Raw genomic sequence first — 53,635 nt, forward strand, 5'->3', positions numbered from 1 at the left:
CGGCGCTTTCGTTTGTATAAGAAAATCAGTCGGTCACGTCGGTGGGGGATTTGATGGTCTGCTCCGGGCGCTTGGCCAGCACGCGGCTGTTGGCGGGCACCGATTCGGTGATGAAGGTACCGCCGCCGATGGTGGTGTTCTCGCCGATCACGGTCTCGCCGCCCAGCACCGAGGCGCCGGAATAGATGGTCACATTGTCGCACACGGTGGGATGGCGCTTCACGCCCATCAGCTGCTGGCCGCCGCGGGTGGACAGCGCACCCAGGGTGACGCCCTGATACAGCTTCACGTGGTTGCCGATCACGGTGGTCTCGCCGATGACCACGCCGGTGCCGTGGTCGATGAAGAAGTATTCGCCGATTTGTGCGCCGGGGTTGATGTCGATGCCGGTGCTGCTGTGGGCGTACTCGGTCATGATGCGGGGGATGTAGGGCACATTTTGCAGATACAGCTCGTGGGCCACCCGGTAGATGTAAATGGCATAAAAGCCCGGATAGCAGAAGATGATCTCCTCCCGGCTCTTGGCGGCCGGGTCACCCTCAAAGCCTGCCTGCACGTCCTTCAAAAGCGTCTGCTGCAACGCGGGCAGCTTTTCAAAAAATGCGGCGCACACCTCATCGGCCCGGGGCTCGGTGTGCAGCTGGCAGCCCTCCTTGCCGCACTCGTACAGCAGGGCGGTGGCCAGCAGAGAGCGCAGGTCGTCGTACAGCCGGTCCAGCCGGTAGCCGGCGTAGTGTTCGCCGAAATCACCCAAACGGCTGCCGGGACCGTAATAGCCGGGGAAGATGATCTCCTTCAGGTCCCGCAGGATGTTGATCACCGCTTTGCGGTTGGGCAGCTCCATGCCCTGCTTCAGGGTGAGCAGCTCGTGGCTCTGGTAGTTTTCATTCAGGCCCTGTACCGTTTTCTGGATGGCCTGATGCTTGATCTCGTTCATAAAAGGCTCCTTTCGCCGGTGATCCGGCCCCTTCGAACAACGGTAGAATAGTTTAATCATACCTGTTTGGGCGGGATGCGTCAATGCAAAGCGGGGAAAAAGAGCCAGGGGCCGCACTTCCATGCGGCCCCTGGCTCTTTTGAAAACAGAAAAAGGAAACGATATGAAAAAATCGGAATCGGTATAGGGAAGGGATTAGGCCTGGGTCTTTTCGCCCAGTACCACGTTCAGGGTGATCAGCTCGCCGCTCCGGTCCACCTGTACCTGAACGGTATCGCCCGCGGTGTAATCCTGCAGGGCGTTGGTCACATCGGTGGCGGTGGTCACGGTCTTGGTGCCCACGCTCACGATGCGGTCGCCAACCTTCATGCCGGCATTGGCAGCGCCGCTGCCCTCGCTCACGCTCTGCACGTAAGCGCCCAGCGTGGAAACGCCGTACTGCATGGCGGTCTGCGCATCGGTGATGCTCACCACGGTGATGCCCAGAGCGGGACGGCCGGTCACGTAGCCATTTTCGATCAGATCCTGGGTCACGGCCTTGGCGGTGTTGATGGGAATGGCGAAGCCCAGACCCTCGGCGTTTTCATCGGCGTTCTTCGCGTTCACGATGCCGATCAGTTCGCCCTTGGAGTTGAACAGGCCGCCGCCGGAGTTGCCCGGGCTGATAGCGGCGCTGGTCTGGATCAGGTTCATGGTGTTGCCTTCCACGGTCACGCTGCGGTTCAGTGCGCTGATGATGCCGTCGGTGGAGGTCACGCCCAGGTTGCTGGGGTTGCCCACCGCGATGGCGGTCTCACCGATGGCAATGGTGTCGGAGTCGCCCAGGACCGCAGGAGTCAGACCGGTGGCGTCGATCTTGATGACCGCGATGTCGCTCTGGGAGTCAGAGCCGACCAGGGTCGCGTTGTAGGTGGTGCCGTCGTTCAGCTTCACGGTGATCTGCTGCGCGCCCTCCACCACGTGGGCGTTGGTGATGATGTAGCCGTCAGCGGTGAAGATCACGCCGCTGCCCGCGCCGCTCACCACCTGCTGGCCGCCCCAGAAGCCGTAGCTGGTGGTGACCATCTGCTCGGTGGTGATCTCCACCACGCTGGGGGTGATGGCGTTGATCACGCCAACCAGGCCATCGGCAGAGGAGGCGTCGGTGCTGGTGGCGGTGCCGGAGGGATTGGCGCTCTGGTATACGATGCGGGCGCTGCTGGTCTTATCGGCCAGGTAGAAGCCCGCGTAGCCGCCGCCGAAGCTTACGCCTGCCACAAGAACCAGGGCCAGTGCGCCCGCGCCGATCTTTTTCAGGCGGGGATGGCTCTTCTTCATGCGGGGAGGCTGGGGTTCGCCGCCCATGGGGGCGGAGGGGCCATTTTCCGGCATCGGGGAGCCGGAGGCGGTGTAGTCGGCGCCGGCGCCCATGGAGGGTTCGCCGCTGGGGCCGATGGGGGTGTAGGAAGCGGGGGTGGGATTGTTGCCGCCGCTGTTCGGGTAGGTGCCGGAATAATCATATTCCCATTTGTTTTCCATACTCTATCATCCTTTCAGGTGAACAAGGAGTCCGGGGCGTTTGCTCCATTGAAACGCCGCTCTTGCGGCCCCTTGTGTATCGTTCTGGTTATAGTTTATCCGCCCGCCGTGAAAAACATTTTATGGCCGGGTGAAAAAAATGTGAAATCCATGTATAATTGGTATGGTTCCGGGCTTTGGATCATGCCTGGAAACTCACCATATAAGCATATCATATTTGGAAAGGCAGGGCAATGGCGTGCGGGTGATACGCGAAGGAGAAGAATTCCTGTTATATAAGGAAAAGCTGCTTGTGGGGCGGTGCGGCTGCACCCGTCAGGGCGAGGGCTGGCAGCTGGGGCCCCTTTGGGTGGACCCGGACTGGCGCCGCCGCGGCTACGGCAGTTTTCTTTTGCGCCAGGTGCTGAAAAACACCGGCGGATACACCGGCGAGAGCCTGCATTTTCTGGAGCTTGGGGAGGATGCGGCCGAGAAAGCGCTGGCGGAAAAATTCGGCTTTTCCCGTGCCGGAAATCTTTGGCGCAGGCATCGGGTGCCGGACCCCACCGCCGTGGGCCTGACCCATGATTTTCTGCGTCAGAATCTGCTGCCCGGCGGCTTTTTTGTGGATGCCACCTGCGGCAACGGGGGCGATACCGAGTTTCTGTGCCGCCTGGCGGGCCCGCAGGGTAAGGTACTGGCGCTGGATCTACAGCAGCAGGCGGTGGACAATACCAATGCCCGGCTGGCCGCGGAGGGCCTTTCGGATATCGGCCGGGCGGTGCAGGCGGACCACGCAAATCTGGCACAGCTGGTGGAAAAGGGCAGCGCGGACTGCGTGGTCTTCAACTTCGGCTATCTGCCCGGAGCGGACCACAGCCTGTTCACCACACCGAAAAGCAGTCTGCCCGCGGTGGAGGCGGCGCTGGCGGCGCTGCGCCCCGGCGGCATCCTGGCGGCCTGCCTGTACAGCGGAGGCCCCAACGGTGACGGGGAGAAGAACGCCCTGCTGGAATTTTTCCGGGCACTGCCCATTCGGGAATACACCGTGCTGGTGTGTGAGTTCGCCAACTGGGCCCCCACCGCGCCGCTGCCCTGCTTTGTGCGAAAAAAGGGCTGGTGACACCTGTTTACGGAATCAAAAAGGAGCCTTCCCGGCGGGAAGGCTCCTTTTTCATTGAGACGGGGAAACGGGTTTCTCAATGCAGTTGTGCGAAAAAAGGGTTATGCGTTTGTCTGGGCACCCTTCTTTTCCTTCTTCCAGCGGCGGACGATGGCCACCACGCCCCAGGCGATCAGGCCAGCGGCAATGATGCCTTCACCGATCAGGATGAAGTAGTAGTTGGCAAAGGGCAGCTCGCCCACTGTGGTGCCGTGCACAATGCCGTTCATGGCGTTGGAGTTCACGGTGGTGTACAGGATGTGCTTGAGCGCCTGACGGGCAAAGTAGCGGGAAGCGGGATTGGTGATATCCAGCGGAGCATCCACCTCGTAGCCGGTGAGCTTCAGGTCGCCGCCGGCGCGGATGCACTGCTCGGTATCCATCACGCCGCCGTTGTCGTAGTCGGTGATTACAGTGCCGTCAAAGCCCCACTCGTTGCGCAGAACGCCGGTGAGCAGATTGTAGTCGCCGCCGGACCAGGTGCAGCCCACCCGGTTGAAGGCGGACATCACGGTCATTACCGCCGGGATTTCGGCAGTGGTCTGGGTAAAGCTGTCGGTGGACTCGTCGTACTGCTGTACCATGATCTCGGTGGTGGGCCGCTCTTCGATGCAGGTCTGGAAGGGCTTGAGGTAGATCTCGCGGATGGCCTGCTCGTTGGAGAAGGTGGCCACATGGCTGCGATGATCCTCCTGGTCGTTCAGTGCGAAGTGCTTGATGTAGGCGTATACGCCCTTTTCCGCACAGGCGCTGGCGGCCTGCAGGGCCAGCTCGCCGGACATGAAGCCGTCTTCGGAGTAGTACTCGAAGTTACGGCCGGCGAAGGGGGTGCGGTGGATGTTCATGGCGGGTGCGTACCAGCCGCTGATCAGGCCGATGTAGGTGTGGGTGCCCCAGTTGCCGTCGGCGGCCAGAGCGTCCTCGCCCACATAGTAGCCGTGCAGGTAGGAGTTGTTGCGATCCCAGCTGGCGGCCAGGTTGGTGGCGCAGGGATAGGTGATGGAATAGGGCTCGTGGGTGATGCCGCCCTCGTTCAGGCCGGAAGGGCCGTCGTAGTCAATGGCACGGGGCTTGCCCACGTTGGAAGAGGCCAGAGTCTGGTAGCCGCCGTTGCGCACGATGGTCTCCAGCTCGGTGGCGTCCATCTGGTCGATCAGGGCATCCCAACCGCCCTCGGCCTCCACTTCGTCGAAGTCGCGGCCGCGGAAGTCGATCAGCTCCAGATCGCCGTCATTGCCGTAGGTGCCGTCCAGTGCGGCGGCCTCTTCCTCGGTCATGGGGTTCAGGGACGCCTCGGCGCCCTTGGCCTGGATGGCAGCTTTGATCTCGTCGGAGACCTCCACCTCCCAGGTGTAGCCGTTCTTTTCGCTGAACTCGCTCTTGCGCTGGCTGTCCTGAGTGCCGTGGGTGGTGGGGAAGGTGCCTACCCAGTCCTGACGGGACAGGTACTGGTCGCGGGGGGTCAGCTCATCGTAGCTGGCATGGTCGAACTGGTTGGTGATCTCGGCACCGGCGGCAGAGGTGGCATAGGTCACGTTGTCCACGCCGCCGTTGTCGGTGTAGTCGTAGGTCCAGCAGCCCACAAAGCTTGCGTCGGGGGTGCCGAACAGGCCGTCGCTCTCCACGCCCGCATAGGCCAGGAAGTTGTTGTTGGCTGCATGGGCGTTGGAGGCGGCAGTCAGCAGGTAGTCGCCGGCCTCCAGAATGTAGGTCTTGGACTGCACGTCGTCGTAGGAAATGAAGTCCTTTTTGTTCACCGTGATGGTAACAGTCTCGGACTGGCCGGGAGCCAGCTCGCCGGTCTTCTCAAAGCCTACCAGAGAGGAGGAAGCCTTCTCAATGTGGTTGGTTTTGTCATATTCGGTGTAGGGGCTGTTCAGATACAGCTGCACCACATCGCGGCCTGCCACCGAACCGGTGTTGGTCACGGTCACGTTCACCTGAATGTCGCCGTTGGCGTCCATCTCGCTCATGGTGAAGTCGGACCACTGGAAGGTGGTGTAGGACAGACCGTAGCCGAAGGGATACTGTACGGTGGTGGCGTAGTCATAGTCACCCGCGTTGCCCTGGTCCAGGGTTTTGTCGAAGTAGCGGGTCTCGTAGTACTTGTAGCCCACGTAGATGCCTTCGTCGTAGAACACGGCGGCCTCCACGTCGCTGCCGTTATTGACCATCATCATGTCGCCCATGTTCTGCATGGCGGGGGAGGAGAACAGGTCGTAGGCGAAGGTATCCACCAGATGGCCGGAGGGGTTCACGCTGCCGCTCAGCACGTCCGCAATGGAGCGGCAGGTGTCGCCGCCTGCGCCGGGGGCCCACAGCACCGCGGAGATGTTGGGGTAATCCTTCACCCAGCCCAACTCAAAGGCGTTGTTGGTGTTGACCACCAGAATTACGTTGTCGAAGTTGTCGTTCAGGTACTGGATCACGCCCAGCTCCACGCTGTCCAGCTCCAGATAGTGCTTGTCTTTATCCTCTTCAATGTCGGTCCAGTCGCCCATGTAGCGGCCCAGGTCGCGGCCCTCGCCGCCGGTGCGGGCGATGAAGAAGACGGGGATGGTGCCTTCGGCCTCCTGCTTGGCGGCGTCGGGAATGGCGGAGATGGGAGCCTCGTTGATGGACCAGTCCTCAGCACCGCCGTACATGATGGCGCCGCCGCCGCGGGTGTAGGTGCTGTGGTTATCGGTGTAGAACTTCCACAGGGACTCGTTCACCTCAAAGCCCTGCTCCAGCAGAGCGGTGCGCATGTCGCTGGAGATGGTGCTCACGCCGGAGCCGGTGCCACCGGCCAGCAGATCCACCGAGGAGGCGGAGAACAGGCTCAGCTTGGAACCGGCGGCCACGGGCAGGCCCTTGCCGTTCTCGGTGTTGTTGTAGAGCAGTACAAAGCCTTCCGCACCGGCTTTGCGGGTGAATTCCTGCTCTGCGGCCTGCAGGGCTTCAGAGTCAGTGATGTCGCGGGTGTAGTAGGCGGCATCCACGCCGTCCACAGCGCTGCTGCTGGAGAAATCCGTCTCGCCGAAAATGTCGCGCAGCACCAGATCATACATCGAGGTGGTGATGACGGAAAGCGCGATCGAGAACGCCAGCAGAATGGCCAGCAGCGGCGTGAGGATCGCGGTGAGCGCTTTCGCGCTCAGTTTTTTCTTCTTGTCCTTTGCCATGAAAATCCTCCTTACAAGTGTCTGATTTGCAGCCGCGCTGGGCAAAAAGCGCGCCTGCTCTCCTTGCTTCTCTCTCCGGAAAACCGGCCCCGTGCCAGGGAAAAAGGCCGGAGAAAACGAAAGGAGAAACCGCCGGGGCCGGTTCTTCGGCCCAAACTATAACAAAAGGGAACACCCCTGGCAATGGGTGTTCCCTAAACTGCATCTTTTTTTCGTGTATTGCACATTTGGCTGTTTGAAAGCGGGGCTCAGCGGTCGGACAGGCTGAACAGGATGTTCAGATGGAATACATCTCCGTCCACATGAGCTGTCAGCTCTCCGTCATATTTGTGCACGATCATCTGGATGCTCCGCAAGCCGAAGCCATGGCAGGAGGTATCCGCCTTGGTGGTCAGAGGCAGACCGTTCTGGAAGGTGAGCGTGCCGTCAAAGTAGTTGTCCTGCTGGATGAGCAGCATGCAGCCACGGGCCTTGACCACCAGATTGATGATACGCCGTTCCCGCTGAGGCACAGCCGCCACCGCCTCCAGGGCATTGTCGATCACGTTGCCGAACAGGCAGTACAGATCACTGTTTTCCAGAAAAGCCAGCTTTTCTCCATCCACCATACAGGAGAGCTGGATGCCGTTCTGTTCGCAGTAGAGGCTCTTTTCGGTGAGCAGCACATCCAGCAGCTGGTTGTGAGTCTCGATGCGGGTGTCGTAGATGGAGATGGCCTTTTCCAGGTCGTACACTGCGTCCGGCCCCAGGGGGCGGCCCTGGGCGGCCAGAGAAGCAATTTGGTACTTGATGTCGTGGCATTTGATGTTGATCCGCTCGATGGTATCGCGGGAAATCTCGTATTGCCGTTGGCTCTGGCGGATGGTGTGCTGAAGGTATTCCACCTCTTGCGCCAGTTCCCGCTGCTCAATGGTGCGCCAGGCCAGAAGCAGCACGATGGCACAGCAGGTGACCGAGAACAGATTGCCCGCCTGGCGGAGCACAAAGAGGGCGGTGTGCTCAAACTGGTTTTCCCAGCCGGTGCTCAGCCGGGCGAAGTACACATCCTCCACCGAGCAGAGGATCGCGGTGATCAGCAGCACCACCACCGAAAGCGAGAGCATCTGCCGGTCCAGTCGGCAGATGGCAGCAAGCCTTGCCGCCCGGCGGAGGAACAGCCAGTAAAGCACCAGTGCCGCCGCCACATAAAAGCCGTGATGGAACAGCCTGCTGTAAACGTCGAAGGGAAAGCTGCCGCCGCTGAACCGGAGCAGTTCCGCGCCGCAGACCACCGTGAGGTATAGCTTGTAACACAGGTTTTGGGCAGCATAGGCCACACTGCAGCAGAACAAAATGGTGAGGAAGGGCTCGTCAAAGCATAGCCGGACATGGGCGATGGTGGCTGCGAAGAGAGCGATGTAGATGGTGCTGCGGCCCAGAGCATTTTGTCCCCAAAACAGATAGGCCCAAGAGGCCGCGCCGGTCAGGGTCAGCACACATGCAAAACCAAGAATCAGCCGCAGCCAGAACCGGTCTGCCCGGTGCAGGTTCCACAGAGTCATCCCGTAAAATAGATACAGCCCGAACAGAAACTCCAGCATAATGTAATGGTAGGTGAACAGAAAGGCTTCCATACTTATTCACCTCCCGCCGAACCGGCATACCAGTTGGCAAGCTCCGCCAGAAATGCTGCCCGGCGGGGCCTGCTGATCTGCAGCAGATTATCACCCACCTGCACCGTGCTGCCCTTCACTTTTACGATGAATTTCGGATTCACCAGATAGCACTTGTTGCAACGCAGAAATCCGAACCGGCTCAGCTGCTGCTCTACGCCGGAGAGTACGCCTGTCATCTCGATCACATCGTCGATCAGATGGTAGAACAGCCTGTGGTTCATGATCTCCACATACATCAGCTTGTCGGTGGAGATCCGGCACAGCCCACCGGGGGTGTTCACAGTGAAGCTGCGGTCCTCGTTGAGCAGATAGATGTCCAGCGCTTTTTTGAATTTCATGGAAAAATCGTAGTAGCTCACCGGCTTGATCAGGTAGCTCACCGCATCCACCTCGTAGCCCTTCAAAGCATACTGAACCAGGTTGGTGATGAATATGATGGAGACGTTCTTGTCGCACCGGCGCAGCTGCAGCGCCGTTTCCAGACCGTTCATTTTGGGCATCTGCACATCCAGGAACACCACCGCATAAACCGCGCGGTAGTCCTTCAGAAAATCTGCTCCGTTGGCAAAGCGAAAGATCTGGAAGCGTTGCCCGGTCTGGGCCTCGTATTGCTTGATGTGGTCCATGAGGGCCTGCGCCGCCAGGTCCTCGTCCTCCACGATGGCGATGTTTCTCAAATGGTCAACCCCTTGCCGCAAAAATCAGACTTGTTTTCCGGGCCGCCTGTCCGAATGACGGGACCGTTGTTCTCAGTATATCATAGCGGGAAAAAACCGTCGAGAGGTGCACAAAACGGGGCAAATCGCCGGTTTTTTGCCCGACGGGCGAAAATTGGCCCGGGCCCCTTGCCAAAGCCCTTTTGAATGTAATAATATATAGAGTGTTGTGTTTTTAAGGACCAAACCCCGCGCGGCGCATGTGCGCCGCCCCAGAATATAAGGAGGACAAGCATCTATGGCCGATTTACGGCAAGAGATCCAGCGCCGGCGCACCTTTGCGATCATCAGCCACCCGGACGCCGGTAAGACCACCCTCACCGAAAAGCTGCTGCTGTACGGCGGCGCGATCCAGCAGGCAGGCAGCGTTAAGGGCAAGCAGAGCGCCCGCCACGCGGTCAGCGATTGGATGGAGATCGAGAAGCAGCGTGGTATCTCGGTCACCAGCTCGGTGCTGCAGTTTGAATACGACGGCAAATGCGTCAACATCCTGGATACCCCCGGTCACCAGGACTTCTCAGAGGACACCTACCGCACCCTGATGGCCGCCGACGCGGCGGTCATGGTCATCGACGCCGCCAAGGGCGTTGAGGCCCAGACCATCAAGCTGTTCAAGGTGTGCACCCTGCGCCACATCCCCATCTTCACCTTCATCAACAAGATGGACCGTGAGGCCCGGGACCCCTTTGACCTGATGGAGGAGATTGAGAACATCCTGGGCATCCAGACCTATCCCATGAACTGGCCCATCGGCTGCGGCAAGGAGTTCAAGGGCGTGTTCGACCGGGAAAGCCGCCACATCCTGGCCTTCCAGAGCGACGGCAAGGCCAACGGCGTGAAGATCCTGGACAAGATCGAGGCTGAGCTGGGCGACCCCAGCCTGGACGAGCTGATCACCGCCCCCCTGCATGAAAAGCTGGCCGAGGACATCGAGCTGCTGGACGGCGCCAGCTACGACTTCGACATGGAGGCCGTGCAGACCGGCCGTCTGAGCCCTGTGTTCTTCGGTTCCGCGCTGACCAACTTCGGCGTGGAGCCCTTCCTGAAGGAGTTCCTGCGCCTGTCTCCCAGCCCGCTGCCCCGCAAGAGCGGCGACGAGCTGGTCGAGCCCGCCCAGAACACCTTCTCCGGCTTTATCTTCAAGATTCAGGCCAACATGAACAAAGCCCACCGGGACCGCATCGCCTTTATGCGCATCTGCTCGGGCAAATTCGAGCGCGGCATGGAGGTCACCCACGTGCAGGGCGGCAAGAAGATCAAGCTGGCCCAGTCCACCCAGCTGATGGCCCAGGACCGGGCCACCGTGGACGAGGCCTACGCGGGCGACATCATCGGTCTGTTCGATCCGGGCATCTTCTCCATCGGCGACACCCTGTGCACCGGCAAAGAGAAGATCCAGTATGCGGGCATCCCCACCTTTGCACCCGAGCATTTCGCCCGGATCACCCAGGTGGACACCATGAAGCGCAAGCAGTTCGTGAAGGGCATGGAGCAGGTGGCCCAGGAGGGCGCCATCCAGATCTTCCGCGAGTTGAACGGCGGCATGGAAGAGGTCATCGTGGGCGTTGTGGGCGTGCTGCAGTTCGAGGTGCTGGAGTACCGGCTGAAGAACGAGTACAACGTGGACATCCGCATGCAGAAGCTGCCCTTCGAGCACATCCGCTGGATCGAGAACGAGGACCTGGACCCCAAGAATCTGGACCTGACCAGCGACACCAAGCGCATCGAGGACCTGAAGGGCAACAAGCTGCTGCTCTTCACCACCCCCTGGGCCATCAACTGGGCTCAGCAGCACAACGAGGGCCTGGAACTCAGCGAGTTCGGTAACGTGTGATTTTTCAAGGCTTCCGGCCATTGGCCGGAAGCCTTGTTTTTTTGCCGCAAAACGGCAGCGGTCTGTGGTACAATAAGGGCAGATGACTGCCAGACGGCAAAAGGAGGGCGCGAGCCATGGGAGCAAGCGATTGGGAAGACCTGATGAACGGAGTGTTCGGCCCCGGCGGGCGGCTGCGGGCGGGCGGGGCAAAGCCGGCCCAGAGCCAAAAGCCCGCACAGGATGCACAGCAGACTCTGCAAAAGAATCAGCAGGCGCTGAGCGAAGCGCTGGCCCGCCAGGCGGAGGAGATCACCCGGCTTGGCGGCGAACTGGAACACACTATGCAGCGGGACGGCCTGCTCACCGAGGCCGAGACCCAGGCGGCCCGGCGCACGGTGCCCGCCCCCGTGCAGGCGGACGCCTTTGACGGGCTGGAGGAGACGCTGGGAAAAACCGTGCTGGGCCAGCCGGAATTTCTCAAACGGCTGGTGCGGGCCTTCAAACGGCCCTTCGTGCTGGGCACGGCAGGAGAAACCGCCCGAGGTGTACTTTTGGTCCACGGCCCGGCGGGCACCGGCAAGCGTGCGGCCCTGGAAGCCATTGCCCGGGAAATGGCGGCCCGCAAGCTGCTGAGCGGGCCGCAGATCGCCTGGATGGACCTGGGGCTTTACCCGGGCCCCGGGCAGGAGAAGCTGTTTTTGCAGGACCTGTACAGCGCCTTGAACGGGCCGGGGCAGGTGCTGGTATTCTGCCATTACGAGCGATGCCACCCGGGCTTTCTGAATACGCTGGCGGCGCTGGCTCAGACGGGAAAGGCTCCGCTGAACAGCCGCTACGCGGTGCAGAAGGGGATGTTGGTGGACGTGGGCACCGCCCTGGTGCCGGACGCGGTGAGCGAACTGACGCCCCGGGGCAAATACCTGGTGTTTCTGAGCGAAAAGGGGCCGGAAAAGCTGGCGGACCGGATGGGCGCGGGCGTGGTGAACGCCCTGAGCGACGTGTGCGCCACCCGGCCCTTCACCGAGGAGGAGCTGGAGGCCATTGCCGGGCGGGGGCTGGAGCAGCTGACCGAGCACGCGGCCCGGCAGCTGAAGCTGACCATCACGGCGGACGAGAGCTTCCAGGCGCTGGCCCGGCGGCAGGCAAGCCCCGGCCGGGGCGCAGCGCCCATCGGGGAATTTTATGACCGGTGCTTTAAGGCGCTGGCGGAGTATAAGCTGGAGCAGGAACCGGCGGCGGGTACGGCAGCCGTCCTCAGTGCACCGGAGGGCCGGGCGCTGATCTCGGTGACCGGCGGCCAGCCGGTGGACCTGCTGGGCCTGCTGCGGCAGGAGTACACCGGCATGCTGGACGAGGTGGACCGGGAGCTGGAAAACATTGTGGGGCTGGACGAGGTGAAGGACTACGTGCTGCGCCTGAAGGACAGCGTGCAGGCCAACCAGCGCCGGGCCCAGGCGGGCATGAAGACCGGCAGCGTTTCCATGCACATGATCTTCGCGGGCAACCCGGGCACCGGCAAGACCACCATCGCCCGTCTGGTGGGCAAATATCTGAAGGCCATCGGCGCGCTGCGGGGCGGCCAGCTGGTGGAGGTGAGCCGGGCGGATTTAGTGGGCCGCTATGTGGGCCACACCGCGCCGCTCACCAATCAGGTGATCCGCTCGGCGCTGGGGGGCGTGCTCTTCATCGACGAGGCCTACTCCCTCTACCGGGGCAAGGACGACAGCTTCGGCCTGGAGGCCATCGACACGCTGGTGAAGGGCATGGAGGACCACAGGGACGATCTGGTGGTGATCCTGGCGGGCTATTCCAAGGAGATGGAGCAGTTTTTGACCGCCAACAGCGGCCTTGCCTCCCGCTTCCCCAACAAGATCGAGTTCCCGGATTACACCGGCGAGGAGCTGTGGCGTATTCTGGAACTGAGCGCAAAGGGGAGGGGTTACCGGTTGGCCGAGGGCTGCCAAACGCCGCTGACCGAATACTTTACCCGGGCGCAGGCGGAGAACGCGGACGAAAACGGCAACGGCCGCATGGCCCGCAACCTTCTGGAACGGGCGATCCTGAACCAGAGCCGCCGTCTGGCCGCCGAACCCCAGGCCGCGCTGGACGAGCTGATGCTGGGAGATTTTGCGCTGGAAGAAGCCGAATAAAAACAAAAAGGAAGGCCTGCTGCAAATGCAGCGGGCCTTCCTTTTGTTGTGTTTTGAAAACTGGTTAGCAGGTGGAACCGGCAAGCCGCAAGGCACGCGCCAGACGGCGGCCGACGGTCAGAGCCAACGCCAGCTTGATGCAATCCGGCAGAATGAAAGGCACCACACACATGGCCAGCACCGCGGGCAGGCTGTAGACGCTGCCGTTCATGGCAGACACCCGGATGAACCAGAAGGTGCCGAAGCCGTAGCAGATCGCCAGACCGGCCAGATTGCCCAGGATGGAGCGGGCCAGCGCCGGCAGAGGCAGCCGTTCGGCCAGCATGCAGGCGGGGCCGATGAAGGCAAAGCCCACGATGTAGCCGCCGGTGGGGCCCAGTAGCGCGCCCGGGCCGCCGGAAAAACCGGCAAATACCGGCAGGCCGATCAGGCCCAGCAGGATGTAAACGATCACCGCCACACTGCCCTGACGGCCGCCAAGAGCCGCCAGCACCAGAAAGATGCCGAAGGTCTGCAGGGTGAAGGGCACTGCCGCCGGAATGCTGATCCAGGCGCACAGGGCGATGATCACCGCGCCCATGGCGGTGCGGGTAAGAGTTTGCGTTTTGGTCATAGAATACATTCCTTGGTCAGAATGGAGAAATCAGAAGAACAGTCCGCCGGCTCTGCGCCAGGCATCCCAGGGATTCACGGGGATATCGCCCACCCGCATCTCGCAGATCACATGGCCCTGGGTGGTGCCGATCTGCTGGCCCTGGGTCACAAAGTCGCCCTCGTCCACGTCCCGGCGGCCCAGCAGATAGAACAGGCTCTTCACGCCGCAGCCGTGTTCGATCACCACGACCCGGCCCAGGCTGCCGTTGGTTTCGGCATAGACCACCCGTCCGGCGGCGGGAGCCACCACGGGGCTGCCGGTGGTGGTGGCCATGGTTACGTTGATGCTGCGCCGGGGCGCGATGTTGGCGTTATAGGCGGCGATCAGATCCAGTGGGATAGCCGCATTCAGCGGGTCGGTGGGGTCCAGCCGGTCGGTGTATTCCAGCACCGAGTAGTCCCGCAGGATCTTGCCCTGCACCGGCTGGATGAAGGAGCCGTCCCAGTAGATATCCGGGTCGTTGATCTCCCACAGGAAATCCATGTTCTTGGGCAGTGCGCCCACATAGGGGATGGCGGAGGTGCCGTCGATGGTGTAGGTGTCCAGCTCGCGGCGCTGCCGCCCGTACACCTGCACCGTTTCGGTGACGGTCTGGCCGTTTACCGTGGCGCTGATGGTGTACTCGCCCGCCATCTGGTTGTAGTCCACCGGAACAAAGGCCACCCACTCGCCCTGATACAGGGTGAAGGGAATCTCGGCCAGCTCGGTGGTCAAGGCGGGGACCATGTCGCCCAGCACGCCCTCCAGGCGTACGCCGATCACGCTGCCCTGGCTCACGCCGGTGTCGGAGAGCACCAGCCGGGGCTGGGCCTCCAGCTGGAAGTTGAACTGGTAGGTGTAGGAGCCCTGCGCGCCGGTGGATTCCGGGGAGGTCACCGTGAGGATGGCGGAATAGGCGCCGTTCTCGCTGAAGTGGAAGGCGTCATAGGCGGCCGCATCCCCCTCGAACAGGGTTTCACCCGCCTCATTCTGAATGGTCAGCTGGGCGGTGGTGTATTCCGGCAGCTCCAGCGCCGGATGGCCTTCGCTCACCGGTTCCAGGTCCTGCCAGCTGCTGCCCGGTTTTTTGGAGAAATCCCGGTGCAGAAAGCCCATCACCGGCACCGACCAGTCGTAACCGGCGGTCTCCAGCGTCTGGCCCGCCCAGCTCACCTGGTATTGGGGCAGATTGCTCAGGCTCACGCTCCGGTACATGCTGAAGAAGGTGCCGCCCAGGATCAGCACCAGCAGCACCGCCACCAGCACGATCCACCGCAAAAGCGAGGTGGAGGCGCTGAACAGGCGGGCGCCGAAGCTGAGGGGGGCGTCCTCCTCCCAGTCGTATTCCTCGTCCGGATATTCGCCGTTCTCCGGGTCAAAGTCCTCGCTGTCCTCCTGCGGCTCCTCGCCGGGGTCCTCGCAGCTGTCCTCCTGGCCGGGAGCGGGCTCTTCGGCCTGCGCTTCGGTTTCTTTGGCGGGAGCAGTCTCTTCGCCGGGGGCTTCGGCGGTCTGTGCGCCGCTCTCCTGCGGGGTCTCGTCCGGCGTCTGGCCGGGCTGAACGCCGCTGCTCTCCGGCTGCTTTTCGTCTTTCTTCAATGGTTCCACCTCACATCAAGGGTTTGAGCCGCGCGGGGCGCGGCGGATTCAGGGCTGGAAAAACAGCCCGCCTGTGGTTTGGGTCAGCTTGGCCGGGTCCACGCTCTTGTTGCCCACCCGGACCTCCCAGATCAGGGTGTTTTCCGCGTGGCCCAGCACCTGGTCCTGTGTCACGACCGAGCCCACAGCGACGTTCAGGTCCTGCAGGTGGTACAGATAGCTCTTCACGCCGCAGCCATGGTCGATCACCAGGGTGTTGCCGGTGAGCAGCAGGTTTTCCGCCAGCAGCACCTTGCCGGTGGCGGGGGCGATCACCTCGCTGCCGGGCGTGGTCACGTAGGTAAGGTTGGCGGCTTGTCCCGCGCGGGAGCCGTCGTCTGCGATAAGATATGCGCCGTAGGGCTGGAATATGTTGCCCCGCACCGGGGGAGAGAACCGCCCGGTCCACAGCTTTTCATTGGTTCCCTGGGTGTAGAAGCCGTAGATCTTGTCCCGGAACTGGGCATTGGCCTCGGCAGTGGCGTCGCCGCCGCTCAGGGTCGTGGTGGTGTACTGGCTGGCCCCCACCGTGAGGGTGGCGGTCAGCGTTTCGCCGCCCACCTCCACCGTGATGGTGTGATCGCCGCCCGGCGCGTTGTAGGGGATACCCAGGTAGCCGATCCAGCCGCCGCTTACCGGGGCGAACCAGACCTGGCCCAGATCGGTGTCGGCCACCGGCGGGTCGGATTGCTGGCCCAGAAGGCCGCTCACATAGACCGCCGCCGTGTCGCCCTGGCGCACCGATTCACTGGAAAGGGTGACGCTGGCCGCAGCGCTCACGGTAAAGCGGCACTGGTACTGGTACCAGCCGTAGGCCTTGCCCGGGCGCTGGCCGGTGTCCTCACAGCCGGCCCGGATGGTGAGCAGGTAAACGCCGTCTTTGGGGAAGGTGTAGTCCTTCCACTGGGCGGCGCTGCCCTCGAACAGGGTCTCGCCCTCCTTGGTCTGCAGCAGCAGGGTGGTGGCGCTTTCGGTCATACCCTCGGCCAGCACCAGCTCGGCATTGCCGGTGGTAATGGGCGCATCCAGGGTCTGGATGGCCGAGCCGGGGCTTAGGTCCAGCTCCCGCCAGACCATGCCGCCCAGAATGGGCACCGTCCACTGGTAGCCCACCGGCTCGTCCAGCGTCTGCCCCGCCAGGGTGATGGTCTTTTCCGGCAGGTCGTCTTCGGTGATGTTGTAATACAAAAAGGCAAGGCTGCCTCCAACGATAGCCCCGGTGAACAGGGCGACCATGAGCAGCCACAGGAAAAATCGTTTCATCCAGCGGCCTCCTTTTCAGGCAGTCGGTAAAATGGGGCATGAATTCCCATAATATTTATCATTATACCATATTTGCCGCCGATGCACAGCAAAAAATCCCGACGGGTCCGCGCCCTTGACATGGCGGCCATGCCGGGGCTAGAATCAAAAGCAACAAAGGGAGGAATAAAACCATGACCTATCAGGAAATGCTCGCCGCTGCCCGCACCTGCAGCGGCCCTTACTGCAAGGTGTGCCCGGTGTGCAACGGCAAGGCCTGCGGCTCCACCATGCCCGGCCCCGGCGCGAAGGGCACCGGTACCGTGGCCGCCGCCAACTACGCGGCCTGGCAGAAGATCTGCGTGAATATGGACACCATCTGCGACAACAAGCCCGTGGATACCCGGTTCGACTTTTTCGGCCAAACCTGTGAGCTGCCGGTGTTTGCCGCGCCGGTGGGCGCGGTGAAGCTGCACTACGGCGACAAATTCACCGATGATGAATACAACCACATCCTGGTGGCCGCCTGCGCCGACGCAGGCATTGCCGCCTTCACCGGCGACGGTACAAACCCGGAGGTGTTCCGTGCTGCTTCGGCGGCCATCGGTGCGGCCGGTGGCCGGGGTGTGCCCACCGTGAAGCCCTGGGATCGGGATACCCTGTTTGCCAAGCTGGACGCGGCAAAGGCCGCGGGCGCGAAGGTGCTCGCCATGGACATCGACGCCGCGGGGCTGCCCTTTTTGAAGGGCCTGAACCCGCCTGCCGGTCCCAAGACCGTGGAGGAGCTGCGGGAGATCATCGAATACGCGGGCGTGCCCTTCATTCTGAAAGGCATCATGACCGTGAAGGGCGCGGAAAAGGCGCTGGAGGCCGGGGCCGCGGGCATCGTGGTATCCAACCACGGCGGCCGGGTGCAGGACGGCGTGCCGCCTACGGCCCAGGTGCTGCCCGCCATTGCAAAGGCCGTGAAGGGCCGGATGATGATTCTGGTGGACGGCGGCATCCGCAGCGGTCTGGATGTGTTCCGGGCGCTGGCGCTGGGTGCGGACGCGGCCCTGCTGGCCCGCCCCTATGTGACCGCCGTGTACGGCGGCGGGGCCGAGGGTGTGGCGCTGCTCACCAATAAGCTCAAGACCGAGCTGCAGGACACCATGGCCATGTGCGGTGTGCACAGTCTGGCCGAGATCGGCCCTGAGCTGATCTGGCAGCCGTAAGCGGAACGAAACGAAAAAATGCCGCCGGGGAATTTCCCCGGCGGCATTTTTGTGCTTGTTTGATGGATCAGGCCTCGTCCACAGGCTCCTGAACTTCCTCGGCGGCGTCCACGTCCTCCTCGGCGCTGAGGGGCTCGTCGTCAAAGTCCTCGCTGAACAGCAGCTGCTCGTACTCATCCAGCTCCTTCTCGCGGCGGCGGATGTACAGCCAGGCAGCGGTCAGCGCGCCCACAGCGCCAGCCAGAAACAGCAGAACGGCAACAAAGGTAGAATGCTTCATAAATCGATTCCTCCTTGATAATGGCCGGGCAAAACGCACCGGGCCGGAATTCGTTGTATATAGGTTTATTATATCCCGCCAGGCGGTGGAATACAATATGATTTTGTGAACATAGACGAAAAAACGGGGGTCAGCCGTCCGTTTCCAGCAGCGGCCGGTAGGCCTTGAAGGCCCCGGGCAGGGTGTATTGCTGCGCCAGTGATTCCCGGTCCGCCCACACATAGCCGGCGGGGAGCGGGGCGGCTTCGGCCTCGGCCAGCCAGCCGCTCATGCGCCACTCGATGTGGCTGAAAATGTGCTTGGCGGGCTTGAGCGTGCTGCCAAGCTGAACGGAAATGCCCAGAGCGTTCAGCCGGTCGGCGGCCTCCTGACGGGAAAGCTCCTCCTCAAAGAGGGCGGGCTGCCACAGCCCGGCCAGCAGGCCGGAGTCCGGGCGGCGCTGGAGCAGCCAGCCCTGTTCGCTTTTGACCAGCAGCACTGTGACCGGCTGGATGCGGCGGGCCTTGGCGGCTTTCTTTACCGGCAGGGTGTTCTGGGTGCCCGCTTGGCGGGCCCGGCAGAGGTGGGCCAGCGGGCAGGTGTCGCACAGCGGCTCGCCGTTGGGCAGGCAGACCAGCGCTCCCAGCTCCATCAGGGCTTCGTTGTAGGGGCCGGGGGCTTCCGGCGGCTGATGCTCCATCACCCACTGGGTATAGGCTTTTTTGGTTTTGGGGTCCGCGATGTCCCGGTCGTCGTTGTACAGGCGGCTGAACACCCGCAGCACGTTGCCGTCCACCGCGGGTACCGGTAGATGAAAGGCGATGGACCCGATGGCCCCGGCGGTGTAGTCTCCGATGCCGGGCAGCGCCAGCAGCTTTTTGTGGTCGGCGGGCAGCTGGCCGCCGTATTCCTCGCAAACGATGCGGGCAGCCTTCTGCAGGTTGCGCACCCGGCTGTAGTAACCCAGTCCCTCCCACAGCTTGTGCAGCTTCTCCTCGTCGCACTCGGCCAGGTCTCGGATGGTGGGCAGCGCCTTCATCCAGCGGTCGTAGTATTCCAGCGCGGCAGCCACCCGGGTCTGCTGCAGCATGATCTCGCTGACCCAGATGTGGTAGGGGGTGGGGTCCTGCCGGAAGGGAAGGGTGCGGGCGTTTTGGGAAAACCAGGCCAGCAGATCCGGCGCGATGGGGGAAAGAGTGGGCATGGGCGTTTTGTCTCCTTTTGGATGATCTCTCGATAGTATACCACGCCGGGGGCGGCGGCAAAAGCCTTTTGTGACCGCCGGTGCTTGACAGATTCTGTCAGAGGTGATATAGTTAGTTACACAAGTAATGAACCAATGAACATGAGGAACGGAAAGGAGGCCGAGGCTGTGAATGGAACGCTGAACGATCAAAGTTCCATCTATCTGCAGATTGCAAAAATGCTGGAGGACAGCATCCTGCGCGGCATTTACCAGGAGGGTGAGCAGGTGCCCAGCACCAATGAGCTGGCGAGGCAATACAGCATCAACCCGGCCACGGCGGCCAAGGGCATCAACCTGCTGGTGGACGAGGGTGTGCTGTATAAAAAGCGGGGCATCGGCATGTTTGTGGCCGAGGGTGCAGTGGCGCTGGTGCAGCAAAAGCGCCGGGCCGCTTTTTACCAGCAGTATGTAACCGCTCTGGCAAAGGAGGCAAAAAGCCTGGGCCTGGGCGAGGAGGAACTGACCGGCATGATCCGCCGGGCTTACAGCGAGGCCCAGTGAGGGCCGGGGAGGAATGCGAGTATGGAACAGATGGCATTGAAGGCCGTGGGCCTGAACAAAAGCTTTGGAACCAAAGAGGTGCTGAAAAACCTGGACCTGACCATCGAGCCGGGCCGCATTTACGGTCTGATCGGCCGCAACGGCGCGGGCAAGACCACCCTGCTGGCTCTGCTCACCGCCCAGCTGGCGGCGGACGGGGGACAAATCACCTGCGGGGGCGAGCCGGTGTGGGAAAACCCGGCGGCGCTGAGCCAGCTGTGCTTTTCCAGGGAGTTTTCCGGCGCGCCCAACAGCGTGGCCGCGGGGCTCAAGGTGAAGGATTATTTCCGCATCGCCTCCATCTATTACAAGAACTGGGACGACGCCTACGCACACCGGCTGGCGCAGCGGTTCGGGCTGGAGGAGAACAAGCGGATCAACAAGCTCTCCAAGGGCATGCTGAGCATGGTCACCATCGTGGTGGCGCTGGCCAGCCGGGCACCCATCACTTTGCTGGACGAGCCGGTGGCGGGTCTGGACGTGGTGGCCCGGGAGCTGTTCTACAAGCTGCTGCTGGAGGACTACGCCGAGACCGGCCGTACCTTTGTGGTGTCCACCCATATTATTGAGGAGGCGGCCGCTGTGTTCGAGGAGGTTATCATCCTGGACGAGGGCCACATTCTGGAAAAGGCCCCCACCGAGGAGCTGGTGGCCCAGTTCCACCTGATCAGCGGCCGGGAGGATGAGGTGGACGCGGCCGCGGCGGGCCTGACCGTGCTCTCCACCGAGCGGATGGGCCGCCACAAGGCGGTGACGGTGCGCTGCGGTGAAAACGAGCTGGCGCAGGCGGTGCGCGGCCGGGATGTGGATGTGACCGCGCTGAACCTGCAAAAGGTGTTTGTGGCCCTGTGCGGCCACGGGGAGGTGCAGGATGGTTAACAACATCAGAGCCTTCTGGCGGTATCCGGCCACCGGAATGGGGATTGTCTTCGGGTTCGTGGTGCTCTGCCTGGCGGGTACGGCGCTTCTGGGGACGGAGTCTCTGTTTGCCACCTATCTTCGGGGCGGCGTGGCGATGTTTTTCATTATGACCACGATTCTCAGCTCCTCACTGGTGCGCAGTTTGGTGAACATTGGTCTGGCCATGGGCGCGGTGCGCAAAAGCCTGTGGGGGACCATGGAGCTGGCCATCGCCGCGCAGGCACTGGTCTGCCTGCCCATGCAGGCGATGCTGGACTGGGGTGCGGCGGTTTTTACGCCGGAGGATACGGAGCTTGTTCTCACCCTGCCGGTAAAGGGTTTTTCCGGCCTGGTGCTGTTTTTGCTGCTGTGGGCCATGGGGGCCATGGGCGGCTGGCTGTCGCTGGTGGAGAAAACCGGCTGGAAGATTTTCGGCTGGGGACTGGTGATTCTGTTGTATCTGGGATACATCGCCGCCATGGTCGCCCACATGATCTTCTCGTTTTTCGGCATGGATACCATCCTGTGGGGCATCTGCGGCGCGAGCCTTGTGGTGGGCGGCGCGGCCAGCTTCGGGCTGTACCGTCAATGCCGCACCGCGCAGGTGAATCTGCTGTGAGGAAAGGAGCGGACGGGAAATGAAGAAAGAAACGCTGCGCCGCCAGTGGCTGCTATACGGCAGCGGGCTGGACTGGCAGCTGGGCGCGGTGGCCGTGTTCTGGCTGCTGATCGAGGGCATCACAGCAGTGGCGCTGGCCATTACCAAAGAAACGACCACAGTGATCTTCTCCGCCATGATCTGCCTGATTCTGCTGGCCTTTGTGAGCGTGTTCACCGGGTTTCAGCGGGTGAACCGGGTGCTCACGCTGGGCATTGCCCTGGGCGGCACCCGGCGGGCCGAAGTGCTGCGCTGCGCGGCCTGGCATCTGGGCGGCGCGCTGGCCAGCGCCGCGCTGCTCTTTGGGCTGAACGGGCTGAGTCACCTGATCTACCGGCTGGCCTATGCGCCCCGGGGCATTGTGCTGGACATGGATGGTCTGGCCCTGCTGCCCACGGGGGAGTGGCTGCTGATTTTGCTGGCGCCGGTGCTGCTGAGCATCTGCGTGGCGGCCACGGTGAACACCTTCGGACCCAAGGGCTATTGGGTGGTGTGGCTGCTTTGGATGCTGATCTGCTTTTCGCCCAATTATCTGACCAAGCTGTACAAGGCCAATCCCACCGCCCTGTGGGTGCTGATGGCAGTTCTGACAGTGGCGCTGCTGGGTTGGACGGTCTGGTCGGTGCGGCGGCTGCTGCGCTGGACGGTGCAGGAGCTGTAAATTCGATGATTTTGTGAAAAGAGCGGGATGCGCCGGGTTTTGGTGCATCCCGCTCTGGTGTTTGGGGGCCGGGTGTGGTACACTGGGTTTATTCCAAGCGGGGCGGCGGGAAAAAGCGGCCCCCAGGCAAAGGAGGCGGTAAAACGATGCCGCAGAAAAAACGAAATGATTTCGCCGTGGCAGTGGGGCTGCTGGGCCTGGGCTTCACCGGCATGCTGGTGGTCAGCATGATCGGGTGCAGCCTGATGACCATGGCGGCAATGTGGACAACGGGTGAGGTGACCACCGATCTGCTGATGATTATGAACGACATTGGCATTTACGGCCTGGGTCTGCCGGTGCTGCTGGCCATCGGGCATTTTCTGCCCAGCACGGCCCCGTTTCCGCTGCGGCCGGTGCGGGCGCTGCGCCCGGTCACCTTCGCACGCACGGCGGCGGTGGGCTATGCCGGATGCATGGCGGCCAATCTGGTGTCGCTTCTTCTGCTTGCGGCGATCCGCGCGCTGGCGGGGCTGCAGCCCAACAACAGCCTGAACGGCATGGTGGAAACGATGTCTCCCTGGGCGTCGCTGATTTTGATCAGCCTGGTGCCCGCGGTGGCCGAAGAGCTGGTGTTCCGGGGCTATCTGTACCGCAAGCTGATCCGGTTCGGCCAGCTGCCCTATATTCTGATCTCCGCCTTTTTCTTCGGCAGCTTCCACGGCAACCTGGACCAGTTCCTCTACGCCTTCGTGCTGGGCTGCTGGCTGGGGTATCTGATCTGCCGCACCGGCAGCGTCATTTACGGTATGCTCATCCATCTGTTCATCAACTTCTTCAGCAGCTGCGTGCTCACCAGCGCGGGCGACGGCGCGGTGGCCAATGCGCTGCTGGGTCTGGGAATCCTGGCGCTGGTAGGCTGGGGCCTGGTGCAGTTCTGGGACTTCCATCGCCGCATGTTCGTTCGCCCGGCCACCGGCTTGCCCGAGCATCCGGTTCGGGCGGCGCTGCTTAACCCGGGAATGCTTTTGTGGATTGCAGCATTTCTGGTCATGTGTGTGATCAGCTTACTCAGCTGATGGTACTCCCCCTTGCATACAGCAGCAAAATCCGTTATAATCAGGAAAAGTTACTGTTTTGGAGGGCTTGCGATGAAATTCATCAGCTGGAACGTGAACGGCCTGCGGGCGGTGCTGAAAAAGGGCTTTGCCGAGAGCTTTGCCGCCCTGGACGCGGACATCTTCTGCTTGCAGGAGACCAAGTGCCAGCCCGGTCAGGCGGAATTTGAGCCGGAGGGCTATACCGAATATTTTTACAGCGCCGAGAAAAAGGGCTATTCCGGCACGGCCTGCTACTGCAAGCAGCCGCCCCTGAGCGTGCGCTACGGCATCGGGCCGGAAGAACACAGCCACGAAGGCCGGGCCATTACGCTGGAGTATCCGGAGTTCTACTTGGTGAATGTCTATACCCCCAACTCTCAGGACGGGCTGGCCCGCATCGACTACCGGATGCAGTGGGAGGACGATTTGCGCGCCTACCTGATGGAGCTGGACAAGGAAAAGCCGGTGATCTACTGCGGCGACCTGAACGTGGCCCACAACGAGATCGACCTGAAGAACCCCAAGTCCAACCGGGGCAACGCAGGCTTCTCGGACCAGGAGCGGGAGAAGATGACCCAGCTGCTTGCCAGCGGCTTTGCGGACAGCTTCCGCGCCCTTTACCCGGACAAGACCGGCGCCTACAGCTGGTGGAGCTACCGCTTCAACGCCCGCAAGAACAACGCGGGGTGGCGTATCGACTATTTTATCGTGTCCGAACGGCTGATGGACAAGGTGAAGGACAGCGTCATCTATGCGGACATCGAGGGCAGCGACCACTGCCCGGTGGGCCTGATCATCGACCTGTAAGCCGCAGAATACAAACAAAAACAGCGCCCGGCGCAAGGCAAACGATGCTTTGCGCCGGGCGCTTTGTGTCATCCCGGGTAATATTGCTTTTTCAGCTTCTGCAGCCGTTCCAGCGCGGCTGCGCCGCGGGGGCCCAGTTCCTGAGTCAGCGCCACCAGCAGACCGTCCACCAGGGCGGCGGGGGCAGCCATGGAGTGATACTCCTTTTCCGGCCCCCGGTAGGCAAACAGGCTGATGTCCGCCGCCTGGTCCGGCGGCAGGCAGGTGCGGCTCACAAAGGCCAGGGTGGTGTAGCCCGCGGCCCGGCCCTGCTCCAGCAGGATGCGGCCCTCCCGGCTGAGCTTGGAAAAGCTGAACAGCACCGCCACATCGCCCTCACCGGCCCCGGCCAGACCCTCCAGCAGCTCGGAGCCGGAGGCTGGCAGCAGCCGGGCATCCAGTCCCAGGCGGCGCAGCCGGAAGTGCAGCAGCCGGGCCAGGCTGGCCGAGGCGTTTTTGCCGTGGATGTAAATCCGCCTTGCCCCGGCCAGGGCAGTTACCGCCCGGTCGAATTCCTCCTCGTCCAGCTGGGCGGCGGTGGTTTCCAGGCAGGCCTGCTGGCTGGCCAGCCAGTCCCGGGGCGAAAAGCGGCCGGAGCGCTGCAGGGTACCGGCCAGCTTCACCGCCGGTCCCGCGGCGGCCTGCTCCAGCACCAGGGTTTTCAGGGCTTTGAAGTCCCGGCAACCCGCGTGGCGGGCAAAGCGGGAGAGGGTGGCCTCGGAAAGGCCCAGACGCTCGGCCAGCTGCCCGATGGACAGAAACAGAAAGGCGTCGGTATTGGTGTTGATGAAATCCAGAATGGAGCGTTCCGCCCGGGTCAGCTGTTCCGGCGGAATGGGAAGGCGCAGTTCCATGGCATTGAATCCCCGTTCCTTGTAAAGATGAAGTACACAGAAAGGGCGGCCGCAAAAAAGGCCGCTGGTTGCATTATACCCCCGGCGGGCGGGGCCTGTCCAGAAAAAGGCGCGTAAAAAAGCCCCGCGCCGGGCATACGAAACCCGGTACGGGGGAAGAGGGCTTATCTTATACGGGGGCCTGACTGGTGAGCACCTCCACATAGTCGCCGCCCAGCGCGTGAATCTCCTTGAGCGAGCGCTTGAGCAGTCCGGCAGTGCGCACCAGGAAGGAGGCCTGCTCGCTGAGCTCGATGGAATAGCGCCCGGCGTTCATCTCCTGCCGCAGCTGGTCGATGGTGGTGAACTCCCGCTCAAAGCGGGTGGCAATGCAGCCGTACTGCACCGCCTGGTGGGTGTCGCTGCCGGACACCACCGGGATGCCCAGCTGCTTGCCCAGCCGGGTGGTCAGTGCCCGGGTGCGCTCCGGGTCCAGGGCCATGTCCTTGCCGTTCATATCCAGGAAGGAAAAGCGGCGCAGCTGCTCGATGGGCTGCTCCGGTACATGGCCCGGCGCCCGATAGGGATGGCCGCAGCCCACCAGCACCGGATATTCCTCAAACAGGTCCAGAAGCTGGGCCAGAGGAGGGAAGTGCCCCCGTTCCTTGTGGGGAGCAAGGCGGCGGTTCAGCTCCAGAATGGCCTCCAGAGGGCCGATGCTCAGGATGTGGCCGCACTCGGCCACGTCGGTCTCCATGCCGGGGAATACCCGCAGGCCGTTTTCCAGCACCAGGCAGTCGCCGGTGCGGCGGCTCACCGAGGCCAGATAGCCGTACAGGTCCTCGAACTGCAGGGTGTTGAAATGCTCGGTCAGGCACAGGCCGTCCAGCCCGGCCCGGCGGGCCTCACCGAACAGCCAGTCGGTGTAGGCGGTGGAAAACGGCAGCTTTTTGGCCAGCTTGCCGTGGGTGTGGAAATCAAACAGCAACAAAAACACTTCCTTTTTTCGAAACGGCGGATCGGACGGAGCCGGAAGGCTCACAGCAGGGTGGAAACAAACACCGTGAGACAGACCCACAAGGCGGAAATGGCCAGGAACAGCCAGTCATCGTAACGGACCTGAAGGGTGGAAAGCTTGATCTTTTTCACCTCTTTGTTCACGGCGGCGTAGCGGTAGCCTCGCAGCTCCAGCGCCTCCACCGTGGTGCGGGAGCGCTTGGCGGTGTTGAGCATCAGGGGATAGAAGGCCCAGATGACCACCTTGATCTGGTAGGCAAGATACCGGATCTTGCCCCAAAGGCTCTCGTGGGCGGGGGGATTGCCCCGCAGCCGGAAGGAGAGCAGCACATTCTGGAATTCCTCCATCAGCATGGGCAGCATCCGGTAGGCGTAGGAGATGGAAAAGCTCAGCCGCTCCGGGCAGCCGAACCACATAAGGCCGTTGCTCAGCCGGTCCGGGTCCAGGCCGGAAAACACCGTGATGGAGGCCAGCGAGATAGTGGCCACCTTCAGGGTGAGCACCAGCAGCGGAGCCACCGCGGAGGCGTCGCCTCCGAACAGCAGGGTGACTAGGAACAGATAGCCGGTCTGGGAGAAAACGCCCAGGCCGAACAGAAACAGCACCAGCCCGGCCACCTTCGCCAGCAGGGTGGTGATGGTCACCAGCACGAAGCAGCCCAGAAGAAAGGGCAGATCGTTCACGAACCAGGGCACCAGACCGAAGAACAGATACCACACCAGCAGCACCCGGGGGTCCAGGGCGGCAATGGGGGTATCGTCGTTGCCGTAGGCGTTTTTCAGCACCTGGTTGCGCAGAAAATCCATGGAGAATTTGTCCAGGATGTTTTCCGAAAGTTTGTTCAGCATAGTTTATTCGGCCTCCTTGAAGGCGTTCACAAAATCGTTCACGGTGTAGCAGCGGGCGGCGGGGTCCAGGCGGCGGGCCATGGCGAAAATCTCCGGCGGGCGGATGCCCACCCGGTCGATCACATCCTGCCGGGCGAAAATCTCGTCCCGGGGACCGTCGGCGATCACCTGACCCTGGCAGAGCACGATGATCCGGTCCGCCCACTGGCAGACCAGCTGCATGTCGTGGGTGGCGATGATGGCGGTGTGGATCACGTCCTTCATCTCTTCCAGCACGCCCAGGATCTCCCGGCGGGTGGCGATGTCCAGGTTGGCGGTGGGCTCGTCCAGCAGCAGGATGGCCGGGTTCAGCGCCACGCCGATGGCAAGGCTCGCCCGGCGCATCTGACCGCCGGAGAGCAGGCGGCCGTCCCGGTCAGCTAACTCGGTGAGCCGGAACCGGGCCAGCAGCTCATCGCAGCGGGTCTGCCAGTCCGGCACGCCCCGCACCTGCATGGCATAGGCAATGTCCGCGCGGATGGAGTCTTTGATGAACATTTCCTCCGGGTTCTGGTAGACCAGCGAGATCAGCCGCCCCAGCTCCTCGGCCCGGCGGTCGCCCACCGGCTGTCCCAGCAGGCTCACCTGTCCCTCGGCGGGGCGCAGCAGGCCTACCATCAGCTTCATCAGGGTGGATTTGCCCGCCCCGTTGGAGCCGATCAGCGCCACCCGCTCGCCCTGGCGGACCGTCAGGTTCAGCCCGTCAAAAATTGTGCGGGCCTCGCCCTTCACCGAGCGGTAGCGCAACTGGATGTTCTCGAATTTCACCGCCTCCGCCGCCTCACTTGCCGCGGGCGCAGGCCGGGTGACAGGCAGATGAAAGGGAAGGGCGGAAAAGCAGGCGGCTCCGGCTTCCACGGTGGTGGGCAGGCAGGCGTCCTCTGCCAGCAGGCCCCGCTTTTGCAGCAGGCGGCCCGCCTGGGTCACCTGGGGCGGGAAGATGTTGCAGCCCTCCAGCTCATCCACCCGCTGCAAAGCTTTTTCGGTGGGCAGCTTCCACTGCACCTGGCCGTCCTTCAAAAGCAGCACATTCTTGCAGTAGTCGGCAATGTACTCGGTGTGATGCTCGATCACGATGATGGTCTTGCCATGGTTTTGGTTCAGGTCCCGCAGCACCTCATAGATGCGGTCGGCGTGCATGGGGTCCAGCTGGGCGATGGGCTCGTCCAGAATCAGGATGCCCGGCTGCAGCGACACCGCCCCCGCCAGCGCCAGCAGATGGGTCTGCCCGCCGGACAGCTGCCACACGTACTCCTCCTCACGCCCCTCCAGCCCGCACTGGGCCAAAGCGCGCCTGCCCCGATCCTTATAATCAGGGCAGGCGTAGTTCAGGCAGGCATAGGAGGCGTCGTCCAACACGGTGGGGCGGACAATCTGATTTTCAAAATCCTGGTAAACGTAGCCCACCTTCCGGGCCAGCTCTCCCACGTCGGCGCTCAGGGTGTCCTGCCCGTCCACCGTCACCAGACCTTCAAATTCGCCGGTGATGAAATGGGGGATCAGGCCGTTGAGCACCTTGCACAGGGTGCTTTTGCCGCAGCCGTTGTTGCCCACAATGGCCAGGAAATCGCCCTGCTCCACGGTGAGGGAAAGATTGTTCAGGGTGGGCTTCTCCGCCCCGGGGTAGGTGTAGGTCAGGTGTTGGATCTCCACTGCGTTCATGATCAGCCAGCCACGTTCCTTTCACTGTTCTTCTTCATCACCAGCAGCACGATCACGGCCAGAGCGGCGGCGACCACCATGCCGGCGGCCATTGCGGTGCCGCTCTCGGCCCAGCTGGCCTCCCAGTCGATCAGGGCCATGCCCGCGGTGGCAGCCAGCTCAGCGGCAACCGCCAGAGCAAAGCCGGCCACGCACACACCGGCAATGCGCAGGTCCACGCCACCGGCAGCGCCCGCAGTGCGGGGAGCCATGCCCAGCAGAGGTTCGATCTTGCCGTACAGGCGGGGAACCAGATACAGGGTGGGCAGCATGCAGAACAGGATGCCGCTGAACAGGAAATCGTTCAGGAAGGCGAAGCCCTCGGTGGCGAACACGCTCTCGGGCAGACCGGCCACGGCCTCAAAATCCTCCACGGCGAACTGGACCTTCAGGATGTCCACCACAGCGCCCATGAACAGCTGCAGGCCAGTGCCGAACAGAGCGGCGGCACCCACCGCCAGCTTGTTGCGGGGGTCCTTCACCAGACGGCCGGCGATGTATACGCCGATGGCCACGGTGATGAACTTCTCCAGCTCGCCCAGGCCGCCGAACTGGCCCAGCATGATCTCGCTGAAGACCAGCTCACCGGTGGAAGCGCCCAGCGCCGCGCTCAGCGGGTCGAACAGCATGGCCAGGGTAAGGGGGATGAACAGAAAATATTCCACCGAAAACTCCACAAGACCCACCTGAAATTTGGGGATCAGCTCGGTGAACAGAGTAGCCAGGCCGTAAAGCGACATGGACAGAACAAAAATCATCAGTTTCTGCGACTGGGTGGCAGCCGCCTTTTGCGATGCATTCATGGATGGATTCCTCCCGTTTTTCCTTCTCAGTCTCAAAGCAGTTTGCTGCCCGTTGTCCGGGTGCATGTTCAGTGTACCAGAGAAAATGTAAGTTTTTCCTGCAAGCTAATGTTAAATGCAAGTTAATTTTCCTTTTGGCCAGGTTTGCAGGCTTTTGCCGTCAAAACAGCCGGGAAATGGAAGAAAATCCCTGCTCCGGCTTGCATGCGGCGGCGGGATAGAGTATAGTAAAAAGGTCAGGCCCAAAACAAGGAGCCTGAACGAGAACGAGAGAAACCCCTGATCCATAAGAAAGGAAACGCGGTTTATTATGAAAGCTTTACTGGATATCCTGCGCGGTATCGTGATCGGTATCGCAAACGTCATTCCCGGCGTGTCCGGCGGCACCATGGCGGTGTCCATGGGCATCTACGACAAGCTGATCAGCGCGGTCACCGGCCTGTTCAAGCATTTTAAGGACAGCATGAAGCTGCTGATCCCTCTGGGCATCGGCATGGGCATCGGCATCGTGGGCTTCGGCTTTTTGCTGGAGTACCTGCTGGAGGCCCATGTGCTGGCCACCTGCCTGACCTTTGTGGGCCTGATCCTGGGCGGCCTGCCCATCCTGTGGATGAACTTGAAGAACAACGTGGCCAAAAAGCCCAGCCGCCGCATCGGTGCGGGCGAGGTCATCAGCTTTCTGGTGCTGCTGGCCATCGGCGTGGGCCTGCCTCTGCTGCAGGGTTCCGAGGGCGCGGTGAAGACCCTGACCCTGAACCCCGGCACCATCGTGGTGCTGTTCCTGCTGGGCCTGATCGCCAGCGCCACCATGGTCATCCCCGGTGTGTCCGGCAGCATGGTGCTGATGGTGCTGGGCTATTACAGCACCATCCTGGCACTGGTCACCGGCACCGTGACCATGCTCAAGGATATGGACCTGGGCGGTGTGGTCAACAACTGCCTGCTGCTGGCTCCCTTCGGCGTGGGCGTGGTGCTGGGCATCTTCCTGATCGCCAAGATCATTGAGTATCTGTTCCAGCGCTTCCCCAGCCAGACCTTCGCGGCCATCATTGGCCTGATCGTTTCCTCTCCCTTTGCCATCCTCTATTCCGCCGACGCCCTGAGCGGCTTCTCGGTGGTGGAGCTGGTGGTGGGCCTGGTGCTGGCGGTACTGGGCGCCTGGGTCACCTGGCTCATGGGCAGCAAGGAAGAGGCCTGATTCCAAACCACAGAAAACGAGCAAGCGGCGCGCCGCCTGCTCGTTTTTTTGTGAGAGTTAAAAAATTCTTTACATTTGTGAAGAAAACCTCCTTTCAGGTTCGTTTTATTCGGCGAAGGGGCAAACAAGTAAGGGAAGGGGGGCGTTCAGCCGAGTGACCAATGCACAGTTCAGCACACTGGTGGAGCAGTATCAGAAGCTGGTCTATACCGTGTGCTACCAGCTGGTACGGGATCACCAGCTGGCGGAAGACCTTACCCAGGATACCTTCGTGGCGGCCTTTTCCCACATGGACGACTGCCCTCCCGAACACTACAAGCCCTGGCTGGCCCGCATCGCGGCCAATAAAGCCCGCGACCATCTGAAGAGCGCCTGGAACCGGCGGGTGACCGCCCCCGGCGACGAGGCCATGCCGGAAACGGCGGCGGTGGGCGCTGCGCCCCCCGGGCCGGAGGACCTGACCGTGAGCGAGACGGAGGCCGAGGCCATCCGCCAGATGGTGAAGGACCTGCGGGAGCCCTATTACCAGGTATCGGTGATGTATTTCTTGCAGGAGCGCAGTGTGGATGAAATCGCCCGCGCCCTGCGCCGCCCGCCCAAAACGGTGCACACCCAGCTGTATCGGGCCAAGCGCCTGCTGCAGCAGCAGATCACAGAAAGGAGACAGGCGCAATGACGGAACTGTTTTTACAAACCGGCCATCTGAGCGACGAGGGACTGCAGGCTCTCATCGACGGGACGCTGGATGAGATGCAGCGGCTGGAAGCCGCGGAGCACCTGAGCTTCTGCGACGAGTGCCTGACGCGGTATACCGCGCTGCTCACCGGGGATGTGCTGGAGGAGCCGGAGCAGGATGTGACCCTGCCGGTAATGCGCAAGCTGCGCCGCCGGGCGGTAAAGAACGTTTGGAACCGGTACGCGGCCGCGGCGGCAGCGGTGGTCATCACCGCGGGCCTGTGGTACAGTGGTGTGTTCGGTGGGGCGATGGAGGCGCTGGCCATCCAGCCGCCCGCTCTGGAGCAGACCGCACAGGCGCAGGAGCCTGGCCCGTTGGGCCAGCTGCTGGAGCGCATTGAGGGCAAACCCGCCCGGCCGGACAACGGCCTCGGACCGGAGCACCGGCCCAACGATCTCCACCAGCTGGAGGAGCCAGAGCTGGACGAGGAGCCGGACCAGGAAAAGGACGGCGGGCTGGGCCAGTGGCTGAGCCAGTTCCTTGACCGGCAGGATAACTGATCAAAACGACTGAAAATGGGAGCGTGTGACAATATGATCAAAAATGGATTTTTGACCTTTTGCTTTTCTTTCATCCCGGGCGCGGGGCAGATGTATCAGGGATACATGAAGCGCGGCCTTTCTCAGATGACGGCCTTCGTGCTGCTCATTGCTTTGGGTGCCGGGCTCTTCGGACCCATCGCGGTATTTGCCGCTGTGGTGTATATGTACAGCTTCTTCGATTCGCTGAACCTGCGTGCTCAGCTGAAGATGGGCATCTGCCCGCCGGACGATTACCAGTTCGACCTGGACGAGGTGAAAGGCTTTGCCCGTTTGGCCATGCAGCGCCACAATCTGGTGGGCTGGGGCCTGGTGCTGCTGGGCGTCTGGGGCCTGTACTCCAACTTCATCTATCCCTGGGTGTGGGATCTGGCCGACATCTTCGGCTACGACAACCCGGTAGTGAACGCGGTGCGTTCCCTTATCAACAACCTGCCCACTTTGGTGGTTTCGGTGATCTTTGTGTATGCGGGCGTGCGCCTGATCCGGGGCTCCGGCCCGAAAAAGGGCGGCGAGCTGCCCCAGGAGCTGGATGAGGACTTTACCGAATACAAGGGCGAATGAGAGAGGAACAGGCAATGAATAATACGGATTTTGAACCCATGACCCCCATGGAGGAAACTGCGCAGGCCGGACAGCAGGCAGACGAGAAGGCAGCCGCGCCGGAATACGTCCGGCAGCCCCGGCGGGAGAAGCAGAGCCGCCCCGCTCAGCCCAAGGTGCGCCGGGTAGGCTTTTTCACCCTGGGCATTGCGCTGATCCTCACCGGTGGCTGTATTGCTGCCAGCATGGTATTGAAGGACTTCCCTCTGTTCACTGTGGCCAAGCTGGCGCCGCTGGTGCTGGTGGCCCTGGGTGTGGAGGTGCTGTGGGCCAACGCCCGTAAGGGCGACGCCCAGCTGAAATACGACCTGCTGAGCATGTTCGTCTGCTTTGTGCTTATCTGCGCCAGCATGGCCGCGGCCACGGTGCCCATCCTGCTGCGCTACTACGGGCCGGACCGGGAATACACCGAGCGGCGGCTGGAACAGGAGCTGGAGCAGCAGCTGCAGGAGAAGCTGCCCGTCGGCAGTGTGCTGGACGGCTACAGCTCGGTGGATCTGAGCCGGATGGAGTTTGATAAGGAAATGACTCTGGCGGATCTGAAAACCGAGGACTGGGTGCGGGTAAACCTGACACTTGCCGGGACTTATGCGGACGAGAATGCTTTCGCCGAGGCCTGCGCCCAGATGCTGCCTACCCTGCGGGAGCTGGGTGTGAATCAGGTGAATTTCCGCTCGGAGAACGAGGATGACCAGTGGGAGCTGCAGATCGGCGGTGTGTTCCAGATGAACGCCAGCGCTCAGGAGCTGGCCGGGCGGGTGACCCACATGGTGCGCTACTGGGAGGACGACAGCTACACCTGGTGGGATGAGGCTAATCTGAAGGCTTATCTGGCCGAAAAGGCGCAGACCGAGCTGCAGGAGCCTCAGCCGGAAGAGGAGCCGGTGGAGAGTGCCGTGGAAGAATCCAGCGAGACCAGCGCGGAAGTGGCCGCGGTGGAGAACGGCTGAGCGCCGGACAATCGAATCATGCAGAAAAAGCCCCGCCAGGGCTGCGCGAAAAGCGCATGCCCGGCGGGGCTTCTTTTTTGGAAAAATCAGTAGACGAAGGCGTTCTGTACCAGATAATTGATTACGAAAAGGGCCACGTCCACCGGGATTTTGGCGCCCAGTTCCGGAAGGGCGGGCACAAACGAAACCAGCAGCGCAACCAAAAATGCGCTGGCCAGGGTTTTGAGCACGGTGAGAATGGTGTAGAGGGTGGCGCTGCGCTGGTGGGCGGCCTGGCTCTGGAACACAAAGAAATAGTTGATCAGATAGTTCATCAGGCTGGAGAGCACCCGCGCCGCAATTGTTGCGGCGGTGATGTAGACCGCCTCCGGCAGATAAGGCCGCAGCGCGCAGCACAGCAGCCAGAACGCCCCCAGGTCCACCCCGGAGGAAACCAGCGAGGAGGCGGCAAAGGGCACGAAGGTCCGCCAGCCGTGTTTTTCGGCGGCAGACGTCAGGGAAATCGAAGAATTCATATCATGTTACTCCATCAAAACAGGGAAAAGCAGGGTCACAGCGCCGCACGCACGGCGGAAAGGATAGTCTGTGCGCTGTGCAGCGCATCGGGGGAAAGCTGAGTGGGCGAGAGCTCCACGCCCAGGTCCTCCAGTCCCTCGAACAGGGTGATACGGGCCAGGGAATCCATCAGCCCGCTCTCGATCAGGTCCACGCCCTCCTCCAGCGCCCGGGGTGTGCCGCAGGCCTGGACGATCAGATTCAGGATCATATCGTCGGTCAGTTGCATGGAAAAACCTCCTTTTGACGCTTAACGCAGAAATTCCCGGGCCAGGTGTGCCCGGTCGCACTTGCCGTTTTCCGTCACCGGCAGCTCCTCCAGCCAGACAAAGCGGCCGGGCAGCATGTAGGCGGGCAAGCGCAGGGCCAGCAGACGGCGGACTTCGTCGTCCGGCAGGCGGGCGGTTTCCGTCGCCTGCAAAAAGGCACAGATCCGGCGCACCCGGCCGTCCGGTGCACGCTGGGGCAGCACCGCTGCCCGCTCCACGCCGGGCAGGGTGCGCAGCGCGGCTTCCACCTCGCCGGGCTCGATACGCCAGCCGCAGTATTTCAGCTGATCGTCCAGGCGTCCGGTGCACCAGACGTGGCCATCCCGTACAAAACCGCTGTCGCCGGTGCGGTACCAGTCGCCGGAAAACCGGGCATCGCCGCTGCCGGGCAGGTAGCCGGAAAATACGCTCACGCCCCGCAGGGCCAGCTCGCCGGGTTCGCCCTCGGCCAGCACGGTGCCCTCCGGGCTGAGGGCGGCGATCTCCACCGCCGCATCCGCCGCAAGGCCCACCGGCAGAGGGCCTTCGGCAAAGGCGGCCAGGGCGTCGGCAGCATTCACCGCACACACCGCGCAGGCGGCTTCGGTGGGACCGTAGGCGTTCAACAGGGCCACGCCTGGAAAACGGGCCAGGAATTTTTCCGCCGCAGGCCTTGGCAGCGCCTCGCCGCAGCAGAACACCGCCCGCAGCTTGGGCATCAGCGCGGGAGAAAAGTCCCTGTCGCACAGGCACAGCTCCAGGAAGGTGGGGGTGCAGACCAGCACCGCCGCACCGCTGGCGCTAAGCCGCCGGAACAGCAGGGCCGGGTCGGCAAGCTCCTCGCGGGTCAGGCTCACCAGCCGTCCCTGCCCGCAGAAGGCAAGGGTCAGGTCCGCCAGCGAGAGATCGAAAGAAAAGGTCGCCTGCCCCACCACCGTTTCGCCGGGGGAAAGGGCCAGCGCGGGCTGGGCGGTGAGCCAGCGGGCGAAATTCGCCACGGCTCGCCGGGGCACCGGGATGCCCTTGGGCTGGCCGGTGCTGCCGGAGGAAAACAGGATATAGGCGGTCTGTTCCGGGCCGCAGGGCCGGGGCGCGGCCAGCGGTTCGATGATGCCCGGCTCACACATGGGCCAGAGGGGTGCGGTGGGCAGCTGCTCCGGCCAGGGGGCAGGGGCTTCGTCCGCAAACAGCAGGGCGGCGGCGCCCGCCTGACGGAACACCGCCTCCACCCGGGCGGCGGGCCAGCTTTCGTCACAGGGCACATAGGCCCGGCCCGCCAGCAGGCAGGCCAGCATGCCCACCGGCAGGGCGGGCTGCTTGTGGCCATAGAGCAGAATGGGGCCTTCGCCCGGCCAAAGCTGTTCCAGTGCGGCGGCCAGCACCCGGGCACGGGTGACCAGCTGGCCGTAGCTAAGCCCCCATCCGCCGCTTTCGTAGGCGGCCAGATGGGGGCTTTTGGCGCAGTGTTCCATAAGATCGGTCAAACAAATTTGTTCGTTCACAAAGCATTCTCCTTTTGGGTGGGGCGGCACCAGCGGCCGCCGTCCTCCTCGCGCAGCTCTTCGGGAGGAATCAGCGCCGGGTCAAACAGCACCCGGGACCGGTTGTCCAGAATCAGGTCCCGGCGCAGCACCGCGCCGCTGGCCCGGTCGATGGTGAGCTTGTACACCTGGCTCAGCCGGTAGTAGCCGCCCTCCAGGCGGGCGTAGTGGCTGTTTTCCTCCACCAGCCGGTAGCGGCAGGGGAAGGGCTGCAGGCAGCGCAGCTCGCCGCAGAGTTCATCCTCCCGCAGCCAGACCAGCAGCTGCACCGGCTGGCCGGTATCGTTGCGGAAGCGGTAGTCCACATTGTTGTAAAACACCGAGGTGCCGGTGCCAAAGGGCACGGTACGCCGCTCATCCGGGAACAACGCGTCGGAATGGTGGTGCAGCTCGGTGACGGTGAGGGGGCTGTTCAGCACCAGCCAGTGGATCAGGTTCGCCAGCTGGCACAGCCCGCCCCCGATGCCTCGGCCCAGATTGCCGCCGGAGATGGTCAGTCCTTCCTGGTAGCCCTTGCGGCGGGTGGCGTTGCCCACCGTGCGCCAGAAGGAAAAGGTCTCGCCCGGGGCGATGATCAGCCCGTTCACCTTCGCGGCAGCCAGCTCCAGATTGCGGGCCTTGCCCTCCTGCAGCCGGGGGGCCACCCCAGCCAGCCGGCGGCGGATCACCGAGCAGTGGCCCTTCACCAGAGCAGGCAGCGGCTCGGCCTGCCGGGTATTTGCGAACCGCTGGCGGCCGGTCAGGTCCCGCACCCGGCGCAGAAACCGTTCCTTACGCAGCGCGATCCAGTAGCACACCGGACCGTATTCACAAAACAGTTTTCGCTGCGCCATGGTGTTTCCTCCTCGTTGCCTCGCGGGCTTGCCCGGAAAAAGTATAAGCTTACGATACAATATCCCGGGGGAGATGTCAAACAACAAACGCCCGATCTGTTAAAAAATAAACGCATTTGTAAAATGGTTTTTGGTTGTACTTTGGTCCGGCCCATGCTACACTGAACATGGATTACTTCAAAAGTTTGAACAGTTGCCGCGGCGGATTTCGGCCCGGTGGAAAGGTGAGAAAAATGAAACTGCTCAAAGGATATACCAAGGAAGAAAAGAGCTGGATGATGTACGACTGGGCCAACAGCGCCCATTCGGTGATCGTGGTTACCATTCTGCCCATCTTCTACAATACGGTGGTGGGCTACATGGCGGACTCCGCTTCCGGCATGAGCACCTGGGGCTACGCCACCAGCGCGGCCATGGCCATCGTGGCGCTGCTGGCTCCGGTGCTGGGCGTGTTCGGCGACTTCAAGGGCATGCGCAAAAAGCTGTTTGTGGGCTTTATGCTGGTGGGCGTTGTGTCCTGTGCGGTGATGGCCGCCACCCCCATGATGAACTTCATGGAGCCGGGCATGGCGGAAAAGGTGGGCATGGCGGTGCTGGCACTGTACATTCTGTCCACCATCGGCTTCGCGGGCGCAAACCTGTATTACGACAGCTTCTTGAACGACGTGACCACCGAGGACCGGATGGACAAGGTGTCCACCATGGGTTACGGCATGGGCTACATCGGCGGCTCCACCATCCCGCTGCTGGTGTTCCTGATTCTGAACCTGGTGCTGGGCAGCGATAAGATGCTGTTCTGCCTGTCCTTCGCCTTCGGTCTGACCGCCGTGTGGTGGCTGGTGTTCAGTATCCCTCTGCTGAAAAATGTGGAGCAGAAGAGCTACAACGAAAAGACCAAGGGCGCTGTGGGTCACGCGCTGCGGGGCTTGGCCGGTACCGTGAAGGAGATCTTCCATCACAAGGCCATGTTCGTGTATCTGATCGCCTACTTCTTCTACATCGACGGCGTGAACACCATCATTCATATGTCCACCAGCTACGGTGACACCCTGGGCCTGGATTCCACCAGCATGCTGCTGGCGCTGCTGCTGGTGCAGGTGCTGGGCCTGCCCTTCTGCCTGCTGTACATCAAGGCCAGCGAAAAGTTCGGCGCCCGCGCGATGGTGGGTGTGGGCATCTGCATCTATGTGGGCGTGACCATTTTCGGCTTCTTCCTGCGGGAGGTCTGGCAGTTCTGGGTCATGGCCATCATGGTGGCCACCAGCCAGGGCGGCATCCAAGCGCTGAGCCGCAGCATGTTCGGTAAGATGATCCCGGACAAAAAGCGCAGCGGCGAGTTCTTCGGCTTCTACGATATTTTCGGCAAGTTCAGCGCCATCATGGGCCCGGCCCTGGTGGGCTGGAGCAGCGCCATTGCTTCGGGCGTGGCGCTGAACAAGATGGGCCTGACCCGTGCTACCGCCAGCGCCGAGGTGCTGGCCCAGGTGGACACCGCGGCCGCGCCCTGGGGCATTCTGAGCCTGCTGCTGATCTTCTTCGTGGGCGGCGGGTTGTATTTCTTCGTGCTGCCCCGCTATCTGAACGAGAAAAAGTAAAACCAAAAAGAAAACACAAAAGAAAACCGCCCCGAGGCAAAAAACGACTGGCCCCGGCGGCGGTTTTCTTTTATAATTTAGGTAGAACCGAAAAAAGCGGGCATGTGGCCCGCAGGACCCCCTGGCCCCCGAGAGGGCCGGGGCAAATGGTGCTGCCCGAAAACGGCAGAAAACAGAAAGGACACCCCATGTTCGAGAGCTTCAAACACACAGCGGAATACAAGCGCCTGCAAACGGCGCTGCAGACCCCCGGCGCGGCGGCATTGTTCGGCATGCCTCCGGTGGCCCACGCCCGCATTTTGAGCGAGCTGGCGGCCGACGGCGGCCGCAGCCTGCTGGTGGTGACCCCCGGCGAGGCCGAGGCCACCCGCTTTGCCCAGGACCTGGAGGCGCTGGGCATGCCCGCCGCGGTTTTCCCGCCCCGGGATTTTCTTCTGCGGCCCATCGAGGGTGCGGGCAGAGAATACGAGTACCGCCGCCTGGCGGTGCTGGGCGATCTGGTGGGCGGCCGCCTACGGGCGGTGTGCGTGCCCGCTGAGGCCCTGCTGCAATACACTGTGCCCAAAGCCGAGTTCTGCGCCAACACCCTGACCTTAAAGCCGGGCATGACCATCCCGGTGAAGGAGCTGGCCGCCCGACTGCTGGCGGCGGGCTACCACCGGCGCAGCCAGGTGGAAGGCCCCGGCCAGTTCAGCGTGAGGGGCGGCATTGTGGACGTGTTCCCGCCCGACTCCAAGGCCCCTGCCCGGGCCGAGTTCTGGGGCGATGAGATCGACACCCTGAACAGCTTCGACATCCTCAGCCAGCGCCGGGACGATGCGCTGGAGAAGGTGTACATCTCGCCCGCCCGGGAGGTGCTGTTCGGCGACGCGGCCGAGACTGCCGCCGCTTTGCGCAGTGCTCTTGCCGCCCAGAAGGGCCGCCGGGCCAGCGCCATGGAAAAGGCCATGGAGGCGGACCTTGCCCAGCTGGACGCGGGCCTTGTGCCCGAGGCGCTGGACAAGTACCTGGGCATCCGGTACCCCAAGCCCGCTACTCTGCTGGATTACTTCGACAACGCCATTCTGGTGCTGGAGGAGCCCAGCGCCATCCGGGAAGCCCACAAGGCTACCCAGTTCCGCCGCACCGAGGAAATGAAGGGCCTGTTTGAGGAGGGCCTGCTCTGCCCGGGGCTGGACGTGCTGTATCAGGACCTGCCGGATCTGATGCATGCGGTGGACAGCATGCCCAGCCTGTGCTGCGAGAACTTTGCCCGCACCATGCCGGAGGTAAAGCTGAAGGACATTGTAAATGCCCCGGCCCATGCCCACCCGCCCTTCAGCGGCGAGGTGGCCGCCTTGGCCGAGGACCTGGAGCCGCTGACCAAACAGGGTTACGTGGTGGAGCTGCTGGCGGGCACCTCCCGCGCCGCGGCGGCCCTGGCCAAGGACCTGGCGGCCAAGGGCTTTGCTGCCACTGCCGCCAAGGACGTATTGCCCGGCCCGGGTGTGGTTGCGGTGCGCCCGGGGCATCTGACCGGCGGCGCGGAGTTTCCCTTTGCCAAATACGCCCTCTTCACCAGCCGCAAGGCGGGCAGTGCCGACACCGGCAAAAAGCCTGCCAAAAAGAAGAATAAGGACGCTCTTTCCAGCCTGACCGACATCAAGCCCGGCGACTATGTGGTGCACCAGAACCACGGCATCGGCATGTACACCGGCATCCAGCGGCTGGAAGTGCAGGGGGTGGTGAAGGACTACCTGAAAATCAGCTACGACAAGGGCGACACCCTGTATGTGCCGGTCACCCAGCTGGACCTGCTCAGCCGCTACACCGCCCCCGGCGATTCCGACAAGGTGAAGCTGGCGAAATTAGGCGGCACGGAGTGGGCCAAGACCCGCCGCCGGGTGAAGACCGCCGCCGCCGAGATGGCCCAGGAGCTAATCGAGCTGTACGCCAAGCGGCGGCAGGCCAAGGGTTTCGCCTTCCCGGAGGACAGCGACTGGCAGCGGGACTTTGAGACTCGCTTTGAATACGACGAGACCGGCGACCAGCTCACCGCCGCCGCCGAGATCAAAAAGGATATGGAAAAGCCCTGGCCCATGGACCGCCTGCTCTGCGGCGACGTGGGCGTGGGCAAAACCGAGGTGGCCCTGCGGGCGGCCTTCAAGTGCATCATGGGCGGCAAGCAGTGCGCCATTCTGGCCCCCACCACTTTGCTGGCCTGGCAGCACTACAACGGTCTGTTGGCCCGGATGGAGGCCTTCCCGGTGAAGGCCGGGCTGCTCAGCCGGTTCCGCACCCCCACCCAGCAGAAGAACACCCTGCGGGGCCTGAAGGAGGGCACCGTGGACGTGGTGGTGGGCACCCACCGGCTGCTGAGCGACGACGTGAAGTTCAAAGACTTAGGGCTTGTGATCATCGACGAGGAGCAGCGCTTCGGCGTCAAGCACAAGGAGAAGCTGAAGGAGGCCTTCATCGGGGTGGATATGCTCACCCTGTCCGCCACGCCCATTCCCCGCACCCTGAACATGGCCATGAGCGGCATCCGGGACATGAGCACCATCGAGGAGCCGCCGGTGGAGCGCCAGCCCATCGAGACCTATGTGATGGAATACGACCGGACCATTGTGGCCGAGGCCATCAAAAAGGAGCTGGCCCGGGGCGGTCAGGTCTACTACCTGCACAACCGGGTGGACAGCATCGACGCCTGCGCCGGAATGGTGGGGCAGATGGTGCCCGGCGCCCGCATCGCCACCGCCCACGGCAAGATGACCGAGGAGCAGCTGTCCAAGGTGTGGCAGCAGCTGCTGGACGGCGAGATCGACGTGCTGGTCTGCACCACACTGATCGAGACCGGTGTGGACGTGCGCAACTGCAACACCCTCATCATCGAGGATTCCGACAAGATGGGCCTGGCCCAGCTGTATCAGATTCGGGGCCGGGTGGGTCGTTCCGGCCGCAAGGCCTACGCCTACTTCACCTTCCAGCGGGACCGGGTGCTCACCGATGTGGCCGCCAAGCGGCTTTCCGCCATTCGCGAGTTCACCAGCTTCGGCTCCGGCTTCCGCATCGCCATGCGGGATTTGCAGATTCGGGGCGCGGGCAACCTGCTGGGCCAGAGCCAGCACGGCCACATGGAGGCTGTGGGCTACGACCTGTATGTGAAGATCCTGAACAACGCCATTGCCATGGCCAAGGGCGAGGAGCTGCAGCCGGATAAGAGCGAATGCCTGATCGACATCACGGTGGACGCCTACATCCCCGAGCGGTACATCGCCGAGGCGGCGGGCCGCATCGAGGCCTACAAGCGCATTGCCGCCATCGAGACCGAGGAGGACGCCCAGGACGTGCTGGACGAGCTGATCGACCGGTACGGCGACGTGCCTGCCAGCGTGGCGGGCCTGGTGGACATCTCGCTGGTGCGTGTGAGCGCCGCCCGGGCCGGTATCTATGAAATCGGCCAGAAGCGGGACGCGCTGATCCTCTATTCCGACACGCTGAACGCTCAGCGCATCAAGCTGGCGGTGGCGGCTCTGCCCGGGCGAATCACCGTGAACAGCAGCGCCAAGCCCTATCTGGCGGTGCGGGTGGCCTCCGGCGAAAAGCCGCTGGACATCCTGAAACAGGCGCTCAATGCCCTGGGGCCCGTGCAGGAGAACACCTCGGGAACAGAAAAAGTATAAAATTGCATGCAAACGCCGCCCAAAGGGCAAAAAGAATGAAGGAAACACCGCACAATTCACGGCGAATGCCTCAGGCGGCGTATCACGCCAAAATTTTCCGTGCTGTTTTCCAAAAATGCTCGCCAATCCACAAAGGATTGGCTGCGCTTTTTGGTTCATATCACAAAAAATTTTCCGGCGTGCTCCACCACCTGGAATTGTGCAGTATTGCCTTGAGAAATTAACCAATATCGTGTAATATAAAAGGGTATGCGTGGTTTTTGCGCATACCCTTTTTTCAGCGATTTTACCGCCCCCGCATCAAGGCAAGGCCTGGGGGCTGAAAGGAAGATTGAATTCCATGCCGGAAGGCTATACTCACATCCGAACCGCCCGGGCGGCGGCGCGCCTGGCGAACATCGAACCCGCCGACCGCGCGGCCTTCGACTGCGGCGCCAACGGGCCGGATATGCTGTTCTGTTACCGGGTCTGGCGCAAGAGCGCCCGCCGGGGCGAGGACCTGCCCAAGATCGGCGACCGGCTGCACAATGAAAACACCGGTGCATTTTTGCAGGCGCTGCTGGAAACGGCCAAGACTCCGGCTCAGCAGAGCTACGCGCTGGGCTTTTTGTGTCACTACGCGGCGGACTGCGCGCTGCACCCTTATGTGGTGATGATCACCAAGCCGGGCGCTGCCTACGGCATGCCGGGCGGCCACGGCTATTTTGAGATCGCACTGGACAGCTTTCTCCACCAAAAGGATACCGGAAAAAGCGCGGTGCCGGTGGACGTGAACACCCCCGCCCTGAGCGAGGAGGCGCTGGAGGGTGCGGCCGAGCTTTTGCAGGCGGGCATCCGGGCGGCGCTGGGCCAGACCGTGAGCCGCCGTGCGGTGAAGGACAGCTTTGTCCACACCCGGCTGCTGCGCCGGCATTTTGTGAGCCGGATGCGGGTCAAATACGCCCTCTTCTGGCTGGTGGAGCCGCTGTTTGGCGGCCGCGGCTTCATCACCGGCCACATCACCCCCGCCCGTCTCAAGGGGACCGGCAAAAACGAGACCCCGCTGCCGGAGGTGTGGGAGCATCCCTTCACCGGCGAGGAGCAGCAGGCCGACCTGGCCGCGCTGCTGGAGCAGGCCGAGCGCACCGGCGCGGCTTATATGATGGCCGCCCAGGGCTACTGGCAGGGCAAGCTTCGCCTGGAAAAGGTGATGGGCATCATCGGGTCCCGCAGCTATCTTTCCGGCCTGGAGGACGAGCTGAGCGCCCCGCGTCTGGAAGAGAGCCAGGAGGCGGCCGCAGAGTCTGAGCAGCCGCAGCTGGAAACACCGGAGCAGGAACCGGAAGCGGCCGAGGAGCCGAAATGGCGGGATATTGACATTTTTGACGAACTGGACCATAATAGTGTAGGTTAATAAAAAAGAACCGGCCCATTCCGGGCCTGTGGTTTGAAAATAAAGTGAGGAAGAATGCTATGCTGAAACTGGAGCATCTGGCCTGGAGCATTCCGGGCGGCGAGAGCATCATCAAGGACATCGACCTGGAGCTGGGCGAAGGCAAGCTGGTGGTGGTCACCGGCCCCAACGGCGGCGGCAAGACCAGTCTGGCCAAGCTGATCGCCGGTGTGGAGACCCTGACCGGCGGCCGCATCATTTTTGACGGCGAGGACATCACCGATCTGGACGTGACCCAGCGGGCCAAAAAGGGCCTGGCTTACGCCTTCCAGCAGCCGGTGCGCTTTAAGGGCCTCACCGTGCGGGATATGCTGGAGCTGGCCGCAGGTGAAAAGCTGAACGAGGGCGCGCTCTGCGCGCTGATGGGCAAGGTGGGCCTTTGCGCCAGCGAATACATCGACCGCGAGCTGAACGCCAGCCTGTCCGGCGGCGAGATCAAGCGCATCGAGATCGCCAGCGTGCTGGCCCGCAAGGCCAAGCTGTCCATCTTCGACGAGCCGGAAGCCGGCATCGACCTGTGGAGCTTTGCCCGCCTGGTGGAGACCTTTGAGGAGCTGCGCGCCAAGAGCACCGGCACCCTGCTGGTGATCAGCCATCAGGAGCGTATCCTGTCCATCGCCGACGAGATCGTTGTGATCGCCGACGGCAAGGTGCGCCAGCACGGCCCCCGGCAGGAGATCCTGCCCCAGCTGCTGGCCAATGAACACGCGGTGCGCTGCCCGCTGGAAAAGGAGAGTGCGATCGTATGAACCAGATCACCGACGAACTGCTGCGCCTGATCTCCGCCAACCCCATCGACGGAAAGAGCGCTTTCAACATCCGGGAGGACAGCCAGTGCGCTGGCCGCCAGTCCACCGAGAATATCTCCATTGAGAACAAAGAGGGTGCGCCCGGCATCGTGATCCGGGTCAAGCCCGGCACCAAGGGCGAGACCGTGTACATCCCCGCCTGCGTGACCCACGCCGGTGTGGACGATCTGGTCTACAACGACTTCTATATCGGCGAGGGCGCCGACGTGACTGTGCAGGCCGGCTGCGGCGTGCACAGCGAAGGCGAGGAGCAGGCCCGCCACAACGGCATCCACCGCTTCTTCCTGGAAAAGAACGCCAAGGTGCTGTATCTGGAAAAGCACATCGCCACCGGCAGCGGCACCGGCGAGAAGCGCATTGACCCGGTGACCGACATCGAGCTGGCCGAGGGCGCCAGCCTGGAGATGGACACCGTGCAGCTGGGCGGCGTGACCAGCACCACCCGCAAGACCCGCGCGGTGCTGCAGAAGGACGCCCGCCTGGTGGTGCGTGAGCGCATCATGACCGACGGCGACGAGTACGCCCGCACCGATTTTGTGGTGCGCATGGAGGGCGAGGGCAGCGCCTGTGACCTGGTGAGCCGCAGCGTGGCCCGGGGCAACTCCCGTCAGGAGTTCTATTCCACCCTGAAGGGCAACGCCGCCTGCACCGGCCATTCCGAGTGCGACGCCATCCTGGCCGAGAACGGCAAGGTGCTGGCCCAGCCCGGTCTGGAGGCAAACCATGTGGATGCTCAGCTGATCCACGAGGCCGCCATCGGCAAGATCGCCGGTGAGCAGCTGCTCAAGCTGCGCACCCTGGGTCTGACCAGCGAGGAAGCCGAGGAGAAGATCATCCAGGGCTTCCTAAAATAATCTGCTTTTCAAAGTACGCCGGAGAATACTCCGGCGTATTTTTTGTGTCGCTGGGGTTTTCCACAGAGAAAGGCCGTTCTTGTGGAAAAACAGGCGGAAAATGCAGCACCGCCCGGGAAGTATTTCCCGGGCGGTGCTGCTGTTTGAAAAAGAAGATTGGAAGAAATCTTTAGGGGAATGTCTCAATTGAAAACCGGCGGCACTCACCGGGAATGATTTGAGGCGGGGGCGTTCCGGTCCGGTGCAGGGTGGCTGCAATGCCCGCCCGCGTGGCAGCTGCCGGAACATCCGGCACAGCCGCCGGAGCATCCGCAGCAGCCGCCCTTGCCGCCAAAATGTTTCCTGGTGGCCAGAACGGCCAGCACCAGCAGCACCGCAACGATCCCGAGTACGATCCAATCGGCAGGATTCATAAAAGCACCTTCTTTCCGCCGCAGCGCGTGCGGCTCATTTTTTGAAGTGTTTTTTCAGCCAGTCCGCCAGGCGAAACAGGCCCATGGCCGCAAAGTAGAGTGCCAGAAACGCGGCCAGCACATAGAGCATGGAAACAGACGGTTCACCCATGGCTTACGCGGCGGCCTCCACCGAACGTTTGGCGTAGACCCGGTTTGCCTTATAGGGGTCCGGACGGAACAGCAGGAACAGCATGACCGCCAGCACCGCGAAGGCGATGAAGGTCCAGGGGTTCACGGCCACCTGACCGGCGGCCAGACCGCCCAGCTGGTAGACGATGAGCGCCACTGCATAGGCGAAGATATTCTGATAGAGGATAGCAAACCAGAACCATTTGCGGTCCTGCATTTCCTTGGCCATGGTGGCGATGGCCGCCAGGCAGGGGCTGTTCAGCAGGTTGAAGACCAGGAAGGAGAAGCCTGCGGCCGCGCAGGGGAACCAGGCGCCCACCGCGGCGGCAACTGCGCCGGTGTCCTCCACCAGATCCTCGGATACGTTGGCCAGCACGCCCATGGTGGTAACGATGGCCTCCTTGGCGGTGAAGCCGGAGATGGAGGAAGCCACGGGCTGCCACTGGCCGAAGCCCAGGGGGGCGAAAATCACGGCGATGGCGCTGCCCACTACGGCCAGCAGGGAAGCGGAGGTGTCCTCCACCAGGCCGAAGGCGCCGTTCTCAAAGCCGAAGCTGGAAAGGAACCACATGACCACGCAGGCCAAAAACAGAATGGTACCGGCCTTGATCAGGTAGCCCCGCAGCCGTTCCCATACGTGCATCAGCACGGTTTTGGCGCTGGGCATGTGGTAGGCGGGCAGCTCCATCACAAAGGGAGCGGGCTTGCCGGAGAAGGGTTTTGTCTTTTTGAGCATGATGGCGGACACCAGCACCGCGCCAATGCCGATCAGATACATCACCGGGCCCAGGTTTGCCGCCAGCAGCTTGCTGCCGGTGGCCTGGCCCGCCATCACCGCGCTGAGCAGGGCAATGACCGGCAGCTTTGCGCCGCAGGGCACGAAGGTGGTGGTCATGATGGTCAGGCGGCGGTCGTTGTCCTGCTCGATGGTCTTGGAGGCCATGATGCCGGGCACACCGCAGCCGGAGGAGATCATCAAGGGAATGAAGCTCTTACCGGAAAGGCCGAAGTGGCGGAAGATCCGGTCCATCACGAAGGCGATGCGCACCATGTAGCCGCAGTCCTCCAGAATGGAAAGGAAGAGGAACAGAATCGCCATCTGGGGCGCGAAGCCCAGAACTGCGCCCACGCCGCCGATGATGCCGTCCACCACCAGGCTGATGAGCACATCGCTTACGCCTGCGCCGGTCAGCAGGTCGCCCACCATACCCTGGATACCGCCCACAAAGGTGTCGTTGGTCCAGTCGGTGACCCAGGTGCCCACGGTGGAAACCGAAATGAAGTACACCGCCCACATAATCAGCAGGAAAATGGGCAGGCCCAGCACCCGGTTGGTCACCACCCGGTCGATCCGGTCGGACAGGCTCATCTGTCCGGCGGGCTTTTTCACAGTGGCGTGCACCAGGCCCTGAATGTGGCGGTAGCGCTGGTCGGTGATGACCGCCTCCACATCATCGTCATATTCCTTGGCGATGGCATCGGCAAGGGGCTTGTAAGCGTTGTCTGCATCCAGATGCAGCTGCTCCAGCACCTTGGCATCCTGCTCCAGCAGCTTGATGGCGTACCAGCGCTGCTCCTGCTCCGGCACACCGGCGGGCAGGTTGGCGCAAACTTCAGAAATCTTTTCCTCAATTGCCTTTTCAAAAATGGCCCCGGGGCGCTTGACCTGACGGCTTTTGGCCAGCTTCACAGCTTCCGCCACCACTTCTTTCAGGCCGGTGCCCTTCAGGGCGCTGGTCTCCACGATGGGGCAGCCCAGCCGCAGCGAAAGGTCGGCCACGTCGATGCGGATGCCGTTTTTCTTTACCAGGTCGCTCATGTTCAGCGCCACCACCACCGGGATACCGGTCTCGATCAGCTGACCGGTCAAGTAGAGGTTGCGCTCGATGTTGGTGGCGTCCACCAGATCAATGATCACGTCCGGGCGGTCGTTCAAAATGTAATCCCGGGTGACCACCTCTTCCAGCGTATAGGGGGAAAGGGAATATACGCCGGGCAGGTCGGTCACATCGACTACTTCGCCCTTTTTGCCGGTTTTCAGCTTGCCGGTCTTTTTCTCCACGGTAACGCCGGGCCAGTTGCCCACATATTGATTCGCGCCGGTCAACGCGTTGAACATGGTGGTCTTGCCGCAGTTCGGGTTGCCGGCCAGTGCGATGGTGATTGCCATAGCTGTGAATGCCACCTCCAGTTGCGGTTCGCTTGAGCAAACCTGAATTAGCTTGAACTAACTATTGGGCGAAAAAAATGACCGCGCCGCTTATGCGGTCACCGGTTCCACGTCCACACAGGCGGCGTCCGCCTTGCGCAGCGTAAGCTCGTAGCCTCGCACGGTGATCTCCACCGGGTCGCCCAGAGGGGCAACCTTGCGGATGTGGATCTCGCTGCCCTTGGTGAGGCCCATGTCCATGATGCGGCGCTTGTAGGCGCCCTCGCCGTTGATGCGGCGCACGGTCACCCGGGTGCCGACTTTTGCGTCCTGTAGGGTCATGTTCGTTTCTCCTCCTCAAAGCTCCGGCCGCTGGGCCGGCTTATCGTGAACAGCCAGCGGGCAAGGCCCGCCGCCGTTTACACATAGATATGCAGAGCCTGCTCCTGGTTGATGGCGATACGGGCGTCCTTTACATGGACAATCACATCGCCCTGCAGCTGGTTGATCAGCGTGACGCTGACTCCCTCGTGGAAACCCAGCGCCCGCAGATGGGCGCGTACCTCGGAATTGCCGCTGAGCCGCCGGATCACATAGGACTGACCGGCCGCTGCCATAGAAATGGGCATCATAACGCATCCTTTCCTTCACACGCGGCGCCCGTCCCGGGCCCGGTGGCTCTCATTGAGTTAGCTTCTTCTAACTGCAATACAAGGTTAGCACCGACTAACGCCTTTGTCAAGAGATTGACGCAAAATTTTTTTCGGGGCAAACAAAAAGCCCCATGCGCATGGCATGGGGCGGTATGGCAATTTAAAAATCCGGGAGCGGTCAGGCCATCTGGGGCAGCAGCTCCAGGTATTTCTGCCGGTAATCCTCCAGCAGGCGGTTGTATTCCGGGTTTGCTCCCGCGTGCAGAGCCTGCTTGCGGGCGTGGGCGTCCACGTCCAGCTCATTGCCCACCAGGCGGCCGGCAATGTTGGAGCAGTGGTCGGATACACGCTCGGCGTTGGTGATGATGTCCAGGAACACAATGCCCGCTTCCAGCTCGCACCGGCCGGATTTCAGCCGCAGAATGTGGCGCTCCCGCATGGCAAAGCAGATCTGGTCCACCGTTTCCTCCAGCGGTTCCACCTGCTGGGCCTTGGTCAGGTCTGCGCCGGAAAAAGCGCCGGAGGTCAATTGCAGGATCTCCTTCACGGCCCGGTACAGCAGCTCCAGCTCCTGTTTGGCGGCGGAGGAGAAATGCAGCTCCCGGTCCTGCACCCGCTGGGCGCATTCCAGAATGTTGATGGAATAATCACCGATCCGCTCGTATTCGCCGATCAGCTTGAGCAGCTCGGTGATCTGGCGGTTCTCATTTTCGGTGAGCTCCCGGTCACCGATCTTCACCAGATAATCGGAAATGGAGACCTCCATCTTATCCAGAAGATCCTCGCGGGTCTGGATGTTCAGGGTCACCTCGTCGTTGTAGTGCTCCAGCTGGCCGAAGGCCTTGCAGAAGTTGGTGGAGGCGCGGCTGCCCATCTTCTCCACCGCGGCCCGGGCCTGCTGCAGGGCAACGGCGGGGCTGGTGAACAGGCGCTCGTCCAGCACCGGCAGCGACAGGTCCTGGGCATCCTCCGCCCGCTCGGGAATCGTCTTTTCTGCCAGCCAGGCCAACGCCCGGGTGAAGGGCATGAACATCAGGGTGACCAGTACGTTGAACAGGGTATGGAAGTTGGCGATGTCGCCCTTGCTCATCACCTGGTCCCAGAAGGGGAACAGGCCTACGGCCTTCAGCCCGTAGACGCCCACCAGGAAGACGGTGGTACCGATCACGTTGAAGTAAAGGTGCACGATGGCGCTGCGCTTGGCGCCGGTGGAGGCACCGATGGAAGCGATCAGCGGGGTGGAGCAGGTGCCAATGTTCTGGCCCAGAATGATGGGAATGGCACTGCCCCAGGTGATGGCGCCGGTGGTGGACAGCGCCTGCAGGATGCCCACACTGGCCGAGGAGGACTGAATGGCCACCGTGACCAGTGCACCGGCCAGCACGCCCAGAATGGGGTTCTGCAGGCTGGAGAACAGCTGTACGAAGAAGGGACTGTCCTTCAAGGGGGCCACTGCGGCCTCCATGGTGAACATGCCGGTGAACAGGATGCCGAAGCCCATCATGATCTGGCCGATGTTGCGCTTTTTGGGCGCCTTGAAGAACACGAACAGAATCGCGCCCGCAAAGGCCACCAGCGGGCTGAAGGTGCTGGGCTTGAGCATGGTGAGCAGCCAGCCGCCGCCGGAAATATCCGACAGGCGGATCAGCTGACCGGTGACCGTGGTGCCGATGTTGGCGCCCATGATCACGCCGATGGCCTGGGGAAGGGTGAAGATGCCGGAGTTCACCAGGCCCACGCAGATCACGGTGGTGCCGGCCGAGGACTGGATCAGGCCGGTGATCACCGCGCCCAGCAGCACCGCACGGGGAACCGAGCGGGTGAGCCGCTGCAAAACGCCTTCCAGCTTGCCGCCGGCCAGTTTTTCCAGGCCGGCGCCCATGATGGACATGCCGTATAAAAACAGCGCAATGCCGCCGGCCAGATTGATCACATTGAAAATGGTCATAAAACACAGACTCCTGAATATTGTGATGTGTGTATACCAATGCCCATTATACCATTATTTTACGGATTCGGGCCGAAAAAGCACGAAATATTTTACCTGGATTTTGCGAAAATAAGGTGGAAAACATCATTTTTGACATAAAATATCCCCTTTTCCGCCCGGCAAAGGGGAAGGGGAACGGCTCAGTTTTCGCTGAGTACGATCAGAGTGGCCCGGGCGGGCAGGCAGGCGGCCCAGTCATCCTCCCGGCTCAGCCAGCCGAAGCCCTCGCACTTGTGATCCGGGCAAGGGGAATCCACAAAGGCGATGCGGCCGTCCTCCACCGTCAGGTGGATGGTGTAGTAGCCGGTGTCGATGTCGTATTGGGCATCCTTGTTCAGGGGGATCTCCATCACGGTGTTGTCGTCCCCGTAGGTGAGTTCCGCCACACCGCCCGCTCCGCGGCCGCTGTTCATCCAGAACAGCACCCCGGCGGCGGCCAGCAGTGCGGCCGCGAAGATCACATTGATCCAGAGTTTTTTGGAACGCATGGGAGTAAGGCTCCTCTCGTCAATCTTGGGAATTGAATGCCTCAAATGGGCAGACACATTTAGTATAACAAAAAAATTCCCGGCCGAAAAGTGCGAAGCGTGGGAATTGGCGAAAGTTCGCCCAGATGATATGATAGAGAAAAACGCCGCAGGCGAAAAAGGAAGAGGATAAGAATGGATCAGAAAATGGAATGCCTGAAAAGCCCGCTGGGATATATGGGGATCAATCCGAATATCCCCAATGAGTGGAAGGAGAATGCACAGAAGCTGTGCTGGGAATACAACCAGACCCCGCCCGACTGGCGCAAGCGGGCAGAGCTTCTGAAACGGCTGCTGGGTACCTGTAATTCGCGCACCTTCATCGAGCCTTCCTTCCGGTGCGATTACGGCTTCAATATCCACACCCACGGCCTGGTGGTGATCAATTATAACTGCGTGATTCTGGATACCTCGCCGGTGAACCTGGGAGAGGGCGTGTTTCTGGCGCCGGGCGTGTGTCTGGCCTGTGCCGGTCATGCTCTGGACCCGGAGCAGCGGGCTCAGGGAATCGGGACCTCCAAGCCCATCGCGCTGGAGGATGGCGTGTGGGTCGGCGCCAACGCTGTGGTGTGCGGCGGCGTGACCATCGGCAAGGGTTCGGTGATCGGTGCGGGAAGCGTGGTCACCCGGGATATCCCGGCGGGCGTGGTGGCTGCGGGCGTGCCCTGCCGGGTGATTCGTCCGATCACTGAGGCGGACCGCATCGACCCGGAACAGCTGTTGTTCTGACTGGAAGTAAAATTCAAAAACCATTCACGAAATACAAAGGATGCCATGCTATACTGGGCCCAAAGAAAGCGTTTGCCCGGAGGAGGAACGGCCATGGAATCCGGATTTTTGTTCAGAATTACCCCTATCGACGATGCGCTGACTCCTCAGCTGAGCCGTGTGCTGGAGCGGTACACGCAGCTGGAGTCCCGAAAACGGCTTCCGGCCTTGTGGCAGCTCACTGATTGGCTGGACCGGGTGCCGAAAGCGGACCCGGAGGTGCTGAAAAAACGCCGCAAAAGAGAGGGCGTGCTGGGTATCCTGCTTTGGGCGGTGAGCATGTTTTTGCTGGTGCCTTCCGTGATGGAGTCCAAGGCAATGGCAGGGCCCCTGGTGCTGAGCATTTTTGGCTTTTTGCTGAGCTGCGCGGCGATGAAAAGCACGCAGCGAACGCTGATGGCCGGATTGAATCTGGTCATGAGTGCGATTTTGTGTCTGGGTGCACTGCTGGCGTTTGATTCGCTGAAAGCGTTGCTGGCGCCGGGAGCGCTCTGCCTTGCGGTGGGGATCTGGGCGCTGGCCGGAAAACGAATGCACCGGAAGGAGTCCGGCTTTGACCGGGGGGCACGGGAGCTTGTGCGCCGGCGCGGGACGGTGGAAAATCCGGAAAACGTCCGGGTGGAGTTCACCGAAGCGGGCATGATTCTGAGCGATGGTAACGATGAGGATGCGCAGTGCTTTGAGTACCCGGAGTTCTTCTTTGTGTGCGAGACCGATGCGCTGCTGGTGCCGGTCTGCGGGCAGCGGGCGCTTGTTCTGCAGAAAAAGGATCTGGAAGCGGGTTCGGTGGAACAGCTGCGGGCATTTTTGCAGGAGCAGGTATCCTATGAACAACTGGAAACAGCCTGAGAGGCTTCTTATATAAAGGAAAGAAGGAATCCGTATGAAATGGGAATGGCTGACCGGGCAGGTCGGATACCTTCCCGCCACGGAATCGCCGCTCTCGGCGGACGTGGGTCTGGTGCGAACAGACGAAATGCTCTGGGTCTATGATGTGGGCAGTACGCCCGATGTGGCTGCCGCAGTCAATGCGCTGCCGGGAAAGAAAACGGTGGTGCTGTCCCACTTTCATCCGGACCATATGGGCAATCTGGGGCGGGTGGAGTGCGAGACCTTTTATGGCGGCGCGTTCACCTGCAAAAAAGCCGGCGGAGGGATTGTGGTTTCCCAGGATCTGTTTTTGCCGGAGGGGGTACATCTGTTCCCATTGCCTTCCATTCATGCCAAAGGCTGTATAGGGATGGAGTACGGCGGCTATGCCTTTTTGGGAGACGCCCTTTATCCGGCGGTCAAGGCGGGCCAGGCGGTATACAACGTGAGTTTACTGGCGCAGCAGCTGCAAATACTGAAAGGGCTGCGGGCAGAATGGTTTTTGGTCAGCCACAGCAGGCCCTTTGCCCAGCACCGGGATGCGGTGCTTGCCCGGCTGGAGACGCTGTATGCCCGGCGTGTGCCGGGGCAAACCTATTTGCCGGCAGAAATGAATTAAGAAAAAGAAAAAAGGCTGCTGCATTTCTTTTGGAAATGCAGCAGCCTTTGGAACATTGAAATGGTACTTCTTTACAATTTCCTTCCAAAAGCCCGGGCAGGCAGCAGAAGTGAGTGAAAAGTGAATGGCGAATAAGTAAAAACCCCGAACGCAATCGCATTCGGGGTTTTTGGTGCGCCCGGCGGGATTCGAACCCACGGCCTTTAGAGTCGGAGTCTAACGCGCTATCCAGCTGCGCCACGAGCGCACATCAATCGGTGCAGAAATTATATTATCATATTTTCAAGGCTTTGAAAAGGCTTTTTCTCAAAAAAGATGAAAAAGTTTTCGGCATGGAAAAACCACAATAATGAAGCGAGTCGAAAAACGCCTTATATATAATGCAATTATATGCGGAAAAAACGGGGCTTCGCGAAAAAAGAGAAAGAAAATTGAAAAAAGTTGTTGACATGTGTTCCATGGTGTGGTATTATAATCAAGCTGTCGCGAGAGACAGCGAGCCGCTGAAAAGCTAATAAAAATATTTCAAAAAGTGCTTGACAAACAAGACTTTGCGAGATATAATAAACAAGCTGTCCCGCGAGGGAGAGCGGCACAGGACCTTGAAAATTGAACAATATCGAAGCTTGAACGGAACCTTATCGTGATGGAAAATCACGTTAAACAA

General features: G+C 61.9%; 48 protein-coding genes and 1 tRNA gene. 23 read left to right on the forward strand and 26 right to left on the reverse strand.

What is annotated here, in order from left to right:
- Positions 1-25: 25 nt before the first annotated feature.
- Positions 26-937 carry a serine O-acetyltransferase gene (locus tag B5G03_RS11805; protein WP_087181899.1) on the reverse strand — a complete coding sequence of 304 codons (912 nt, stop codon included), beginning with the start codon at positions 935-937 and terminating at the stop codon, positions 26-28.
- Between the two features lie 195 nt (positions 938-1,132).
- Positions 1,133-2,455 carry a S1C family serine protease gene (locus tag B5G03_RS11810; RefSeq protein ID WP_087181900.1) on the reverse strand — a complete coding sequence of 441 codons (1,323 nt, stop codon included), beginning with the start codon at positions 2,453-2,455 and terminating at the stop codon, positions 1,133-1,135.
- Positions 2,456-2,693: 238 nt separating this feature from the next.
- Here B5G03_RS11810 and mnmM point away from each other — a divergent pair, with 238 nt between their 5' ends.
- Positions 2,694-3,557: a tRNA 5-(aminomethyl)-2-thiouridylate-methyltransferase MnmM gene (gene mnmM / locus B5G03_RS11815; RefSeq protein ID WP_242962430.1), complete on the forward strand. Its 864-nt coding sequence runs from the start codon at positions 2,694-2,696 to the stop codon at positions 3,555-3,557.
- 101 nt (positions 3,558-3,658) lie between these two features.
- Here mnmM and B5G03_RS11820 read toward each other — a convergent pair whose 3' ends face one another.
- The 3 genes from B5G03_RS11820 to B5G03_RS11830 all read right to left on the reverse strand — a co-directional run bounded on the left by B5G03_RS11820 (position 3,659) and on the right by B5G03_RS11830 (position 9,092).
- A complete protein-coding gene (locus B5G03_RS11820) occupies positions 3,659-6,760 on the reverse strand; it encodes a beta-glucosidase (RefSeq protein WP_087181902.1) in 3,102 nt (1,033 codons plus the stop codon).
- Between the two features lie 248 nt (positions 6,761-7,008).
- On the reverse strand, positions 7,009-8,373 hold the full coding sequence (locus tag B5G03_RS11825; RefSeq protein WP_087181903.1) for an ATP-binding protein: 1,365 nt from the start codon (positions 8,371-8,373) through the stop codon (positions 7,009-7,011).
- 2 nt (positions 8,374-8,375) lie between these two features.
- On the reverse strand, positions 8,376-9,092 hold the full coding sequence (locus tag B5G03_RS11830) for a LytR/AlgR family response regulator transcription factor (RefSeq protein WP_087181904.1): 717 nt from the start codon (positions 9,090-9,092) through the stop codon (positions 8,376-8,378).
- A 277-nt stretch (positions 9,093-9,369) separates the two neighbouring features.
- Here B5G03_RS11830 and B5G03_RS11835 point away from each other — a divergent pair, with 277 nt between their 5' ends.
- Together B5G03_RS11835 and B5G03_RS11840 are read left to right on the forward strand one after the other, a co-directional pair.
- Entirely contained in the window at positions 9,370-10,965 is a 1,596-nt protein-coding gene (locus B5G03_RS11835; RefSeq protein WP_087181905.1) for a peptide chain release factor 3, read from the forward strand.
- A 116-nt stretch (positions 10,966-11,081) separates the two neighbouring features.
- Positions 11,082-13,097 (forward strand): AAA family ATPase, encoded by a 2,016-nt coding sequence (locus B5G03_RS11840; RefSeq protein ID WP_087181906.1) that lies wholly within the window; start codon positions 11,082-11,084, stop codon positions 13,095-13,097.
- 64 nt (positions 13,098-13,161) lie between these two features.
- On the opposite strand, the gene B5G03_RS11845 is transcribed toward B5G03_RS11840, so the two are convergent.
- From B5G03_RS11845 to B5G03_RS11855, 3 genes are read right to left on the reverse strand one after another with little or no spacing between them, the layout of a single operon-like run.
- The gene (locus tag B5G03_RS11845; RefSeq protein WP_242962432.1) at positions 13,162-13,710 is read right to left on the reverse strand and encodes a biotin transporter BioY; all 549 of its coding nucleotides are present in this window, start codon (positions 13,708-13,710) and stop codon (positions 13,162-13,164) included.
- Positions 13,711-13,740: 30 nt separating this feature from the next.
- Complete coding sequence (locus B5G03_RS11850; protein ID WP_087181908.1) at positions 13,741-15,327, reverse strand: M23 family metallopeptidase; 1,587 nt, start codon at positions 15,325-15,327, stop codon at positions 13,741-13,743.
- 48 nt (positions 15,328-15,375) lie between these two features.
- On the reverse strand, positions 15,376-16,629 hold the full coding sequence (locus tag B5G03_RS11855; RefSeq protein ID WP_087181909.1) for a murein hydrolase activator EnvC family protein: 1,254 nt from the start codon (positions 16,627-16,629) through the stop codon (positions 15,376-15,378).
- A gap of 173 nt (positions 16,630-16,802) precedes the next feature.
- Here B5G03_RS11855 and B5G03_RS11860 point away from each other — a divergent pair, with 173 nt between their 5' ends.
- Positions 16,803-17,822 carry an alpha-hydroxy-acid oxidizing protein gene (locus B5G03_RS11860; protein WP_087181910.1) on the forward strand — a complete coding sequence of 340 codons (1,020 nt, stop codon included), beginning with the start codon at positions 16,803-16,805 and terminating at the stop codon, positions 17,820-17,822.
- A gap of 67 nt (positions 17,823-17,889) precedes the next feature.
- Here B5G03_RS11860 and B5G03_RS11865 read toward each other — a convergent pair whose 3' ends face one another.
- Positions 17,890-18,102, reverse strand: coding sequence for a hypothetical protein (locus B5G03_RS11865; RefSeq protein ID WP_087181911.1), 213 nt, complete (start codon positions 18,100-18,102; stop codon positions 17,890-17,892).
- Positions 18,103-18,232: 130 nt separating this feature from the next.
- Positions 18,233-19,285, reverse strand: a complete 1,053-nt coding sequence (gene mutY / locus B5G03_RS11870) for an A/G-specific adenine glycosylase (RefSeq protein ID WP_087181912.1) — start codon at positions 19,283-19,285, stop codon at positions 18,233-18,235.
- Positions 19,286-19,426: 141 nt separating this feature from the next.
- On the opposite strand from mutY, the gene B5G03_RS11875 reads away from it, so the two are divergent.
- The 6 genes from B5G03_RS11875 (at position 19,427) to B5G03_RS11900 (ending at position 23,972) form a co-directional block, all read left to right on the forward strand.
- Positions 19,427-19,828, forward strand: coding sequence for a GntR family transcriptional regulator (locus tag B5G03_RS11875; RefSeq protein WP_087181913.1), 402 nt, complete (start codon positions 19,427-19,429; stop codon positions 19,826-19,828).
- 21 nt (positions 19,829-19,849) lie between these two features.
- Positions 19,850-20,746 carry an ATP-binding cassette domain-containing protein gene (locus tag B5G03_RS11880; protein WP_087181914.1) on the forward strand — a complete coding sequence of 299 codons (897 nt, stop codon included), beginning with the start codon at positions 19,850-19,852 and terminating at the stop codon, positions 20,744-20,746.
- Positions 20,739-21,386, forward strand: a complete 648-nt coding sequence (locus B5G03_RS11885; RefSeq protein WP_087181915.1) for a hypothetical protein — start codon at positions 20,739-20,741, stop codon at positions 21,384-21,386. Before B5G03_RS11880 ends, B5G03_RS11885 begins: the two co-directional genes overlap by 8 nt.
- A gap of 19 nt (positions 21,387-21,405) precedes the next feature.
- A complete protein-coding gene (locus B5G03_RS11890; RefSeq protein ID WP_087181916.1) occupies positions 21,406-22,086 on the forward strand; it encodes a hypothetical protein in 681 nt (226 codons plus the stop codon).
- A gap of 146 nt (positions 22,087-22,232) precedes the next feature.
- A complete protein-coding gene (locus B5G03_RS11895) occupies positions 22,233-23,144 on the forward strand; it encodes a CPBP family intramembrane glutamic endopeptidase (protein ID WP_087181917.1) in 912 nt (303 codons plus the stop codon).
- A gap of 72 nt (positions 23,145-23,216) precedes the next feature.
- The gene (locus B5G03_RS11900; RefSeq protein WP_087181918.1) at positions 23,217-23,972 is read left to right on the forward strand and encodes an exodeoxyribonuclease III; all 756 of its coding nucleotides are present in this window, start codon (positions 23,217-23,219) and stop codon (positions 23,970-23,972) included.
- 68 nt (positions 23,973-24,040) lie between these two features.
- On the opposite strand, the gene B5G03_RS11905 is transcribed toward B5G03_RS11900, so the two are convergent.
- The 5 genes from B5G03_RS11905 to B5G03_RS11925 all read right to left on the reverse strand — a co-directional run bounded on the left by B5G03_RS11905 (position 24,041) and on the right by B5G03_RS11925 (position 29,253).
- Positions 24,041-24,865, reverse strand: coding sequence for a MurR/RpiR family transcriptional regulator (locus B5G03_RS11905; protein ID WP_087181919.1), 825 nt, complete (start codon positions 24,863-24,865; stop codon positions 24,041-24,043).
- A gap of 169 nt (positions 24,866-25,034) precedes the next feature.
- Positions 25,035-25,835 (reverse strand): PHP-associated domain-containing protein, encoded by an 801-nt coding sequence (locus B5G03_RS11910; RefSeq protein WP_242962433.1) that lies wholly within the window; start codon positions 25,833-25,835, stop codon positions 25,035-25,037.
- Positions 25,836-25,882: 47 nt separating this feature from the next.
- The gene (locus B5G03_RS11915) at positions 25,883-26,710 is read right to left on the reverse strand and encodes an energy-coupling factor transporter transmembrane component T family protein (protein ID WP_087181921.1); all 828 of its coding nucleotides are present in this window, start codon (positions 26,708-26,710) and stop codon (positions 25,883-25,885) included.
- A 3-nt stretch (positions 26,711-26,713) separates the two neighbouring features.
- Positions 26,714-28,411, reverse strand: a complete 1,698-nt coding sequence (locus tag B5G03_RS11920) for an ABC transporter ATP-binding protein (protein ID WP_087181922.1) — start codon at positions 28,409-28,411, stop codon at positions 26,714-26,716.
- A 2-nt stretch (positions 28,412-28,413) separates the two neighbouring features.
- The gene (locus tag B5G03_RS11925; protein WP_087181923.1) at positions 28,414-29,253 is read right to left on the reverse strand and encodes a DUF8171 family membrane protein; all 840 of its coding nucleotides are present in this window, start codon (positions 29,251-29,253) and stop codon (positions 28,414-28,416) included.
- Between the two features lie 310 nt (positions 29,254-29,563).
- Here B5G03_RS11925 and B5G03_RS11930 point away from each other — a divergent pair, with 310 nt between their 5' ends.
- The 5 genes from B5G03_RS11930 (at position 29,564) to B5G03_RS11950 (ending at position 33,279) form a co-directional block, all read left to right on the forward strand.
- Positions 29,564-30,451 carry a DUF368 domain-containing protein gene (locus tag B5G03_RS11930; RefSeq protein ID WP_087181924.1) on the forward strand — a complete coding sequence of 296 codons (888 nt, stop codon included), beginning with the start codon at positions 29,564-29,566 and terminating at the stop codon, positions 30,449-30,451.
- A 154-nt stretch (positions 30,452-30,605) separates the two neighbouring features.
- The gene (locus B5G03_RS11935) at positions 30,606-31,127 is read left to right on the forward strand and encodes an RNA polymerase sigma factor (RefSeq protein ID WP_242962435.1); all 522 of its coding nucleotides are present in this window, start codon (positions 30,606-30,608) and stop codon (positions 31,125-31,127) included.
- A complete protein-coding gene (locus B5G03_RS11940) occupies positions 31,124-31,687 on the forward strand; it encodes an anti-sigma factor (RefSeq protein ID WP_087181925.1) in 564 nt (187 codons plus the stop codon). Before B5G03_RS11935 ends, B5G03_RS11940 begins: the two co-directional genes overlap by 4 nt.
- Before the next feature lie 90 nt (positions 31,688-31,777).
- The gene (locus tag B5G03_RS11945; RefSeq protein WP_140401689.1) at positions 31,778-32,290 is read left to right on the forward strand and encodes a hypothetical protein; all 513 of its coding nucleotides are present in this window, start codon (positions 31,778-31,780) and stop codon (positions 32,288-32,290) included.
- Between the two features lie 14 nt (positions 32,291-32,304).
- Complete coding sequence (locus B5G03_RS11950; protein ID WP_087181927.1) at positions 32,305-33,279, forward strand: hypothetical protein; 975 nt, start codon at positions 32,305-32,307, stop codon at positions 33,277-33,279.
- Positions 33,280-33,365: 86 nt separating this feature from the next.
- On the opposite strand, the gene B5G03_RS11955 is transcribed toward B5G03_RS11950, so the two are convergent.
- From B5G03_RS11955 to B5G03_RS11970, 4 genes are read right to left on the reverse strand one after another with little or no spacing between them, the layout of a single operon-like run.
- Positions 33,366-33,794 carry a GtrA family protein gene (locus tag B5G03_RS11955; RefSeq protein WP_087181928.1) on the reverse strand — a complete coding sequence of 143 codons (429 nt, stop codon included), beginning with the start codon at positions 33,792-33,794 and terminating at the stop codon, positions 33,366-33,368.
- 35 nt (positions 33,795-33,829) lie between these two features.
- On the reverse strand, positions 33,830-34,063 hold the full coding sequence (locus tag B5G03_RS11960) for a hypothetical protein (protein WP_087181929.1): 234 nt from the start codon (positions 34,061-34,063) through the stop codon (positions 33,830-33,832).
- A gap of 21 nt (positions 34,064-34,084) precedes the next feature.
- On the reverse strand, positions 34,085-35,584 hold the full coding sequence (locus tag B5G03_RS11965; protein ID WP_087181930.1) for an AMP-binding protein: 1,500 nt from the start codon (positions 35,582-35,584) through the stop codon (positions 34,085-34,087).
- Positions 35,581-36,456 (reverse strand): VanW family protein, encoded by an 876-nt coding sequence (locus B5G03_RS11970; protein WP_087181931.1) that lies wholly within the window; start codon positions 36,454-36,456, stop codon positions 35,581-35,583. Before B5G03_RS11970 ends, B5G03_RS11965 begins: the two co-directional genes overlap by 4 nt.
- A gap of 233 nt (positions 36,457-36,689) precedes the next feature.
- Between B5G03_RS11970 and B5G03_RS11975 the strand changes: the two genes are divergently transcribed.
- The 5 genes from B5G03_RS11975 (at position 36,690) to B5G03_RS11995 (ending at position 44,808) form a co-directional block, all read left to right on the forward strand.
- Positions 36,690-38,051: an MFS transporter gene (locus B5G03_RS11975; protein WP_087181932.1), complete on the forward strand. Its 1,362-nt coding sequence runs from the start codon at positions 36,690-36,692 to the stop codon at positions 38,049-38,051.
- A 188-nt stretch (positions 38,052-38,239) separates the two neighbouring features.
- Entirely contained in the window at positions 38,240-41,713 is a 3,474-nt protein-coding gene (gene mfd / locus B5G03_RS11980) for a transcription-repair coupling factor (RefSeq protein WP_087181948.1), read from the forward strand.
- 340 nt (positions 41,714-42,053) lie between these two features.
- Positions 42,054-43,106 carry a zinc dependent phospholipase C family protein gene (locus B5G03_RS11985; RefSeq protein ID WP_087181933.1) on the forward strand — a complete coding sequence of 351 codons (1,053 nt, stop codon included), beginning with the start codon at positions 42,054-42,056 and terminating at the stop codon, positions 43,104-43,106.
- A gap of 59 nt (positions 43,107-43,165) precedes the next feature.
- A complete protein-coding gene (locus tag B5G03_RS11990) occupies positions 43,166-43,894 on the forward strand; it encodes an ABC transporter ATP-binding protein (protein WP_087181934.1) in 729 nt (242 codons plus the stop codon).
- Positions 43,891-44,808, forward strand: coding sequence for a SufB/SufD family protein (locus B5G03_RS11995; protein ID WP_087181935.1), 918 nt, complete (start codon positions 43,891-43,893; stop codon positions 44,806-44,808). The genes B5G03_RS11990 and B5G03_RS11995 overlap by 4 nt, the downstream gene beginning before the upstream one ends.
- Before the next feature lie 203 nt (positions 44,809-45,011).
- On the opposite strand, the gene B5G03_RS12000 is transcribed toward B5G03_RS11995, so the two are convergent.
- The 6 genes from B5G03_RS12000 to B5G03_RS12025 form a co-directional block, all read right to left on the reverse strand.
- Positions 45,012-45,221, reverse strand: coding sequence for a hypothetical protein (locus B5G03_RS12000; RefSeq protein ID WP_087181936.1), 210 nt, complete (start codon positions 45,219-45,221; stop codon positions 45,012-45,014).
- 154 nt (positions 45,222-45,375) lie between these two features.
- The gene (feoB, locus tag B5G03_RS12005) at positions 45,376-47,562 is read right to left on the reverse strand and encodes a ferrous iron transport protein B (protein ID WP_087181937.1); all 2,187 of its coding nucleotides are present in this window, start codon (positions 47,560-47,562) and stop codon (positions 45,376-45,378) included.
- Positions 47,563-47,652: 90 nt separating this feature from the next.
- On the reverse strand, positions 47,653-47,883 hold the full coding sequence (locus B5G03_RS12010; RefSeq protein WP_087181938.1) for a FeoA family protein: 231 nt from the start codon (positions 47,881-47,883) through the stop codon (positions 47,653-47,655).
- Positions 47,884-47,960: 77 nt separating this feature from the next.
- Complete coding sequence (locus B5G03_RS12015; protein ID WP_242962439.1) at positions 47,961-48,173, reverse strand: FeoA family protein; 213 nt, start codon at positions 48,171-48,173, stop codon at positions 47,961-47,963.
- 199 nt (positions 48,174-48,372) lie between these two features.
- The gene (locus B5G03_RS12020) at positions 48,373-50,142 is read right to left on the reverse strand and encodes a Na/Pi cotransporter family protein (RefSeq protein WP_087181939.1); all 1,770 of its coding nucleotides are present in this window, start codon (positions 50,140-50,142) and stop codon (positions 48,373-48,375) included.
- A gap of 182 nt (positions 50,143-50,324) precedes the next feature.
- Entirely contained in the window at positions 50,325-50,672 is a 348-nt protein-coding gene (locus B5G03_RS12025) for a NusG domain II-containing protein (RefSeq protein WP_087181940.1), read from the reverse strand.
- A 174-nt stretch (positions 50,673-50,846) separates the two neighbouring features.
- On the opposite strand from B5G03_RS12025, the gene B5G03_RS12030 reads away from it, so the two are divergent.
- The 3 genes from B5G03_RS12030 to B5G03_RS12040 all read left to right on the forward strand — a co-directional run bounded on the left by B5G03_RS12030 (position 50,847) and on the right by B5G03_RS12040 (position 52,968).
- Complete coding sequence (locus B5G03_RS12030) at positions 50,847-51,440, forward strand: sugar O-acetyltransferase (protein ID WP_087181941.1); 594 nt, start codon at positions 50,847-50,849, stop codon at positions 51,438-51,440.
- A gap of 93 nt (positions 51,441-51,533) precedes the next feature.
- Positions 51,534-52,328: a YcxB family protein gene (locus B5G03_RS12035; protein ID WP_087181942.1), complete on the forward strand. Its 795-nt coding sequence runs from the start codon at positions 51,534-51,536 to the stop codon at positions 52,326-52,328.
- 34 nt (positions 52,329-52,362) lie between these two features.
- Entirely contained in the window at positions 52,363-52,968 is a 606-nt protein-coding gene (locus tag B5G03_RS12040) for an MBL fold metallo-hydrolase (protein WP_087181943.1), read from the forward strand.
- A gap of 170 nt (positions 52,969-53,138) precedes the next feature.
- Here B5G03_RS12040 and B5G03_RS12045 read toward each other — a convergent pair.
- Positions 53,139-53,215, reverse strand: a tRNA-Arg gene (locus tag B5G03_RS12045).
- Positions 53,216-53,635 lie beyond the last annotated feature (420 nt).

The organism is Gemmiger sp. An50 (genome assembly GCF_002161595.1).
Lineage (GTDB): Bacteria > Bacillota > Clostridia > Oscillospirales > Ruminococcaceae > Allofournierella.

Bases quoted from the DNA above. Each gene is read 5' to 3' on its own strand.
- B5G03_RS12025 (WP_087181940.1), bottom strand. From the start codon at position 50,672: ATGCGTTCCAAAAAACTCTGGATCAATGTGATCTTCGCGGCCGCACTG.
- B5G03_RS11970 (WP_087181931.1), bottom strand. From the start codon at position 36,456: ATGGCGCAGCGAAAACTGTTTTGTGAATACGGTCCGGTGTGCTACTGG.
- B5G03_RS11990 (WP_087181934.1), top strand. From the start codon at position 43,166: ATGCTGAAACTGGAGCATCTGGCCTGGAGCATTCCGGGCGGCGAGAGC.
- B5G03_RS11900 (WP_087181918.1), top strand. From the start codon at position 23,217: ATGAAATTCATCAGCTGGAACGTGAACGGCCTGCGGGCGGTGCTGAAA.
- B5G03_RS11890 (WP_087181916.1), top strand. From the start codon at position 21,406: ATGAAGAAAGAAACGCTGCGCCGCCAGTGGCTGCTATACGGCAGCGGG.
- B5G03_RS12015 (WP_242962439.1), bottom strand. From the start codon at position 48,173: ATGATGCCCATTTCTATGGCAGCGGCCGGTCAGTCCTATGTGATCCGG.
- B5G03_RS11835 (WP_087181905.1), top strand. From the start codon at position 9,370: ATGGCCGATTTACGGCAAGAGATCCAGCGCCGGCGCACCTTTGCGATC.
- B5G03_RS11875 (WP_087181913.1), top strand. From the start codon at position 19,427: ATGAGGAACGGAAAGGAGGCCGAGGCTGTGAATGGAACGCTGAACGAT.
- B5G03_RS11805 (WP_087181899.1), bottom strand. From the start codon at position 937: ATGAACGAGATCAAGCATCAGGCCATCCAGAAAACGGTACAGGGCCTG.
- B5G03_RS12035 (WP_087181942.1), top strand. From the start codon at position 51,534: ATGGAATCCGGATTTTTGTTCAGAATTACCCCTATCGACGATGCGCTG.
- B5G03_RS11855 (WP_087181909.1), bottom strand. From the start codon at position 16,629: ATGAAACGATTTTTCCTGTGGCTGCTCATGGTCGCCCTGTTCACCGGG.
- B5G03_RS11865 (WP_087181911.1), bottom strand. From the start codon at position 18,102: ATGAAGCATTCTACCTTTGTTGCCGTTCTGCTGTTTCTGGCTGGCGCT.
- B5G03_RS11880 (WP_087181914.1), top strand. From the start codon at position 19,850: ATGGAACAGATGGCATTGAAGGCCGTGGGCCTGAACAAAAGCTTTGGA.
- mutY (WP_087181912.1), bottom strand. From the start codon at position 19,285: ATGCCCACTCTTTCCCCCATCGCGCCGGATCTGCTGGCCTGGTTTTCC.
- B5G03_RS12030 (WP_087181941.1), top strand. From the start codon at position 50,847: ATGGATCAGAAAATGGAATGCCTGAAAAGCCCGCTGGGATATATGGGG.
- B5G03_RS11840 (WP_087181906.1), top strand. From the start codon at position 11,082: ATGGGAGCAAGCGATTGGGAAGACCTGATGAACGGAGTGTTCGGCCCC.
- B5G03_RS11940 (WP_087181925.1), top strand. From the start codon at position 31,124: ATGACGGAACTGTTTTTACAAACCGGCCATCTGAGCGACGAGGGACTG.
- B5G03_RS11915 (WP_087181921.1), bottom strand. From the start codon at position 26,710: ATGCTGAACAAACTTTCGGAAAACATCCTGGACAAATTCTCCATGGAT.
- B5G03_RS11895 (WP_087181917.1), top strand. From the start codon at position 22,233: ATGCCGCAGAAAAAACGAAATGATTTCGCCGTGGCAGTGGGGCTGCTG.
- B5G03_RS11845 (WP_242962432.1), bottom strand. From the start codon at position 13,710: ATGACCAAAACGCAAACTCTTACCCGCACCGCCATGGGCGCGGTGATC.
- B5G03_RS11930 (WP_087181924.1), top strand. From the start codon at position 29,564: ATGAAAGCTTTACTGGATATCCTGCGCGGTATCGTGATCGGTATCGCA.
- B5G03_RS11860 (WP_087181910.1), top strand. From the start codon at position 16,803: ATGACCTATCAGGAAATGCTCGCCGCTGCCCGCACCTGCAGCGGCCCT.
- B5G03_RS11945 (WP_140401689.1), top strand. From the start codon at position 31,778: ATGTATCAGGGATACATGAAGCGCGGCCTTTCTCAGATGACGGCCTTC.
- B5G03_RS11995 (WP_087181935.1), top strand. From the start codon at position 43,891: ATGAACCAGATCACCGACGAACTGCTGCGCCTGATCTCCGCCAACCCC.
- B5G03_RS12000 (WP_087181936.1), bottom strand. From the start codon at position 45,221: ATGAATCCTGCCGATTGGATCGTACTCGGGATCGTTGCGGTGCTGCTG.
- feoB (WP_087181937.1), bottom strand. From the start codon at position 47,562: ATGGCAATCACCATCGCACTGGCCGGCAACCCGAACTGCGGCAAGACC.
- mfd (WP_087181948.1), top strand. From the start codon at position 38,240: ATGTTCGAGAGCTTCAAACACACAGCGGAATACAAGCGCCTGCAAACG.
- B5G03_RS11955 (WP_087181928.1), bottom strand. From the start codon at position 33,794: ATGAATTCTTCGATTTCCCTGACGTCTGCCGCCGAAAAACACGGCTGG.
- B5G03_RS12040 (WP_087181943.1), top strand. From the start codon at position 52,363: ATGAAATGGGAATGGCTGACCGGGCAGGTCGGATACCTTCCCGCCACG.
- B5G03_RS11885 (WP_087181915.1), top strand. From the start codon at position 20,739: ATGGTTAACAACATCAGAGCCTTCTGGCGGTATCCGGCCACCGGAATG.
- B5G03_RS11820 (WP_087181902.1), bottom strand. From the start codon at position 6,760: ATGGCAAAGGACAAGAAGAAAAAACTGAGCGCGAAAGCGCTCACCGCG.
- B5G03_RS12020 (WP_087181939.1), bottom strand. From the start codon at position 50,142: ATGACCATTTTCAATGTGATCAATCTGGCCGGCGGCATTGCGCTGTTT.
- B5G03_RS11825 (WP_087181903.1), bottom strand. From the start codon at position 8,373: ATGGAAGCCTTTCTGTTCACCTACCATTACATTATGCTGGAGTTTCTG.
- B5G03_RS11810 (WP_087181900.1), bottom strand. From the start codon at position 2,455: ATGGAAAACAAATGGGAATATGATTATTCCGGCACCTACCCGAACAGC.
- B5G03_RS11975 (WP_087181932.1), top strand. From the start codon at position 36,690: ATGAAACTGCTCAAAGGATATACCAAGGAAGAAAAGAGCTGGATGATG.
- B5G03_RS11905 (WP_087181919.1), bottom strand. From the start codon at position 24,865: ATGGAACTGCGCCTTCCCATTCCGCCGGAACAGCTGACCCGGGCGGAA.
- B5G03_RS12010 (WP_087181938.1), bottom strand. From the start codon at position 47,883: ATGACCCTACAGGACGCAAAAGTCGGCACCCGGGTGACCGTGCGCCGC.
- B5G03_RS11920 (WP_087181922.1), bottom strand. From the start codon at position 28,411: ATGAACGCAGTGGAGATCCAACACCTGACCTACACCTACCCCGGGGCG.
- B5G03_RS11925 (WP_087181923.1), bottom strand. From the start codon at position 29,253: ATGAATGCATCGCAAAAGGCGGCTGCCACCCAGTCGCAGAAACTGATG.
- B5G03_RS11985 (WP_087181933.1), top strand. From the start codon at position 42,054: ATGCCGGAAGGCTATACTCACATCCGAACCGCCCGGGCGGCGGCGCGC.
- B5G03_RS11960 (WP_087181929.1), bottom strand. From the start codon at position 34,063: ATGCAACTGACCGACGATATGATCCTGAATCTGATCGTCCAGGCCTGC.
- B5G03_RS11950 (WP_087181927.1), top strand. From the start codon at position 32,305: ATGAATAATACGGATTTTGAACCCATGACCCCCATGGAGGAAACTGCG.